This is a genomic window from Flavobacterium beibuense F44-8 (assembly GCF_000769915.1).
Classification (GTDB): domain Bacteria; phylum Bacteroidota; class Bacteroidia; order Flavobacteriales; family Flavobacteriaceae; genus Flavobacterium; species Flavobacterium beibuense.
In genome coordinates, this window is the sequence record NZ_JRLV01000020.1 from 1 (window position 1) to 57,671 (window position 57,671).

The following is a 57,671-nucleotide window of genomic DNA, read 5'->3' on the forward strand; positions in this document are numbered from 1 at the left end:
ACATTATCAACAGTAAGTTCAAACGATGAAGGACAAATATCGCCTCCAACCGGTGTTACAGTCACGGTGTAAACACCAGCCTCTGTAGCAATAGCCGTTAAATCAGTGCCTATAGTAGCACCATCTGCATCAGTCCAGTCAATAGTAACAGTACCTTCTGTATAATTTTCATCAAGAGCTACTTCAAGCATATAAGTTCCGCCTTCACAACCCTGGCTAACGCTTATTATAGGTGTTGGAACAATATTTACAACGAAACTACTCTCGTTTGAACATTCTGTACCAGGAACCTGAGCGAAGATGTAAACAGTCTGACCCTCTGTTAGTTCATCTCCGGCTGCAAGCATATCGCCTGTAGCATTAGGTCCTGTATAATAGTTATTGTTTTCGCTTAGCGCAGGAAGTACGAAAGCATCACAATCAAAAACATCGTCCATTGTATCTGCAACCGGTATAGTGATAACTGATACCTCAATAGCAGCACGAGGGCTTTCACATCCGTTTTCGTTAGACTGACTTACATAGTAAGTAGTTGTACCTGCAACAGACGTATCTGGCGTTGGAGCCTCAGTAAGCGCCACTCCGTCTTCCGAATCATACCAGTTAATAGTATATCCTTCCAGTATTTCTGCCGTTAGAGCTGTAGCGACTGCACCTTCACAGTAGGTAACATTACTAACAACCGGAGTAGGAATATCAATTCCTGAATAGGTTATCACAAGTGTACTGTTACAGAAAGGTGTAGACCATTCAAAATAATAATCACCAGGAACTGTAAATCCTGTAATTGTAGTTACATTACTGTTAGGGTCTTCAATTACAGTTGAAGAAGGGTTAGTATCATAAGCTACCCATGTACCTCCACCTATAGCTTCAATATTAGCTACCGGATCAGAACAGTCTATATCAAGCGGGCTTGGCGTAACAATACCTGTGTTAGCATTAAATGTAATGGCATCAAGGAAGTTACCTATTGTTGGATCACCAGCTGTAGCAACTGATTCAAAAATGAAACGTGTTACATCCTGACCTGCAGGAACAATATAAGTACCTGTATTGTAACTCCAGTCACTAGTACCTGTAGAAACAGGATCTCCTACCGGAAGATATGGTCCACCCGGAGGACCTGCTTTAAGCTGACAGGTCTCTACAGCCATACGCCCGCGGTGAGCAAAACCATATTCAAAAACAGTTCCCGGAGGTGCAACATAATCCTGGTATACACCTGCTACCTGGTTAGCATTAAGCTCAATAAACTGGTTACCACTGTAAGCAGGCACATCGTTAAAGCCATCGCCCCAGTATTCTATCATACCATCTGTAGCTGTTGTTCTCCAGCCCGGTACTGCATTTTGATGGAACATAGCCCACCCTCCTAAATCAAATACAGGCTCTTCAAAATCAGAGTTGATGGTAGTTACCAAACACTGTGAAGCTCCGTTACCATTAGTATTAGGAGTTGTAATACACAGATCACTTACATGAAGTGAATTGTTTGGTGTAGTTGAGTTAAGGGAAATCCTTACTTTATAAGTAGCTCCTACTGTTAATCCTAATGCATTAATAGCATTACTCTCGCTACAGTATAGTGGTTCTCCAAGTGCATCGCCACAAAAATCTTCGTAAAGAGCAAGTACAAATGGCTGAGCCGAAGCATTACCTACTTCAAAATTACTAAGGGTTATAATATGTGTTGGGTCTCCTGCTACAAATTCATACCATACATCTCCACCGTTAACACCGGTACAAACCGGCTCTGTAGATGCGGTAGCTCCTAAGAATGATACTTCTGTAAAATCAACACATTCATCAGTCGTATTTACAGGAGCTATTACTGCTCCGTCACACTCATCATTCTCAATAGCTGAAATAAAGCTAAACGGACCTGTCCATGTACTGTACCCATCGGCATCACCACAATTAGCTCTTACATAGAATACATATTCTGTAGCCGAATCAAGTCCGGTAACAGTATGCGGATTTTCAGTTGTTTCCTCTCCTGCATCAGTTGGCGCAGGTGATCCTGCAGGAAGTGCCCATACTTCCCATGTACCGGCACCTCCCATTTCATCCCAACTAAATGTAGCTGATGACGAAGTAGTCGCTACCAATTCTATATTTTGTGGTTTTGGACATGTAGGTTCGTCACATGAAACCGTACCTGCAATCACTACCGTACCCTGTGCTCCTAAACCTACCGGTTTTGAGTAAATATCTTCATACTGACTGTAAATAATAAGTCCTTTATCTGCCGGGTTAGAACCCGATGTGTTCCAAAACACCTCAATATCAACATCCGGACAAAGCGGTATATCTACCGTTGCCGATGCACCCCAGGTAAAGCTAGAACCTATTACCTGAATCTCTACACCTCCCTGAGAAACTGTCATAGTATTACCCTGCCAGCCCGTTCCGGCTTCGCTTGTCATCTCAAAAGTGAATATACACTGGTCTGCAGGGTCACAAACATTAGTATGTGCACTTGTAGGACCAGCCCATTCAGTAAGGGAGTCATCTGCACAAACATATCTTACATAAAAATCATAGTTTGTAGAAGGATCTAAATCAGTAATAGTAACCGAAGTTTCTGTAGTTGGAGTACCGGCATCTGTTGCTGTTGGTGCCGGCTCGCCAGCCTCTACATAGAAATATTCATATGATCCCGGAACATCATTCCAAGATAAATCAACACTTGTAGTTGTTTCATTAGAAACCGTAACACCTACTGGTGCTAAACATAATGGTTCGTCACAATCTACAGTTCCTGTATATAATGAGGTATTTTGAGAACCCGTTCCAGCAGGTTTAGTATAGAAATCCTGATTGAATCCGTTTCTGGCAATAAGTCCTACTTCATAAGCATAACTACCTCCTGAATTCCAGAAAATTTCGATAGGCATATCATTACATACCTGTACAGCAACCTCATAAGGTCCAGATCCTGTAAAACCAGGGCCTAATACTGCTACCTCAACATCATTTTGAAGTACACTTATGGTATTACCATTCCATCCGTCACCATAACTATCGGTAAGGATAAAAGTATAAGTACACTGATCTGCAGCATCACAAACTGTTGTACTAAATACAAAAGGACCCGACCATGTACTAAAAGTACCATCGCCACAATCGGCCCTTACATAGTATTCATAATTTGTAGCTGATGCTAATGGAGTACTGTCAAATTCTGTAGTAACATTATAATTTGTACTCACAGTAGTTGTTGTACCTGCTCCTGCCGGTATACCTTCACCTTCTTCCTGTACTACTACTTCCCATGAAGTAGAACCGTTAGCATCCCAAGTAAGATCGGCAGAGGCTAAGCCCATATTTGAAGCTGTTTGCCCTGTAGGAGGAGGACAGTTTACCTGTTGTACCGTTAAAGTATAAGGCGTTGACTGTGGTGAAGCCCATGTAGATATAACAATATAATAAGTAGTACCCCCTGTTACAGCAACTGTTGAAAGTGAAAGTGGCTGTGAAGTAAAACCAGATACTACACCTTCTAAACAGTTGTTACCAATATCGGCACAATCATCATAAATAAATACACCTACATAAGTACCTAAATCATCTAAATCTAAACTTATTACACCATCAGAGGCAGGTGTATAAGCATATACAACATCATCTCCATCTAAATAACTAGAAGTAGAGCCACAACCTGAGGAACCTGCTGAACCACTGTAATCATCTCCGTAATTCGAAGTATTATCTGTAACAGAGTATGGCAATGATGTAATTTCAATTGGAGCAGCACAGGTATCACCTAAGCCTACCGTAGTAAAAAAGAAAGGTCCTGCCCAGTCGCTCTCATTTACGTTTAACTCACAAACTGTTTTTACATAAAACTTATAATCTGTATTCTCTGTAAGAAGTGTTGCATTATACTCTGCAGTTCCGGTAACCGATACACCTGTACCTGTAGGAACATCGGCAGTAGGAAGTACTTCTATTTCCCATTCACCGGCTAGACCACCATCCCAAGACAGGTCGGCAGTTTCTGTACCAACATTACTTGCTGCAAGAGCAGTTGGAGCAACACATTCTTCTGTAACCGAAACATTGTCCACCAACCAACGGTCGGCATCATCACCTTCCATAACAAAAGCTATATAAACATTTGTTGCGGCAGCAAAGCTTGAAAGCGATACCACTATTTCGTTATATTCCTGCTGAGTTGGGTTTATTTCCAGCTCAGTCCATTCTTCAACCTGAGTGTATGCAGATAAATTTGAAGGATCTGCATCTGTAGAGATCATTATTCGGTATAAACCACCATCGTCTCCGTTAAGACTTAACCTTGAGAAAAATCGTAACTGTGCATTAACCGGTAGTGATACCAGTGATGTAACCAGCCAGTCTTGTGCCGGTACATCTCCAATTACGTTTTCTTTATCAATAAATGCTGCATAACTCCCCTCGTAAGGAGGTAATACAGTATTACCTAATGTACTTCTCTTCCATGCCTGTACAGGCCCAACTCCATTATTGTAAATATTCCAGCCTGTAGGTGGCCAGACAGAGGTATCTTCAAACCCTTCCTGAGCCAATTGCGAATAACCGCTCATGGCTGTAAAGAGCATGAAAAGCATGAATAAATTTCCTGCTATCTTTTTCATAAGATTTTATAGTTTGTAGTTAATTATGTTCGTTATAGTTTTCATTTCTGAAAATGAAATATCACTGTGCTACAGCCCCTTCAGGTTGTTTAACCTGAAGGGATACTGAATTACACAGCTATAATTTAGTTAAGGTTTAGTTCTTAAGTATTTTTGTTGTAGCAGTAGTATTGTTATCAAAACTTACTTTTACAACATAATAGCCCGCCTGAAGATCCTGTAAGTTAACCTCGCCAGTAGCAGCAGTATATACTTCCTGCCCCAGCATATTGTATACTTTTACCTCGTTAAAATTACTGTTCGCGTTAATGTATAATGTTGATGATACCGGGTTAGGATATACCGTAAATGTGGTAGCATTAAAATCAATTGTACCAAGTGCTTCAATGTTAACAACCACTTCCAGTTCACCGTAAACATTAGTATTATCTGCAGATGTAGCTCTCACTGTAGCAGTACCGTTAGCCAGAGCTGTTACAAGACCATTATCGTCTACAGATACAAAATCAGTACCTGCCTCTACGCTCCATGTAACATCGGTAACTGTAGCATCTTCCGGAGTGATTACTGCTAAAAGCTGCAGGGTTCCGTTTTCATTAGTGATAGTCGCTTCTGCATCATTTTCAACAACAACTTCAACAGCTGTTACATCAATATTTTGGTTAGAAACTGTGATTTCGATTTCGTCGTATACTGTTTCATCAGAAGAAAGTGTAGCTCTCACTACCACATTACCGTCTGCAACCGCAGTTACAAGTCCGTTTTCATCAACAGAAGCATATTCAGCTCCCTGCTCTACAGTCCAAACTACAGTTTCCTCTTCTGGAGTAACAGCAGCCATTAACTGAAGTGTACCTTCGTTTACAGTAATTTCAGGAAGTACTTCATCCTGAGTAGTGATTACTACTGAAGGTTCTACAGTAACCGACTGTGTTTCGCAAATACTAATTGCAATTACAGCGGTAGTTGCTGCCGGGTTTGCAGATGTTTCTTTAGTAAATTCAATAGAGCTGATAAGCTTATTATGATTTTCTTCATCAAGCGTAAACTCTGTTTGGAAAAGCTGGGTTTGTGTAAGTCCGCTAAAACTGTTTAAGGGTGCCCAACCCGCTGTAGTGATAACCGATATCCTACCTATACTTCCCATTGCAACCGTAGCAGCATCAGGACTTGTAGACCACCAGTCGGTAGCATTTTGACCTGCAAATATTTGTGAAGTACCGTCGGTAAAATTAACCTGAACATCCACATTGTTAGATCCTTCAGCACTTACCCAGGCGATGTATACCTTTTCTGCTTTTTTCTGCTCTGTAAGTTCAAGTGTGCCCGTATTACTGGTAGTATTTCTTAATACAAGTCCGTTATTTTCGGTATAAGAAGCTAACTGGTAAGTTAAACCTTCTGTAGCGCTGCTTGATATTAAGCCATCATTTGGAAGACCTCCGCCATAGGCAGCAGCACTAGCACCCGAACTGTGAGGGTTTGTAGGAACAAAATCCTGAGCATAAAATGCATTAGCACCATCTACAGGGTGTGTAGTTTTATCATTAGCATCTCCGCCCGTGCCTTCGGCAACGACATCATGATTAAATCCTGTTAATGTTAACGGAGTAAATACACATTCTCCTGAGTTAACAACCTCTGTAGCAGTTACACTTACTGCAAGTACCGACATACGTATTTCACTTGCCCACTCTGCAGTACTGTCTCCATTAAAAGTAAAAGTAATACCGGTAACTGTTTTTTCCTGATTAGCTTCATCTATTGCTAAGGCTATTTCATAAAGCCTTGGGTTTGTAGCATCACCTTCAAGATTGTTATTACTAGTATTTATTCTTCCTATACCCTGTATAGCAGTACCGGTACCATTGTACCAGTCGTTTACAGTAAGTGAAGCCATTTGGCTGGTTGCATCACTAAAGTTTACAGTAGCGGTAAATGGTAGTGTTTGCATACCGCCACCCGCACAAGCTGCAAGGAAATATACATCGGTTACATTTTGAGCCGAAAATTCAAGTGTTCCGGTGTTTATTCCCGTACCTACATAATCAGGTGTAAGGAATAAAGCATTATTACCCGAGTAATCTGCTAGCTGGAAAGTAACATCAGTGGTAGTGGCACTGTTTACAACTCCATCTGCAGGTAAGCCATAAGTAGGAAATGTAGCTCCTGATGTAGCCTGAAAATCTAATGATACCAATGCACGTGTATTGGTTTGATCAAAACTCATATCTGTACTTTCAGATGCGTTACCTACTCCATTAGCAATAATGTCATGGTTAAATCCTGAAATAATTGTAACAGCTTCGTTATAAGTAGCAGCAGCCTCACCCACAACCAAAGTATAGTCATGGTAGTTACCGTTACCTTCTCTAACAAAAGTAGCACATGCCTGACCTTCACCTACCGGAGGATTATCTGCATTATCACCCCATATGCTCACTATCCTCATTCGGTATGAGCCAGTGGTAACATCAGTAGGAATATCAAAAGTTGATGTAACAGTCTCAATAGCTGTAACCCATTCAGGGTGACCTGCAAAAAGCATCTCGTTAGTATCATCAAAGTCTCCATCCTGATTAAAATCAGCATATATAGCAAACGACATCCAATTTCCTATAGTAATAGAAAAATCCACCGTTTCTCCCGGTGCATGTGTAGTGCTTAAAGAAAGATAATCAAAAGTTGTACAGCCAGCACTTGTAACATCGTTACTAATATCACCTATTATAACATTTCTAAGCCTGTAATTATCACAACTTAGGTTTGCAGTTGATGTAAATTGAGGTGTACAATACTCCTGAGCAGAAACCTGCCCGGCTACAAGTAAGAACAGTCCCAGTAGTGATGGGGCATAATTCTTCTTTAAAAAGTGTGAGGCCTTGTGCATGATACGCAAAGCATCTCTTCTAGTAAAGTTGATTTTCATAATGATTTGGTATTTGGTTATTTTGGCTGTAAAATTAAAGCTATTTAGACTAAATAAAAATAATTATTGTATAAGCTAAATAGTTTTTACAATAATTAGTTCTTAACTATCTTTTTTACAGCAGTTTGGTTATTAGCAAATTGTATTTTTATAATATACATACCGCTTTGAAGTGAAGAAAGGTCTAGTGTTGACGCTTTAGCTTCAAATACGGTTTGTCCGGTTAACGATGTTATTACAACATTCTCAACATCAGTCTCCTGTATATTAATATTTAATATATTATTTACAGGATTTGGCGTAAGGCTAAAGTCTATAGTGGTAAAGTCTTCAGTATCTAGTGTCATACTGAATCCCTGTAGGTATACAGACATAGGAAATTCTCCCTGATCGCCATTAAATACAGCATCAGGAACATCAATTTTAAACGAGTGCTCACCTGCCGTTAAATCACCAAGTTCAATAACACGAATTGGAATTTTATCGCCGGGACACCAGTTACTAAATGAAGCCCATTGTGCTGCTGTCATCGGACTATTGCCATAAATACCATTAGGCTGAGTGTTATATTCTCTGAAAGGTTCACAAGATAATCCACCGGGTTTGTAGCTAAGTACCTGCTCACCATCTAAATAAATGTAATGCCATCTTCTTATATACTCCTCCCCTCCTGAGTTGGCTCCATGATTAGATGTAATAAGGTAAAAATGTGCATTTGGAACATCTTCCTCCAGTGTAAAGTTGATTGTTCTTACAGTTTCACCAAGCACATCTGTACCATCAAGTGTATAGTCTCTTAAAGCATATTTAAATGAAAGCGGTAAAAAGAAATTATCACCATATTCAACGCTTGTATCAACATCAGTCACAAACTCAAGTGTACCATAAAATACATCACTTCTGCCAGCACAACCCGCAACCTGTTCGTTAGCAGCATAAGGAACTCCAAACAATTCAAGCTCAATCCATAAATCATAATCAGCTAAAACAGCCGGATCCTGAAAAATCTGAGCTACATTATCCATTTCAAATGTATAAGGCACCTCATCTGGCTGGATGTTTTTGTTCATAAAAGGAGTAATGTAACGTCCAAGCTCAACACGCTCAACTTCACCATAAGCATACGATTCCTGATCTTTTGGAACCAATGCAAGGTTTACATTACCTATCCTGTCATAATTATCACACGCTGCTTTAATAACAATGTTCATAGTTAGCGTATTTCCAAAAAGTGCTAACTCATCATTTGTAAGTTTACGTGTAAAACAGGAATTACTTAAACGAAATACCCCATCGGGAACAGGCTCATCTACAGTCGCTGCATACCCATCATAAAAGAGTACTTCATCAAACACAGTAATAGTTTGCTGTGCATTCATTTTTGATGCTCCTGTTAAAAGGAAGCCAAACATCAAAAATTTGAAAATACTTTTGAAACCGGAAATAGAGAAATAAGCATTTTTATAAAACGTAGTTTTACTCATAGTTAAAATAAAGTTTAAAAAATTGTTAATGGTGTAAACCTCACATTTTTTAAACTTTAAGGGTATAACTATTGTTTCAAATGCTGTAACAATTGTTTCAACCTGCGTTTTTCTGAATATATTCCGTTGGTGTTAAGGAATATATCTCTTTAAAGCACTTTGTAAAGTACGACGGACTTCCAAATCCTGTTTTATAGGCAACTTCAGATATATTGTAGTTTTCATGAAGTAATGAAACGGCTTTTTTAAGTCGGTACACCTTTACAATTTCACCTGTACTCATATTAGTAATTGACTTAATTTTTCGGTGTAAACTCGTTCTACTCATGTTTAATGAGGAAGCAAGTTCTTCCACACTGAAGGTTTCATCGTCCAGCCTGCTATCAATAACATCATACATTTTTTGCAGGAACGGATCTTCTGCCGCAGTAATTTCCTGTTCGGTTTCCTGAGGTAATAATTGCAGTTGCTTATATAAAAAGTTGCGTTGTTTATTTTGAAGTTCAAGCCTGTTTTCTATACGCAATAAAAGTTCTGAGATATTAAAGGGTTTGGTAATATAATCATCTGCACCATAGGACAGCCCTTCCAGTTTACTTCCCAAATCTGATTTTGCAGTAAGGAGTATAGCCGGAATATGACTGGTATTAATATCTGATTTTAAATACTTACACATTTCAAAGCCATCCATACCTTCCATGAGCACATCACTTAAAATCAAATCGGGCATAATACTCAATGCCAAATCTATCCCCGCACGCCCGTCTAAAGCATGATGCACATAGTAATGAGATTTAAGACTGCCTTCAATAAATACTGCAAGCTCCTTATTATCCTCTACCAGTAATATAACAGGCTTATCTGAAGATGCCTCTGTATTTTCATCTTCAACCACCTGAAGTTCAGGTATAGCTGTTACAGTTTCAGCCGCCTTTTTGTATGGAAGTGAAACTGTAAACAATGTACCATGATTCTGTTGTGTATCACTACTTGTAAAAGTTATTGCACCCTCCTGCAGTTCAACCAATTCTTTTACCAATGATAACCCAATACCTGTACCTATCTCTTTCTTTTCTCCGTCAATATGATAAAACCTATTAAAAATATTAGGCTGTTCTTCTTTTGGAATACCTCTACCTGTATCCTGGACTTCAAGAGCTATTCCACTATCGGTCTCAATTAGCCTTACAAAAACTTTATCCCCTATATAACTGTATTTTAATGCATTTGATAAAAGATTATAAAGTATTCTTTCCAGTATATCAGGCGCAAAAAAGTATTCGGCTGTTTGTGGGCCTTCAAAAACAACCTCATTATTTTTAGCCGATGCTTCCTCACTAAAAACATTAATTACCTGTTTAACAGCTGTAACAATGTCTCCCCATAACATATAAGGTTTCAAAGCGCCTGCTTCGAGCTTAGCAATATCCAGTAACTGATTGGTTAGGTTTAACAGGCTATTGGCATTTTTACTTATAATAGATAATAGCTGTTCCTGCTGATTTTTATCATCAATGTTTTTTAACTGCTCAGCCGGTCCCATAATGAGGGTAAGCGGAGTTCTTAACTCATGGGTTATGTTAGAAAAGAAACGGCTTTTTACCTCATCCATCTCCCTTAACTGTTGTGCTTCTTTCTGTTTAAGCAGTATCTCATTTTTTACCAATCCCTGTTTTATACTGTAAGTAATAAACAATACGGTTAATGCAACAGTCGCAATAATATATAATGTAAATGCCCACCATGTTTTCCACCATGGAGGAGAAATCCTAATAGCAATGGCTTTAATTTTAGTACTCCATTTTCCGGTTGTATTAGTAGCATTTACCTCAAACTGATAATTTCCGGGAGGTACTTTTGTATAAATAGCTTCTCTTTTTTTACCTGCAATTATCCAGTCATTATCATAGCCTTTTAGCCTATAGCGGTATTGTATATCCTGTGGTTGGCTAAATTCAAGTGCTGCATATTCTACCGATAGTGTGTTTTGGTTATAAGGCAAGTCAATACTGGTAATGGTATTTTCGGCTTCAGCACTCTCCCCTGTAAAAGGCTCGTTATTAATTTTAATACCCGTTATAGCTGTATTGGGGTTGTATAAATCATTTGTTATGGACAGCGGATTAAACACTACGCCACTTTCTATACCACCAAATGCGATTTTACCATCAGGAAATGAAAACTGATGAAACCTGTTGAACTCATAACATGGTAACCCATGGCGTTCGGTAAACGTTCTTACCTCTAGCGATTTTGGGTCAAACCTACACAAGCCTTTGTTAGTACCCATCCATACATAATCTTCACTATCGGTTAAAACCGAATAGATTATGTTATCGGGCAACCCGTCTTCAACAGAGTAAAGTTTAGTTTTATGGGTATTACTATCAAAACTTAAAAGTCCCTGTGAAGTTGCAATCCAAAAAAGGTTTGTCTGTTTTCTGTCGGGCATAATACCATACAGCTTATTTACAGGTAGCGAATTGGGCTCATCTTTTGCAAAATGTTCAATAGTACCCTTTTTAACATCAATATGAAGTAAGCCACTATATTCAGTCGTAACCCATAGTTTATTATCTCTTGCTAATATGCCTGAAGGATAAGCAATAAAACCTAATGTATTTTTAACCTGTTGAGTAGTAAATAGTTTTTCCCAGCCAGACATATCTTTCTTACAGCCATAAATATTGTTATCTTCATCTATAACTATAAGCCTGTTATCGTTTGATAATGTTATCCCTTTTATCGGAATGAATTCTCCATACACCTCGGTAGGAAGAACAGGAAGTTTTTGCGGTTTCTTGTCAGAATCATCAAAATAGCCTACCGTTCTGTTCATGGCAATCCATGTTATGCCTCTTTTACCATCGTGTACCGAGCGAAGATAATAAGCCGGAGGTAAAAGCCCCCTGTCGGTAGCACTTATATTAAAAAAATTGTATACGGATATTCCCAGTTCTTTTTCAAGCAGGTCTACCGCAAAATCTTTATTATACTTAAAAACGTCAAAGTCTATTTGGAAATCTATTTGGTATATTCCGCCCGTATTAGCCCCAAGCCATAAAAGCCCCGACCCGTCTACCAGTAATGCCTGAGTATCCCTATCGTTTATACCATCAATATAAGTACTTTTTTCAATACCCCGTTTATCGTCATAGCTGTATATTGTTTTGTTTATCTGAAAATATACTTTACCATCGGGCGCTTCGGTAAGCAGTTTACCGTTAAAGGAAGCTTTTTCGGGTAAACTCAACTTACTGTATGTCTTTTTTGTTGTATCAAAAAAGTATAAATTGTTTCTATCCAGCCATATCAGTTCACCATTTTTTCTTTCGGTAATTCGCGGAACCTCTTCACCAAAGTCAAAGTTATTATTAAAATCAGTGTTGTAATGAAGTTCAAACTTTTCAAACTTTTTTTGTGATGCATTATATAGGCTTAACCCTTTATAGGTTAACACCCACATGTTTTTCTTACTGTCTTCCATTAGGGTTAAAACAGTAGTGTCATTAAATTCATATTGTGATACTTTAGCCTTTTCCTGTCCTTTTTCAGGAAGCATAAAGTTAAACACAGTATTTTCTTTACCTGCAAACCAAAAAGAACAATCAGAAGCTGCCTGCCATCCCCTCCTGTATATTGCCAGTTTGTTATAGTCCAGAAAATCGGTTGTAAGGATATGATTTATTTTGTGGCTTGCCATATCAAAAACATCTATGGCGCCACTATCATATCTAAGCCATAAATTATTATGCTTATCTTTTATACACTGGGTAATAAAATTAGACGAAATGGATGTAGTATCATTAGGTTTATTCTGGAAGATTTTAAACTGATGTCCGTCATACCTTGCCAGTCCATTATGGGTACTCACCCAGATAAAACCATCCTTATCTTCAACAATACCCGAAACGAATGACTGAGGCAAACCGTCTGACACAGAAATATGCCTTATATTCTGAGAAAACAGTATACAGGGAAATAATAAAAACAGGGGTGCTATTTTTTTTATTAACTCTTTCAAAGCGGGTAATTTTTAAGGTATGGTTTATGTAAAATCTCACCCGCAAGATAGTTAATTAAATGTTAAGGGTTTAAAATTTTACTAATATCAGCATGGTTTCCGTGGCTTTTTAACAAGAAGCAAAAAAAAATACGTTTTAGTAACAAAATGTATAATTAATTACCATAAAAAAAGGGAGCCGAAGCTCCCTTACCAAATCAACCAACCTGCCTCAAATTAATTCAAGGCTGAACCTTCTCTTATTTCTTCACTGGCAAGTTTAACCAGCTTATCATTTTCTTTTAAGCTATCGCTGTAAATCTCAACCTTATCACCTTCTGTTCTTCCTTTTTTCACAGTAACTCTGTGGGCTTTTCCGTTAACCGATTGCACCACAAAAGTACCTTCGCTGTAGGTTACTACCGCCGACTTAGAAACCACAAACGTACTGTCTGCAGATTTTAATGGAAGGGTTACCTCGGCAACCATTCCCGGCATTAATAAAGTATTGTTCTCAATATCCATCTCCACCCTTTCAGATCGTAGCCTTGCATCAAGCGCGCCCGACATCCTTGCAATTTTTGCTTTAAACGTTTGGTTAGGCAGTGACCTTACCGTAAAGCTTATACTGTCACCATGTTTAAGGTAAGCCGCATACGTCTCGGGCACTGCTACCGAAAGACGAAGTTTTTTATCATCCTGAACGGTTAGTAACGGTAGTTCCGAGCCTTTACCGGCAGGCCCTACATAAGCACCAGTGTTAATGTTACGGGCTGTTACCACTCCGTCAAAAGGTGCTCTTATCTGTAAATAGCTCTGCATTATCTGTACCTCCTTATAGGCTGCTTTTGCAGCCTGAAGTTTAGCATAGTCAGAATTTTTGCGTGACAGTGCTACCTCAAGGTCATTTTTAGAAATAGTACCTTCTACCTTACTGGTTTCCAAAAAGCGGTTATAGGTACTGTTACTTGCAGTATATATTGCTTCCTGACTGTGTAATTGTGATTCGGCAGCGGCGAGTTGCGAACTAATCTCAGGCGCTTCAAGTTCAATAAGAAGCTGTCCTTTTTTCACTTTGCTCCCTATATCTACCTTAAGGTCTTTTACATAGCTGCTCACTTTAGCATACAGGTCTACATATTGAAAACCTGTCATTTCTGCCGGAATGGAAACACTTGAAGAAAGTATTTCCTTTTGCAAATTAAATGTTTCTAAAACGGGAGCCTTACTTTCTGTAACGGCTTCCTTATCTGTTTTTCCGCAGCCTGCCATTAATAAGAGCAAACCCGGTAATAGTATGGTGTTTTTAACTGAATATCTTTTCATATTATCTTTCTGATGGTGATACATAAAACTTACTTTCTTCATCCTCCGGATCAAGTGATACCGACTGAGTACTTGCTTTACCCTGTGCCCATGCAAATATTAACGGAAGGATTACCAGTACTGTAAAGGTTGAGAACATTAGTCCGCCAATTACGGCTCTACCCAGTGGAGAAACCTGTTCACCACTTTCCCCGTGTCCTATAGCCATTGGTAGCATACCGGCAATCATAGCCACACTGGTCATAATAATAGGCCTTAAACGTATAGATGCTGCCTCTCTTGCTGCCTGTAGTGCATTACCGCTAACCATGCGGAGCTGTTCGGCATTAGTTACCAGGAGTACTGCATTGGCAATAGATACACCAACCGACATAATTATACCCATATACGACTGTAAGTTAAGTGTAGAGCCTGTTGCCAATAGCAGTAATAATGCTCCCAGTACTACCGCAGGTACCGTAGTAAGTACAACAAGCGAAACTTTAAATGACTGGAAGTTTGCCGAAAGCATAAGGAAGATAACCACAATGGCTACCAGTAATCCTACCCTAAGGCTATCCATAGTTTCACTTAGTACTTTACTAAGTCCTATCGGTTCTATAAAGAGTCCCCTTGGCAATTCGCCAAGAGAAGCGATGATTTTATTTACTTCGTTTGAGGCCGTACCTAAGTTGGTATGGTCTATATTGGCAGTAATGGAGATATAAGGCATAGCCCCAACATTATCATTCTGACCATGCGTTTCGCCTTCGGTAATGGTAGCCACATCACTAAGTACAGGTCTTGCCGAATTTCGTAATACCGGAATTTCAGATATATCCTGTTTTGTGTTCATTTTATCTAAAGGCACCTGTACCTGTACACTGTAAGCCAATCCGGCTTTTTCGTCAATCCAGGTGTTCTTTTCGGTGTAACGCGATGAAGATGTAGATGCGATAAGCGAACGTGAAATATCGCTCATATCCACCCCAAGTTGTGCTGCCTTAACCCGGTCTATATTAATATCCAGTGCCGGATAGTGAATAGACTGTGCAATTTGTACATCCCTAAAATATTCTACATCACGCATTTTTGCCATAATCTTTTCGGCATACTCTTCATTGCGCTTTTTGTCTTTACCTGCCAATCGTATCTCTATTGGTGTAGGCGATCCTTGGCTCAATACCTTATCGGTAAGTTCTATCGGTTCAAAAGACATTCTCATATCGGGCACAGCCTTTTTGATTCTTGCCCTAAGTTCATCCTTAAAGTCATCCATATCGGCATGGTAATCTTTAAGCGATACCTGTAGTACTGCCTCATGCGGACCAGCCATAAAAAGATAAATAGGGTTTACCGAAAATAACGACGGGTGTGTCCCCACATACATAGAGGAGATACCTATATGTTCCTGCCCTACCATGTTTTCCACTTCGTGGAGCACCGTAATAGCTTTCTCTTCAGTACGTTCCAAACGGGTACCATCGGGAGCACGAAGCCTCAACTGGAACTGGGTTGAGTTTACCTTAGGAAATACATCCTGACCTATTACACCCAGTATCATAACTGCTATAGCTGTTACCCCAACCAGATAGCCAATTCCAATAGCTTTTCTTTTTGGCATAAGCCTGTCAATAAGCCTCATAAAGCCCATTCTGAATTTTTCAAAACGGCTTATTTTTCCGTTATCGTCATAATCTTTACGTTCAGAGTATGCTTGTTTTTCGGCAGCTGCTTCTTTCTCATTATGTGAATGTGCATGGTCGTGTTTTGCATGTCCGCCCTCTTTCATTAACCAGTTGGCCATAACAGGCACAAAGGTTTGTGATAAAAGGAATGAGGTAATCATGGAGAACCCAATTGCCAATGCAAGTGGCAAGAATAAGGCTCCCGGTATACCCGTCATGGTAAATGCCGGAGCAAATACCGATAGTATACAAAGTAATATTAAAAGCTTAGGCAAAGCTATTTCCTTACAGGCATCCCAAATGGCCAGGGCCTTGGGCTTGCCCATATCGAGGTGTTGGTGAATATTCTCAATGGTTACGGTACTCTCATCCACCAGTATACCTATGGCAAGTGCCAGTCCGCTCAGGGACATAAGGTTAATGGTTTGCCCAAATAGTTTCAGGAAGAAAACACCCGATATGACTGATATTGGTATTGTAAGGATTACAATAAGTGCTGCACGCCTGTCACCAAGGAAGAGGATAACCATTAGCCCGGTAAGTACCGCCCCTATAACTCCTTCGGTAATAAGACTTTTAACCGAGTTGATAACATATACCGACTGGTCAAACTCATAACTCACTTTCACGTCTTCCGGCAGGGTACTTTGTATTTTAGGCAGTGCCTTTTTAAGGTTCTTAACTACCTCCCATGTAGAGGCATCTCCGGCTTTTGCAATATTAATGTAAACTGATCTTTTTCCGTTTACCAGTGCATAACCGGTGGTAACATCGGCACCGTCTTTTACGGTAGCCACATCACCAAGGTACAGGTTTTGAACTCCGCCTTTAAATAGCGGTATTTTTTCAAAATCCTTTATATTCTTTATGGTATTATTGGTTGGGGTCAAATAATTTATATCACCCACCCTTACATTACCCGGAGGTGCTGTTTGATTGTTTAGTCTTATAGCCTCTACAACCTGGTCTGGCGTTAGGTTATGTGCCCTAAGTTGCGCAGGGTCTACATTGATCTCGATAGTCCTTGGGCTTCCTCCGAAGGGTGCCGGAGACAATAAGCCCGGAATTGAGGTAAACGACGAACGCACGTATACGTTTGCCAAATCCTGAAGCTCGTTATTACTGCGTTCCTTACTGCTCAATACCAATTGCCCGATAGGGAGCGTAGACGAGTCAAAACGGATAACAAACGGTGGTTGTGACCCCGGTGGGAAAATAGCCTGTATCCTGTTTGCCAGTGCACTTAATTCGGCTGCTGCCTGTGCCATATTAGTGTCTTCATAATAGCTTACTTTCATTAGAGTAAGCCCCTGAAGATTTTTGGTTTCAATGGATTTTACACCATTGGCAAACAACATTATATTGATATAGTTTTTTGCAAAGTAAGATTCCATCTGGTCGGGCGTGTAACCTGCAAAAGGATGTGCCAGGTAAAGTACCGGCATGTTCATTTTTGGCAGGATATCCACCTTAACCGTTCTCACTGCCCCAATACCGAAAAAGAATAATCCGGCAACGAGCACGAGTATGGATATGGGTTTGCGAAGTGCAAATCGGATTAAATTCATTATCTGATGCTGTTAGAATTCGTTAATAAAAAGATTGAAGTCGCCCGTTGCGGCTGCTTTCATCAGCAGGGCCTGCCATACATTGGTATAAATCACATCCCTATCGGTCTCTGCCCTGTTCAGGGTATACAATGCCTGTGTTACATCAACAAGGTTGGTAAGCCCGTTATTGTACAGTGCCGTGCGCTGGTTATAGGCCTGTTGTGCTGCATTTACCTGTTGCGGAGCCTCAATATAATTTTGCAATGCGTAATCTATACGGGTATTTGCAGCATCAATCTGGGTTTTAAGTTCATTGCTTATGGCGTTGTACTCTTCCTGTAGTCCCTGTGCTATTAGCTTTTGGGCAGCCACTTTTTTAGAAGAACGGGCTATAGTGGTGAGATTCCACGTAACTCCCACCCCCAGCAGGTAGTTGCTCCTAACGGGGTCTATACCGTCAAAATAATTTTTGGTATAAGAGTTTTGGTTTGTGGCATAGTCAGCATTAAAGCCCGAACCTCGTGACTGAAAAACACCAAACAATGAAAAAGTAGGATAGTACTCTTTTTTATATAAATTAAGCTGGCTTTTGCTTACCTCAATCCTGCTCCTGTAAAATTCCAGTATAGGATTAAGGCTGTCGTTTTGAACCTCAGCAGTTAAAAGTCCGCCCGGTACTTTAGTCACAAAAGTGGTATCGATATCAAAATCCCTTGCTTCTATACCCATGTAGTTTGCCAGTTCATTATTTTGAATTTTTAGCTGTTGTTTTATTTGGTTTAAGGCAATTTTTGCTCTCGAAACCTCGGCTGCCGCAAGGGTTGAATCTACCCCCGGTAACAGCCCGTTCTTAACACGTACCGCTGCATTATGGTGAACCACCTCGGCACGTTCAAGATTTTTTTGCTGCGAAATCATAAGCCTGTGGCTTGCCAGCAGGTTTAAATAAGCCGCTGCGATTTTAACCTTATGGTTAAACTTTTCCTGTTCATAGTCTTTCTGGTATCTCGTGGCATCGGCTTTAGCAATTTTAATACGTTGCTTAGCCCTCCCGAAAGTGAAAAAGTCCCAGTTGACATTTACAAGATACAGCGCACCAAAGGCAGCATTCCAGTTTTGTTCAGCCAGCGGAAGCCCAGATGAGGCTACCCCCAGTCCGCCAAAACCATATAACGGACCGTTTTGACCGTTAACGGTACCATAGTCCTGTTGTGCTGCCAAAGTTAAGTTAGGCAGGTATTCCCTTTTAGCCTGCTTTACCGTTTGCTGTGCGGCATCGCTGTAGTTTTGTTTGGCATGAATAATGCCGTAGTTAGACATTCCTGTATCTATTGCATCTTTAAGTGTGAGGGTTTGCGAATTCCCCCAAACGGAATAAAAAAGCAGTAACAAGATAATTTTCCTGAAGTACATTTAAAATAATAGTTAGTAAGGATTATTAAAAAGAAATTGATTAATGCTGCACAAATGTATAATGGGCAATTGGGCATTTGCCGTTTTAAATGACGAATTGAATTCGTCATGCGTTTAAGTGTATATTAAAGTATAAGTGCTTACTTTGCAGTAAAATGTAGATTAATGAACAAGTATATAAAAAGCATTTTGGAGAAAAAATGGTGGCAGGAACTGTTTATCCTGGTTTTCTCCTTTGTTCTTTTTACCCTTAACGACTGGATATTAATTAAGTCATGGCGCGGTGTATGGTCGGGTTGTGCTTATTTCCTGTTATTATATTCGCACGCACAGTTAAACAGGTTTTTCCTTCTTCCTATACTTTTAAAAAAGCATAAGCCGTTACTGTATATCGTTTCCAGTTTGACATTGCTTTCGGTATTCTCATTATTTTTATATGAGGTAGCCACATTGTGGATTTATAAAAACTGTTTTCTGTATAAGACTTCAGAACAGAAAAGCTATATCTTTCAGGCAGCCACACTGGTAGCCACCCTTATTTGTATACTATCGGTTACCCTTATACTTAAATTTTACCGCGACAGTAAAAAGCTGGACAACGAAAAACTGCTTTACAACAGGGCACAGCTTAATTCTCTTAAGGATCAGCTTAACCCTCACTTTCTTTTCAATACGTTTAATACCCTGTATGGCATAAGCCTGCAATACCCAGAGCGTACTCCCGAACTTATTATGCACGTTTCACAGTTAATGCGCTATCAGTTGGAAAGTCATGAAACGCAATGTGTACCACTGGAAGACGAGATTAACTTTGTAAGCAGTTATGTGGAACTGGAAAAAGAAAGGCTTGGCTACCGTTGTAACATTACACTTAACACATCTATAGATCTTGAGAATACTTACAAGATTCCGCCGATGCTTCTCATTTGCTTTATAGAAAATGCCTTTAAGCACGGAACCTGTACAGCCGAAAACTGTTTTGTGGATATTGATATAAACGTAAATAACAACAGGCTTGAGTTCATGGTTAAAAACTCTATACCTACAAAGAAAAAGAATATCGTTTCTACCAAAATAGGTCTTAAAAATACCAAAGAGCGACTTAAATTGCTTTATGGTAATGACCACGAACTGACTATTGAGGAAAACGGAACCTATACCGCTACACTTAAAGTTAAACTGAAAAGATTATGACAAAGGCCGTAAGATGTATAATTGTAGACGACGAGCCTGCCGCACATTATGTGCTAAGCAATTATATAAAACAAAACCCATCGCTGGAACTGGTTTTTGAAGCCTTTAACGGTGAAGACACCTTAGAATATCTAAAAGAAAACGATGCCGATTTGATGTTTCTGGATATCGATATGCCCGATATTACCGGACTGGAACTTTTACAAAAACTACAGCATCCGCCAAAAACAATACTTACTACCGCATATAGTGAATTTGCACTGGAAAGTTATGAATACGGCGTTTTGGATTACCTGCTTAAGCCGGTTTATTATCCGCGTTTTGTAAAGGCCATAAGCCGATTTTTTGAAAACGGAGAACCACAGGAAAAACAATCTACCGAGGTTTTGCCTGATGCTATTAGCGTTAAGGTAGACAGTGATAATATTGACATCCCTATTGATAGCATACTGTATACCCAAAGCTATGGTAACTATGTAAAAATAGTAACCTCAAAACGAAACTATATAGCTACCATAACCACTGCCGATCTTGAAAAAAGTCTGCCTTCAGAGCTTTTTATGAGAGCCCACAAATCTTACATCATAGCCATTAATAAGGTAGATGAAGTGAACAAGGATTATGTGCTTATAAAACGTACCCCAATACCAATAGGGATAACCTACAAACGTGAAATAACCGAAAGGCTTAAAAACGAATAGTATCTATTCTATTCGTTTTTAATAGGTAAAAGCTATACCGCCACCTAAGCCCATATCACTGTCATAATGTGCAGAAAGTGACCAGTATTTGGTTAGTATATACCTACTGCCTACGTTGTATTCGTAGTCAGTATTCCAGCTACCCCACAATCTTAATCGTGAAGTAAGAGGTATATCTTCTCTTGTAAACTGTAGCCTCACTTTACCTTCGTAGTCTACCCTTAAATCAGTCTCTACAAACCAAGGGAGTACATATACAACCCCTAAACAGGCCACTACTCTTTTATCTTTTGTACTGGTTTGCCCAAACAGGTTGGTTTCTGCCTCGTCTGATTTCCTGTACCTAAAGTCCCATCCTGTATATACCGACAGGAATTGCTTATTGTCCAGATAACGGCCTATGTGTGCTTCGGTTTCATAACCCGACTCATTATCATACCCTAATCTCCATTCTAAATCGGCAAAATTCCTTGTATTTTCCAGTCGTACTTCCCCGTCACTACCGTTTGACTCCAAACCTATATCAGCCGAAAGGAAATATCGCCTGTCATCATTATATACTTTTTTAAGCGCTGACGCCTTATCAGGTAATTGTGGATTTGGCGGTGAGTCCTCATAACTGAAAATCCTTCCCATACCCGACATCATGTGATACAGTATATGGCAATGGAAAAACCAATCTCCATATTCTTCCGATGCATTAAACTCAATCACATCGGTTTCCATAGGCATCACATCAATTACATTTTTAAGAGGTGAATATTCGCCATACTGGTTCACTACCCTAAAGTAATGCCCGTGCAGGTGCATAGGATGGCGCATCATAGAATTGTTAGTAATTACAATACGGATATTCTCCCCTGCCTTAATTAGTATTTTATCGGTTTCCGAAATGGTTTTGTTGTTCACTGTCCATACATAGCGGTTCATGTTTCCGGTAAGTTCGAAATTTAATGTACGGAAAGGCTTATCGGGCAAAGTAGTTTTTACGGGTGATTTCAGCATGTTGTAATTAAGGGTAACAAGCTTCCCTTTATCCTTGTCCATCTCCATATGATGCTCATGTGCACTCATATTCTTTTTTTCCATATCCATTTCCATATGATGTTCATGACCGCTCATATCTTTTTTATCCATGTCCATTTTCATGTCTCCTTCCATCTCCATATGATGCTCATGCTTATCCTCTTTTTTAAGTTCAGGGTACATAACCGAATTCATATCCATTTTCTGGAGGCTCATTTTCATGCCCATATCTTTCATGTTACCGCCTACAGTCATCATGTCGTTCATCATCTTCATCCCTGCAAAGTAATCAAGCCTACCCATAGGCTCTATGCGTTTTTTATCGCCATCCCCCAGCCATAATGAAGCATGTCCCATCCTGTCTTCAGATGTTGCCATAAGCTCATATGAAATATTGCCTTCGGGAATTGTAACTATAACATCATACGTTTCAGAAACTCCAATTATAAACCGGTCTACCTCTACAGGTTCTACCTCAGCACCGTCTGAAGCTACAACAGCCATTTTACCTCCGGCATAATTAAGCCAGAAATAGCTCGATGAACTTCCGTTAATAATGCGTACCCTTACCTTATCTCCCGCTTTAAGGCCGGAGATTTCCTGCTCCTTTACACCATTGGCAAAAAAGCGGTCGTAGTACACATCGCTAACATCCATAGCATGCATACGTTTAAACTCATTTATGAATTTAGTTCCTAAATGTCCTTTTACCAGTGCTTCACCATAATTTTGTGTAGCTCCTTTTTTAATAGCATACCAGTCGGTTTCCTTATGTAATGACCTTTCAATTTCATGTGGATTCTCATCGCTCCAGTCACTTAAAAGCATTACATATTCGGGTATTTTTGGTTCATCTTTTTTATGAATGATAAAAGCACCATACATACCCGATTGTTCCTGTAACATGGTATGAGAGTGGTACCAGTAGGTACCACTCTGTTTTAGGGGGAATTTATAGGTGTGTACGGTATTACTTTTTATGGGGGCAGTAGTTAAATAAGGTACACCATCCTGTTCGTTTGGCAGGAGTAGCCCGTGCCAGTGTATAGATGTTTCGTGTTTTGCATTATTGTGCACACGTATAACAGCTGTATCACCTTCGGTAAAATGCAGTTCAGGTCCGGGAATGGTGCCGTTAATCGCAATAGCCTTTACATTTTTACCTGTATAGTTTACTAGGGTATCGGTTACATACAGGTCGTATTCCGTTACCTTTTGTGCATTTGCCAAAAAACCGAAAAGCAACAGGAACGGTAAAAACAACTTCACAGCTATTTGCTTTTTTTTCTTCATAATTAATGTAGTTTCAGGTTTTTGATACGTAAGGAATTTACAATTACGGATACCGAGCTCAGACTCATAGCCAGTGCCGCTACCATAGGCGAAAGCAATATCCCAAACAGTGGGTACAATACCCCTGCTGCAAGCGGAATGCCCAATGCATTGTATACAAAGGCAAAAAACAGATTCTGTTTTATGTTTCGCATTACACCTTCGCTAAGCTGTCTTGCTTTTACAATACCGTGAAGGTCACCTTTTACCAGGGTTATCTGAGCGCTTTCTATTGCTACATCCGTTCCGGTTCCCATAGCGATACCCACATCGGCTTTAGCCAGTGCAGGAGCATCGTTAATACCGTCACCCGCCATAGCCACAACCTTGCCCTGTTCCTGTAACTTTTTAATCTCATTAAGCTTGTCTTCAGGCAGGCACTCGGCCATAAAGTGTTTTAATCCCAATTCATCGGCTACAGCCTTTGCTGTATTTTTATTATCTCCAGTAAGCATTACCACATCAATACCCTGTTCCATTAGGGCTGCAATGGCTTTTTTACTGGTTTGTTTAATCGCATCGGTAATGGTAACAAAACCTTCTACCTTGCCATCTATACTTATGTATGATACTGTTTTACCCAGTTCCTGCTCACTGACTACCTGTTGAACTACTTCATCACTAACCGTTACATCAATCTGTTCCAATAGCTTTTTATTACCTATGGCAATATTTTTATTATAAATAGTACCTGTTACACCTTTACCGGAAACGGCCTCAAAATCTTTAACCGGACTTAGTTGTGCTCCCAGCTTATCGGCATAATTTACCATAGCCTGTGCCAATGGGTGTTCGCTCTGCTGATTTAGCGAAGCGATAATACCCGACAGATGTTTTTCATTAATAGCGCCTACAGTCACCACTTTTTGTACCGATGGTTTCCCTTCGGTAATGGTACCGGTCTTATCGGTTATCAGTACGTTTACCTTAGCCATGTTTTCCAGTACTTCGGCATTTTTAATTAGTACTCCGTTATGGGCTCCTTTACCCACACCAACCATAACCGACATAGGTGTTGCAAGCCCCAAGGCACAAGGACAGGCAATAATCAGTACTGCCACAGCATTTGCGAATGCGAATACATAAGCCTGTTGCGCTCCAAATATTGCCCAAACTATAAAGGTTATTATAGCAATACCTATTACGATAGGTACAAAGTATCCTGAAATGGTATCGGCCAGTTTTTGTATAGGTGCACGCGAACGACTGGCATCATTCACCATATGTATAATTTGTGAAAGCAGGGTATCTTTCCCTACCCTTTCAGCAGTCATTAAAAATGATTTTGAACCGTTTATAGTTCCCGAACTTACTTTGTCCCCCTCATTTTTACTTACAGGTATAGGCTCTCCTGTAATCATGGATTCGTCTATACTGCTACCGCCTTCCTTAATTACACCGTCTACAGGGATTTTCTCACCAGGCTTAACCCTTAAAATATCTCCCTCTTTTATATCGTTTATATCAATTACTTTCTCTTTACCGTCAATTACTATCGTAGCTTCTGTTGGTGAAAGTTTCAGTAGTTCCTTAATTGCGGTATTGGTGTGGCTGTGTGCCCTCGCTTCAAGTAACTGTCCCAGTAAAACCAGTGTCAGGATAACGGTTACTGCTTCAAAATAGAGGTATACACTCCCCCCGTGACCTTTAAACTCATCGGGAAATACTGATGGGAAAAGTAATCCTGCTACACTAAAAACAAATGCTGCAGCAGCACCCACTCCAATAAGGCTGAACATATTTAATCTCCATGTTTTAAAAGAAACCCACGCCCTTTCAAAAAACATCCAGGCAGCATAAAACACCACCGGTAGTGACAGCGTAAACTGAATCCAGTTTGAAACCGTATGTGATACATATTTTGATATAGGATTACCCGGAATCATTTCGCCCATAGCAATTACAAATACCGGAATGGTAAAAATAAGGGCTATTTTAAACTTTTTTACCAGCATTTTGTAAGTCTCATCTTCCTCCTCCTCTGGTTCTAACGGAACCAAATCCATACCACAGATAGGGCATGCCCCTGGTTCATCCTTTATTACCTCAGGATGCATGGGGCATGTATACTGTTTTTTCTTTGGGGTAAGATCGGGGGCTTTTTCAAGATTCATTCCGCAATCAGGACAGCTCCCTGGTTTGTCATACGTTTTGTCGCCTTCGCAAAACATAGGACAATAGTATTTACCACCCTCAACCTTATGTGAATGATTGTGGTTGTGATGGTTTTTATGTTCGTGATGATGATGATTTTCGTTTTCCTTAGGAGGCTCTGTACTAATAGTATAATTACCTGCCTGAGATAGCTTATCCTGAAGTTTTTCCAGAGGGATATGCTCTTCCATTGTAACCTCGGCAACCGGAGGGTTAAGTGACACCTGTGCTTCAATCCCCTCAATTTCATTTAAGGTTTTTTCTACTTTGCCACGGCAGCCGTTACAGCTCATACCCTGTATGCTATATGTATGTTTCATAGTCTGTTATAATAAAAAAATGATACCTAAAGTATTGATATAAAGGTACGACTTAATAAAACAACAGCTTTTATGGAATTTTTGGTTTATCCTTTAAAATTTACACAAAAAAAAGCGCTTTACTATGTAAAGCGCCTATTCGTTTAGTTACGTGAGGGAGTGTACATTTTAGCACTCTTATCTCCGTTAAGTTTTTTTGCCTGTCCGGGTGGTAATGTTTTCTTTTTTGCCGAAACACTAGTTGACTTAGTTGATGTTGTTACGGTAGTAGTGGTTCTACAACTTGTAAAAGCTACCGCAAAAACAAGCAATAAAGCTGCTTTAGTTAATTTGTTTAGTTTCATATTTTAGTTATAGTGGTTATTTTACCGGTTAAATGTACTACAAAAAACAAATTTAACAATAGCCTGTTATTTGGTTTTACATTTAATTTGCAATTGTCCGGTCTTAACTCCCTTACTTTATGCATATAGAATAAAACATGTACTTGGAACCAAAACAAAACCCTACAGTTTCCTGTAGGGTTTCCTAATTTATTAGTAAAAGTAATGTAAGCTCTACTTACATACTTCTTAGCTTTTTAAAATCTTTAAGGGTTATCTTTTTACCCGAAAGTTCTATAAGTCCGTTTTTATTGAATTCAGATAATAGCCTAATACAACTCTCTGTTGCCGTACCTACCATACCTGCAATTTCCTCACGGGATAATTTTATCCTAAGGCTCTTGTCCTCGTTAATCCCAAAAGTATCATGGAGTTCTAAAAGCGTTTCAGCCAATCTTTGCCTAACCGATTTTTGAGCCATATTAACCAAGTGGTCATCGGCTTCTTTTAAATCTCCGCAAATGGATTTCATCACATTCATGGAAAACTGGTTGTTTTCATTAAAAAAGCCAAGTATTTCGCTTTTTGGTACAAAACACACCTCCATATCCTCCAGTGCCACAGCACTAAGGTTTACGGGTTCGTCACTAATCATAGAGCGTTGCCCCAGTAGTTCACCTTTAGCTACCAGTTTTAATATTTGCTCGTTACCGTTCTCGCTAAGTTTTGAAAGTTTGCAAACACCATCCTTAACACAAAAAATACCGTTAACATTTTCACCTTCAGTAAAAATAGGCTCGCCTTTTTTGATAATGTAAGATGTTTTACAGTTGGCCATTTTGAGTAGCTCTTCCTTATTCAGCGCTTTTAGTGAGCTGAATTCCCTTACAATACACTGGTCACATTTACTCATAGGGCAATTATTGATTAGTTGTACAAATGTACTGATTGTATGACAAATATCATATTTTATTTTTTGGCTGTGTCTCAACTTTGTATCAGGTAAATGAGCAGATTATGAACACGCAAAATTGTTATCATTGCGGGTTAGGCTATACAGATAAAGATAAAATTGTTTTTAACGATAAGTCTTTTTGCTGTAATGGCTGTAAAACCGTATATGAGATTTTTACCCTTAACGGGCTTACAGATTATTATTCTTTTGAAAAAACACCGGGTGCCACCCCAACCGAAATTAACGGGAAGTACGATTTTCTGGAAAATCAGGAAATCGCATATCGCCTGTTAGAGTTTCATGAACAGGACACCCATATTGTTTCACTTTATATTCCGCATATTCATTGCAGTTCCTGTATATGGATACTGGAAAACCTCAACAGACTTAATATAGGCGTAAGCAGTTCGCAGGTAAACTTCCATAATAAAAAGGTGCGTATTGTTTTTAATCCGGAAAAAACTACCCTTAAAGAGATTGTTCACCTGTTATGTAATATAGGTTACGAACCCTACATAAGTCTGGACAATTATGAAACCCGCAAAAAAAAGGTTAACCGCGAACTTATCTACAAGCTGGGAGTAGCTTTCTTTTGTTTTGGTAATGTAATGCTACTATCCTTCCCTGAGTATTTTGAGATGGAAGAATACTGGCTGGACAATTACAAAGGATTTTTCCGTTGGTTGATTTTCGGGCTTTCCCTTCCGTCATTCCTGTATGCGGCAAGCGGATATTATGTATCGGCATGGAAAAGCATTAAAACCGGAATGCTCAATATAGATGTACCTATTGCCTTGGGCATAATAGTTATGTTTATAAGGAGTACTGTAGATATTATTTTCGGTTACGGGCAGGGCTTTTTTGACAGCCTTACAGGGCTGGTATTCTTTATGCTGTTAGGGCGTTTGTTTCAGCAAAAAACCTACAATTTCCTTTCTTTCGAAAGGGATTTCAAATCTTATTTCCCTATTGCTGTTACCAAGATATTACACGACAGAAGTGAAACATCTGTATCGGTTTATGATGTGACTGCCGGAGACAGGCTACTTATACGTAATCAGGAACTTATTCCTGTAGACGGTATACTTATTAGTAATGATACAGCGATTGACTACAGCTTTGTAACCGGTGAAGCCGACCCAATAAATAAAAAATCGGGCGATAAGCTTTTTGCCGGAGGAAGGCAGATAGGAAAAATCATAGAAATGGAAGTACTAAGCTCGGTATCACAAAGCTATCTTACACAGCTTTGGAGTAATGATATATTTACTAAAAAAGACAGGCAGGACTATAAAACCATAACCGATACCATAAGCAGGTATTTTACTCCTGCCTTACTTATTATTGCCGGCCTGGCTTTTGCTTACTGGGCATTTATAGACCTTAATACTGCTTTTAATGTATTTACCGCGGTACTTATTGTGGCATGTCCCTGTGCGCTGGCATTAAGTGCTCCTTTTACACTGGGTAATATACTCCGCATTATGGGGCGTAAAAAACTATATCTCAAAAATGCCATAGTAGTAGAACAAATGGCTAAAGTTGATACTATAGTTTTTGATAAAACAGGTACAATAACCACCAATAAGAAATCAGATATAGTATATGAAGGAACTCCGTTTACCGATGATGAACTCCTGCTTATCAAAAACGTATTAAGAGGATCTAACCATCCGTTAAGCCGAAGGTTATACGACTTTCTCCCTACTACAGATACACTACTTACTGATGATTTTACCGAAACCATAGGCAAGGGTATTAAAGGAATAATTAAGGGAAGGCAAATTAAAATAGGTTCGGCTCACTTTATAGGCCTTACCAAACAGCTTACCCTGCAAACAGCAGTATATATAAGTATTGACGGTGAGTTTAAAGGGAAGTATGTTTTTGCCAACAGTTACCGTAATGGCGTAAAAGTCCTGTTTGAAAACCTTAGTAATAATTACGAGCTCAAAATACTATCGGGTGATAACGAGGGGGAGCGCGAAATACTCAAGCAACTCTTGCCACCCGGTACCCGATGCATTTTTAACCAGAAGCCCGAACAAAAACTGGCTTTTATAGAAAACCTGCAAAAGGAAGGCAAAAATGTAATGATGATAGGCGACGGATTAAACGACGCCGGGGCTTTGGCACAAAGTAATGTGGGTATATCAGTGTCGGAAGATATTAATGTCTTCTCCCCTGCCTGCGACGGTATACTGGATGCTACCAAATTTGAAAGCATTGCCTACTTCCTTAAACTATCTAAAAAGGCGATTAAAACCATCAAAATGAGTTTTGGTATTTCCCTAACCTATAACGCCTTTGGACTTATGGCTGCCATAAGCGGAAAACTATCTCCGTTAACCGCTGCTATTGTTATGCCGCTAAGTACCATAACCATAATAAGTTTCGTGACTATTATGAGTAATTATTATGCTAAAAAAGAATCAAAAAATTAATGTAAAAAAATGTGCGGGTATGACAAATATCATGTTTTTTCCTGCTGCCCCACAGTAGTTTTGTTAACACAAATTAATTAGGTATGAGTGTCATTTATTTACTAATCTCCATCAGTATCGTTGTGGCAATACTGTTCTGTTTTGCCTTTATAAAGGCCGTAAAAAGCGGCCAGTATGACGATGACTACACCCCGTCTGTAAGAATGCTTTTTGACGACGAACTAAAGAAAAAAGAAAACAATCACAATAACACAAATTAATATGGAAGTGCAGCAATTTTATTATGACAATAAAATAGTTAAAAAATTCCTCTATGCCACAATAGTATTTGGTGTGGTAGGGATGCTTGTGGGCTTGCTAATAGCCTCTATGTACATGTTTCCGGGATTAACCGAAGGTATTTCGTGGCTTAGCTACGGTAGGTTAAGACCCTTACACACCAATGCGGTAATTTTTGCCTTTGTGGGTAACGCCACGTTTGCAGGAATTTATTACTCAATGCAAAGACTGCTTAAAGCCCGCATGTTCAGCGATTTTTTAAGTAACGTAAACTTTTGGGGCTGGCAGCTTATTATTGTGGCCGCAGCCATATCACTTCCTTTAGGATATACCACTTCAAAAGAATATGCCGAGCTGGAATGGCCTATAGATATTGCTATCGCTATTGTGTGGGTTGTTTTTGGTATCAATATGATAGGTACTATTTTAAAGAGAAGAGAACGACACCTGTATGTAGCCATTTGGTTTTACATCGCAACATTTGTAACTGTTGCTGTTCTTCATATTTTTAACAGTCTTGAACTTCCGGTAAACGGAATGAAAAGTTACTCAGTTTATGCCGGTGTGCAGGATGCTCTTGTACAATGGTGGTATGGTCACAATGCCGTGGCATTTTTCCTTACAACACCATTCCTTGGGTTAATGTATTACTACCTGCCTAAGGCAGCAAACAGACCGGTATACTCTTATAGATTATCTATTATCCACTTCTGGTCATTAATCTTTATCTATATATGGGCAGGACCTCACCACCTTTTATACTCTGCCCTGCCAGACTGGGCTCAAAACCTGGGTGTTGTATTCTCAATAATGCTTATCGCTCCGTCATGGGGTGGTATGATTAACGGATTGCTAACCCTAAGAGGTGCCTGGGATAAGGTACGTACAGATCCTGTTTTGAAATTCTTCGTGGTTGCCGTTACCGGTTATGGTATGGCTACGTTTGAAGGACCAATGCTTTCGCTTAAAAATGTAAATGCTATTGCTCACTTTACCGACTGGATTGTGGCTCACGTACACGTAGGTGCACTGGCATGGAACGGTTTCCTAACCTTTGGTATGATTTACTGGTTAATACCAAGAATGACAAAAACATCACTATACTCTGTTAAGCTTGCCAACTTCCATTTCTGGATAGGTACACTGGGTATTATATTATATGCATTACCTATGTATGTTGCCGGATTCACTCAGGCAACTATGTGGAAACAGTTTAACCCTGAAGGGACTCTTAAATACGGTAACTTCCTTGAAACTGTAAAACAAATTATGCCAATGTACTGGATGAGAGCCATAGGTGGTACTCTGTTCGTAATAGGTTTACTGGTATTGGTATATAATATTATAATGACGGTTCGCCAGGGTCAGGCTGTTGAAGATGAACTTGCCGAAGCACCTGCTCTTAAAAAGATAACAGGTAAAAGAATGAAAGGTGAGAAATTCCACCCTTGGTTGGAAAGAAAACCTATACAACTTACCATACTGGCTACTATCGCCATACTAATAGGTGGTATTATACAAATTGTACCTACCCTAATGGTAAAATCTAATATACCTACCATCTCTACGGTTAAACCATATACTCCGCTGGAGCTTGAAGGTCGTGACCTGTACATAAGGGAAGGTTGTGTAAACTGTCACTCTCAAATGATACGTCCGTTCAGGTCGGAAGTAGAACGCTACGGTGAGTACTCCAAATCAGGCGAATATGTGTACGATCACCCATTCCTTTGGGGTTCTAAACGTACCGGACCAGACCTAATGCGTATAGGTGGTAAATACAGTGATAACTGGCACTTTAACCACATGTGGGATCCGCAAAGTACATCGGCAGGTTCTATAATGCCATCTTACAAATGGCTGTTTGACAACAAGAAGATGGATCGTAGTGAAACCGAGAAAAAAATGCAGGTAATGGCAAAACTTGGTGTACCATATACTGATGAGGATATTGCCAATGCACAACAGGCTATGGAAGAACAGGCTGCAAAAATTGAGGAAAACCTACACATAGATCCTGATTTTGTAAAAAGTTATGAAGCCAGCAAAAAAGCTGCTGAAGCAAAAGGTGAAGAGTTCGTTTATATGAAAGACCGAGAGATTACAGCACTTATTGCTTACCTGCAACGCCTGGGTACCGATATTAAAATTAAACCGGCCGCTACTGCCGATAACTCAAAATAATAAGTCATGCTAAAGTTTATAAAACACAATATGGATACCATCTCAGGGATTGAGGTGTACCCTATCATATCGCTGCTTATTTTCTTCATCTTCTTTGTATCACTATATACCTGGGTGTATACCTACAAAAAAGATAAGATAAACGAAATGAGTAACCTACCGTTTTCAGATAACGACAACGACAACCAATAGTTGAACATAAACTTATAACTATGAAAAAATTTATACCGGTATACGTAAGGGTTCCTGTAATTTTCGCCCTCGTTTTCATGGCACTGGAGTACTTTATAGATTCGGGAGACAGGCCTGCATTCCTCAAATATCCTGAAGTATCCATCTTCCTGTTTATCTTTTTGTTCCTTCAAATAGCCATTGAAATTACCATAAGCGCTATTGATAAGGTTACCTACAGTATCCTTACCGATGAACAAAAGAAAAAACTGGCTGAGGCCGATGCTTTAGACTTTACCGACTCTAAACTGTACAAAAAAATAAAAAGCTGGTTTGTTAAGGTTCAACCAATACAGGAAGAAGGCGAAATACTGCTTCATCATGATTATGACGGTATTAAAGAGCTGGACAATGTTCTTCCTCCATGGTGGATAAAACTTTTCTACATAACTATACTATTTGGTTTAGGCTACCTGGTTAAATATCACGTACTGGACGGACCTGACCAAAAAACAGAGTTTGAACAGAAAATGGAAGAAGCACGTATTGCTGTTGAAGAATACAATAAAACAGCTAAAGACCTTATTGATGCCAACAGTGTTACACTACTTACAGATGAGGGTGACCTTGCCGCAGGTAAAAAGATTTTTGAAACTAACTGTGTAGCCTGTCACAGAGCAGATGGTGGTGGTGCAATTGGTCCAAACCTTACTGATGAGTACTGGATTTTAGGTGGCGGAATTAAAAATGTATTCCACACTATTACAGAAGGTGGTCGTGACGGTAAAGGTATGGTGGCATGGAAAGGTACACTTAAACCGTCAGAAATTCAGCTGGTAGCAAGTTATGTATTGTCTTTACAGGGTACAAATCCTGTAGATCCTAAAGCTCCTGACGGGGAGATATGGAAAGACGAAACCAAAACCGATGGCGACCAGCCAACAGAAGAAGCTAAGCAGGAAATAACTGAAGAAACACCTGAAGTAGCAGCAAACTAAAGCTAAATATCATGAGCAATATACAGGAAGAAGAGTTTAGGGACAGGATAGGCACCATTGATCAGGAAGGTAAACGATCTTGGGTATATCCCAAAAAGCCTTCGGGTAAACTATACAGATACCGCAAATTAGTTAGTTATTTTTTGCTCCTCTTCCTGTTTGCTGCTCCGTTTGTAAAAATAAACGGTAACCAGTTTTTAATGTTCAACGTGCTGGAACGCAGGTTCAACATATTTGGTTTCCCTTTCTGGCCACAGGATTTCCACCTGTTTGTTATCTCAATGATAATCGGGGTAATATTCGTAGCACTCTTTACGGTAGCCTTTGGACGTATTTTCTGCGGATGGATTTGTCCGCAAACCATATTCATGGAAATGGTTTTCCGTCGCATTGAGTACTTGATTGAAGGTGACAGAAATGCACAGATAAAACTGGAAAAACAAAAATGGGATACCGAGAAAATCAGGAAAAAAAGCCTTAAGTGGTTTGTATTCTTTATAATATCATTTTTGATTGCCAATGTTTTCCTTGCCTATCTTACAGGTAGTGACAAACTGATACAAATGATTACCGAGGGCCCCGGACAGCATGTAAGTACTTTAATTGCCCTGCTGATATTTACCGGAGTATTCTACTTTATCTATATATGGTTCAGAGAACAGGTTTGCATTATTGCGTGTCCGTACGGGAGGCTTCAGGGGGTACTTTTAGATAACAAATCAATTATTGTTGCTTACGACCATAAAAGAGGCGAAGGTGAAAACGGACGTGGTAAAATCGTTAAGAATGAAAACAGGGCTGCATCAGGCAAAGGTGACTGTATAGATTGCAAACTGTGTGTACATGTTTGCCCTACAGGTATCGACATAAGAAACGGTACACAGCTGGAATGTATTAACTGTACTGCCTGTATTGATGAGTGTAATACGGTTATGAACAGAGTTGGTTTTCAGGAAGGGCTTATTCGTTATGCCAGTGAAGATGAGATTACCAAAAAGGAAAAATTTGTTTTCACCGCCAGGATGAAAGGCTACACTGCCGTACTGTTTATACTTATGGGCATATTTACCGGAATGATGTTTTTAAGGAATGATGTTGAGGCAACAGTATTAAGACTTCCCGGACAATTGTATGAGCATAAAGGCGAAAACATAAGTAATGTATTTACCTATAAAATTATAAACAAAACCACAAAGGACTTTAATGATGTACACTTTAAGCTAAAATCGCCTAAAGGAGAAATAAAAGTAGTGGGAGCTTCTCACTTTACTGTACCAAAAGCAGGTACTGCGCAGGGAACTCTGTTTGTAGAAATAAACGAAGCGCTTTTAAAAAGCGACAAAACTAAAATACGCCTTGAGGTTTATGATGGCGACAGGCTTATTGAAACCGAGTCGACCAACTTTTTAGGTCCAAGGACATTTAACTAAAAACTAATGATTATGAAAATTAACTGGGGAACGGGAATCGTAATCGCATTTGCTCTCTTTATGAGCTTCATACTGTTTTTTGTATTCAGGGTACAATCAGACAGGAAATATGACAACGAACTGGTTGTGGAAGATTACTACAAACAGGAAAGAATATTGCAGGATCAGTTAAACAGGCAGGAAAATGCCGTGAGCCTACAACATCAGTTAAAAATAAACAGTACCGAAGCCGGTGTAGAAATAGAGTTTCCTGCCGAATTTGATACTGCCAAAATAAAAGGAAAAGTGTTCCTGTACAGGCCGTCTAACCAAAAGCTGGATATTGAAAAACCAATATCAATATCTGCTTCTAATCTGCTCATACCTAAAAGTGATTTGGTAGGCGGCCGCTGGAACATTACTGTAGACTGGGAATATGAAGGTAAAGGTTACCTAAATAAAAAAGAGGTCACAGTGTACTAATTAACAACACTAAAAAATAAGAGTATGTTATATTCAGCTCTTTTATTAGGATTAATATCAAGCCTGCACTGCATGGGCATGTGCGGGCCTATAGCCATGATGCTGCCGGTAGACCGATCCAACGAAACTAAAAAAACGATACAGATACTTTTGTATCATGCCGGCAGGCTCACGGCTTATGGTTCACTGGGGTTAGTTTTCGGACTCCTGGGCAGGGGGCTTTACCTTGCCGGGATGCAGCAAAACATGGCCATAGCATCAGGGATCATAATGATAACCATAATTGCCATACCGGAAAAAAAGTTTGCCAAATACAACTTTTCAAAACCGGTATACAAAATAATAAGTAGTGTAAAAAGTAGCCTTGGAGCCCAGTTTAGAAAAAAAACCAATAAAGCGATATTTGTAACCGGGCTCCTTAACGGTTTTTTACCCTGTGCACTGGTATATGCCGCCCTGTTTGGAGCAATAGCTATGCAAAATGCACTACTGGGAGCTTTATTTATGGTACTGTATGGACTAGGTACTATCCCTATGATGAGTGCAGTTGTGTATGTAAGTACCATGCTTACCTCTCCTTTTAGAAATAAGATAAATAAACTTATCCCCTATGCAGTTGCCATTATTGGCGTATTTTTTATTGTAAGGGGACTTGGGCTTGGTATCCCGTATATTTCACCGGGTAATACCAGCCTTTATGTACAGGAAATACCTCATTGCAGGTAGTTTTAAAATGATAGTTCGACAAATCGAAAAAGCCTCTTAATCAAATAAGAGGCTTTTTCTTTGGTCAGGTTGTAAGGTGTAATTTAAACAACCATCGAAAACAACTTGGTTTCCGGTGCTTTCCTTTTCAGCCTTAAATCAAAGGCCATACAAATATTTCTTACGTAGGCTTTACCTGCTTCAGTTACAGTAATATTGTTTTTACCAAACTCCAGCAGTCCGTCGCTTTCCATTTCCTTTAGGCTTAATAATGTTTCAGGCAGTTCAGGGAAATAAAGTGAACTATCTTCCCATGATGTTGTAAAACTGCACATAAGGTTTAAAATATGTCTTCTTATAATCAGGTCTTCATCGGTTAATGAGTGTCCTCTAAAAACCGGAAGTTCATTAAGTTCTATTCTTTTATAGTAATCCTCAAGTACTTTTTCGTTTTGTGCAAAGGCATACCAGCTATCACTAATTGATGATACCCCAAGCCCTATCATCAATTGCGTTTTAGAGGCACTGTATCCCATAAAATTACGGTGCAGTTTACCTTCTTTGTAAGCTGTGTACATTGCATCGCTTTTAAGAGCAAAATGATCCATACCTATTTCATAATAATCATTTTGATCAAGGAGTTGTTTGCCTATTTCATATAACATACGTTTCTCCTCATCTTTAGGCAGGTTCTTTTCGTCATAACCACGTTGCCCGTTACCTTTTATCCATGGCACATGAGCATAGCTGTAAAATGAAATCCTGTCGGGATTCAGGGCTTTGGTTTTCTCAATGGTATCTACCATCGTTTCTACGGTTTGGAACGGAAGTCCGAAAACCAGATCATGGCTTATAGAGGTATATCCTATTTCCTTTGCCCAAAAAGTCACTCGTGCCACATTTTGAAACGGCTGTACACGGTGAATGGCTTTCTGTACAATAATATCGTAATCCTGTACCCCGAAGCTCACCCTCCTGAAACCTAAATCATATAAGGTTTGCAGGTGCTCTTTTGTGGTATTATTAGGATGCCCCTCAAAACTGAATTCATAATCAGGCGCTTTTATAGCCCTGTCAAAAATTCCGTTTATAAGAATTTCTAAATTTTCGGGACTAAAAAATGTAGGTGTACCACCGCCTAAATGAAGTTCTTTTACCCTTGGTTTTTCGGGTAATAAATCACAATACATATTCCACTCGTTAAGTACTGCTGTTATGTATGTGGTTTCTACCTCATGCCTGCGGGTTACCCTTTTGTTGCATCCGCAAAAAGTACACATACTTTCGCAAAACGGTAAATGGATGTACAGGCTTATCCCCTCAGTTGCATTACTTTCATCAAAAGCCTGTAAAAAACTCTGTTTCCAAACGTCTCCGGTAAAACCGCCATTATCCCAGTAAGGCACTGTAGGATAACTAGTATAACGTGGCCCCGGAACGTTATATTTTTGAAGTATATTATTTTCCATTGTGACTGATTTATTTTGAATATCAAAATTATACCACACGCTACTGCTAAAAAATGACAATTGTCATGTAGCCGATTTTGGAAAATAAAAAAATCCGCACGGGTTGCCCTATGCGGATTTCGGTCAGATTTTATTAAATAGTGTAATAAAATTTAAAGTGAATTAAGGAATTTAAGCAGGTCTTCCCTTTCGGAAGCCGAAAGTTCCTTAAACATGTTTTTGGCGGTTTGCGCCTCACCACCGTGCCATAAAATAGCCTCGGTAATGTTACGCGCCCTTCCGTCATGCAGGAAATTGGTATGTCCGTTAACCGTTTCAACCAATCCTATACCCCATAATGGCGGAGTTCTCCACTCGCTGCCTGTCGCCAGGTAATCTGGAGCATTATCTGCCAGTTCAGGCCCCATATCGTGTAAAAGCAAATCAGTATACGGCCTTATGGTTTGGTTAGCATATCCTGAAATGTAGTAACTGTTTCCGGTTTCTACTTTTGGGATGTGGCATGCCACACAATTAATGTCGTTAAAAATTTGCTTTCCTCTTAATACCGACTGGTCGTCATAATTCCTGCGGATAGGAACAGAAAGCGCACTGGAATACAGTACCATCCTGTTAAAGGCAAGTTCAGGTATTTCAGGATCACCTCCGTTAGGAATAGTGCTGCAGTCTACACCCGGAGGGCAGTTTTCCTCAGGGAATACAGGAGAGGTTATCCCCATATCACCACTAAGTGCACCTGCAACCTGTTGCCTTACATTAGGCTGATTGGCTTTCCAGCCAAAACGCCCCATGCGTTGCGAGTTGCTCTCTACATCATATACATAGTTTGCCCTTCCTGAAATTCCGTCACCATTAGCATCAAACTCATCGGCAAAAGACAGCCATGTAGCCTCCGGTACTGCCTCCAGGAGTCCTAAACCAACAATCTGGTTGGCTATACGTGGTGAAATTTGCACGTTAGAAGCAAGGCTTCCGTAACCAAGATCGGTCACGGTATATGTTGGTTTTTGCAGTTCTATGGTAGTACCGTCTGCAAAAGTTTCTGTAATCGTTTGGTAAGTAATGTTCATCTGTCCTTCGCGAACAGGCCCTAAAATTACGTTGTCCTGTAACTGACCTCCGTAAACCGGATCAGGCAAGGCAGCCCCGTGAGCATCAACCCCCGGAACACTAAACCTGAAAAGAAGTCCCCTCCCCAATTCGCCGTCATACATAGGCGGACGTCCCCTACCGTCTTTAAAGTGACAACTGGAACAGGCAACAGCATTATAAAAAGGTCCTAAACCATCGCGCGCAGTAGTGCTTGAAGGTGCCGAAACCCAGGTTTGCCTGAAAAAAGAATTACCTACCCCAAAATCGGTAGACTGATCTGGCGTTAAACCAGAGTAAGCAAAACCAAAAGCCTCTTCGGTTGCATTGTTTACCGTGGCCACACCACCGGAATACTGCTCTCCTTCTTCAGGAGAGAGACTTACATAATCTTCATCATTATTGCTGCATCCCGTTATAAAAAGGGAAGCCAACATTACTGAACAGATAACTTTTTTCATTTCCTTATAGTAACAACAAAGCGCCCATCTTTAAAAAGAGGGCACTTTGGTATGATTTAATTTGCGTTAAAAATCGCTTAACAGCTACTCTATTTCAAGGTTAAGCTTAGCTGCTCCTGCCAATAAATTAGCTCCTAATTCCTGTTGTAAATTCAATACAGCTGCTTTTACTTTGGCTCCTTCTTCAGAAGTTGCACCACCTGATATAGCATAGTCAAATGGTATGGCGATAGCAGCAATGCTAGCCTCAGTAGTACTTATAGCTGCATTTGTATTTTGTGCTGTCTGAGCATCAGCCTGTGCGACAAGATCTTCAAGAGAAGCACCTGATAAAGAACCATACTCACCTCTGTAAACATTAATTACACCTTTATAGTTTAGATAAACATCACGGTGAGTATTATCACTAAAGCAAGAGTGCTCATCTTCCTGATCCATGTTAGCAAGAGCTACATCCATACGCTCAACAGCAAGTTCGGCAGCTGCAAGTGTAACAATACCTAAATACATATTTTGTAAAGCCTCATCTTCAGGTAAAGCCAGAAAAACACCTCTGTATTCTCCACCTTCTTTCCATTGATCAACAAGGTAAGAAAGATGATCTGTAAGCAAATCAGCACATACCACAAGGTATTCACGCCTTCTGTCTTCGTTAAGTGCTGTTCCGCCTTCGTCAACAAAATCAGTGTAAGCTCTCTGTCCCGGTAAATTATCAGCAGGAGCGGTTAAATCCTGTCCCCACAGTAAAAACTCAATAGCATGGTAACCGGTACTGATGTTTTTCTCTCCACCATCTTCGTTAAGGCTAATAAGAAGCTCTTTAGTGATTTCAGGGAAGTTTTCTGTATCGTTAATAATACCACCGTTTAAAACAGTGCCGTTATTATCTACATAATCAATATAGTTTTCATCAAGCGGCCATGCGTTAAGTAAACCTTCCGGTCCGTTTTCGTCATCAATCGGTCCGTTAGCAAAACGAAATGCCTCGGTAGTTCCGTAACTTTCCCTTGCGTCTCTCCATTTGTTTTTAGCTTCAGTAAAATTAGCATCTGTAGGCTCTCCAACAAAAGTGTTGATAGCAGTTTCAAGTGCTACTGCATCATCATAAGCATCCTTATAATTTTGGTAAACGATATTAGCGTAGTTCTCAATTACTGCTGATTTAGACACCTGATTCCCCGCAGGTGTACTTTGGTCGTCATCATTGCTGCAAGAAGCTAATACTAAACCTGCTGCTGCAACAAATGATAACCCAAGAGTAAGTTTTTTCATTATTTAAATATTTGGTTAACGTTATTTAGATTTATTAAAAACAAGGCAAATGTAAAAACTTATATAATATCTCAAAACAAATTGGGGATAAATTATTTATAATAATTATAGATAAGTGGTTTCAGTTTTTTATTTTTGCAAAAATTTTTTAGAAATGAAAAAAATACTTGCGCTATTTATTTTGGCAGTAGTTGGATTAGGATGCTCATCTAATGATAATGAAGAAGTTAACAACACACCTACTTTTGACCGTAGTGCCATACTTGTAAACTGGGCCGATAATATTATAATCCCATCTTACGAGAATTATACTGCAAAAGTTACCACTCTAAGTGAAAAAGCTGCAACATTTACACAAACTCCTGATGAAGCAGGACTTGCAGAATTAAGAACTGCATGGCTTGATGCTTATGTTGCTTACCAATATGTAGCCCTATATGATTTTGGAAAAGCATCTCTGCTTTACCTTAAATTAAGTGCTAATACTTACCCTACTGATGTTGCCGGAATTGAAGCTAACATTGCTTCGGGCAGTTATAATCTTGGTACACAAATACAGTTTAACCGTCAGGGATTCCCTGCAATAGACTATTTAATATATGGTACAGGTACAAATGCCGAAATCATTGCTTCATACAGCAATCAGGCAACTGCCGATTACCTAAACGCTATAATAGCACAGCTAAAAAGTATTGCAGAACAGGTTACTAACGACTGGAACGGAGCCTACAGAGATACTTATGTAAACAACAACAGTACATCTGTAAGCAGCTCAGTAAACATTACAACAAATAACTTCATCAAGAATTTTGAGAAAGATGTTAGAAGTGGTAAAGTAGGTATCCCTGCTGGTATTTTCTCTAACGGAGTTACTTATGCCGATAAAGTAGAAGCTTACTATAAAAATGATGTTTCAAAAACGTTACTTACTGCCGGTATAAAAGCACAACAGGACTTTTTTAACGGTAAGGCTTTTAACGGTACAACAACCGGTGCAAGCCTTAAAAGTGCACTTGATGTTGTAAATGCTGTTAGAGACGGACAAAACCTTAGTGCTATAATCAACAATCAGTTTGGTACAATTAATACTGCCGTAAGCGCTCTTAACGAAAGTTTCTCTGACCAGATTAATCAGGACAACAACAAAATGCTTGCTGCTTATGACGCCATGCAACAAAATGTTGTTTACCTTAAACTGGATATGATGCAGGCTCTTAATATTACCATTGATTATGTAGATGGTGACGGTGATTAATAATGACATCACATATAAAATCATATCTAAACTCATACACTAATGCCGCAACACTGGCCTTTTACAGGCTGGTGTTCGGTTTTATGATGCTGTTTGGACTTGTACGTTTTGCATCATACGGGTGGATAGATAAATTTTATATACAACCTTCTTTTCATTTTACCTATTACGGTTTTAGTTGGGTTAAACCCATAGGCGTTTATACTTATGGTATTTTTATACTGTGTGCCCTGGCTGCAATTGGAATAGCAATTGGCTACAGGTACAGACTTTCGGCAATTGTTTTCTTTATAAGCTTTACATACATAGAGCTTATGGACAAAACAACCTACCTTAATCACTACTATTTTATATCTATAGTAAGCTTTGTAATGATATTTTTACCGGCAGCTTCCTGTTTCTCGGTAGATGTTTATAAAAAACCCGAACATGCTTTTTCGCAAATACCACGCTGGACAATAGATATTTTAAAGCTTTTACTTGCCATAGTATATTTTTACGCCGGACTGGCAAAGCTTAATTCCGACTGGCTTTTAAGAGCCATGCCATTAAAGATATGGCTATCAGGTCATGCCGAACTACCTTTAATTGGCCACCTAATGCTTAAAAACTGGATACACTATTTCTTTAGTTGGTTTGGTGCTATATATGACTTGGGTATTGTATTCCTGCTTATAAATAAAAGGTTCAGATTAATAGGTTTTGCCTTTGTGGTTGCTTTCCATCTCCTTACGGCACTATTGTTCCCTATTGGTATGTTCCCTTATGTAATGATTGTTTCTACACTGATATTCTTTGGCAGTGACTTTCATAAAAAATGCCTGGAAATACTAAGCAAAGCTTTAAGGCTTCCGTCAATATTGATTGACAGTACCAAAAAATACATTCCGCGTTTCAGGCCGCTTTATAACTTCAGTATTGTATTCCTCTCCCTGTTCCTATTGTTTCAGTTAGCCTTCCCGTTCAGGTATTTATGCTATCCGGGAGAGCTTTTCTGGACCGAAGAAGGCTTCAGGTTTTCATGGAGGGTTATGCTTATGGAAAAAGCGGGTTATGCTCAGTTTATAGTTACCGACTCTAAAACCGGAAAAAGCATTTATGTAAATAACGAAGATTTCCTTACCCGTTTTCAGGAAAAACAAATGTCTTTCCAACCCGATTTTATACTGGAATACGCACACTACCTGCACGACCATTATGAAAAGGAAGGAATGACAAACCCTGAAGTAAGGGTAAACTGCCATGTGGCACTTAACGGAAGGCTAAGCCGACCGTATATTGATCCAAAAATAAATTTAGCAGATAAAAATGAATCATTCAAGCACAAAGACTGGATATTACCTTTTGAAGAAACTATTTGGGGGCTATAGCCTGTTGTTGCTATTGCTGCCGGTATTTGCCCTGGCACAAAATACAATTACAGGAAAAGTAGTTTCTGACAAAGGAGATGCTATACCTTACGTGGATATTTTTAATAAAACCGCAAACAGTTCTTTGTCAGCTAACGGGAAAGGTGTTTTTAAAATAAACGCCTCAACTCCTCAAACCCTTGTGTTTTATACTGATGGATATATGCTTATTGAACAAACTTTATCTCCCTCATCAACAGAAACTATTGTTACCTTACAAAAAGTAATTGACCTTGACGAACTTGTTATACAGCAGGAAAAGTTCTATTCACTTAATAAGATGAAAGACATAGATGGAACCGCCATTTATGCCGGAAGAAAAACAGAAGTGATAAGTGTTGAAAAAATTACTGCTAATAAGGCTACTAACAATACACGCCAGATTTATGCACAAATTGCAGGTCTTACCATTAACGAAAACTCCGATGGTGGTTTACAACTTAGTATAGGAGGACGTGGTCTAAACCCTAACCGTACCTCAAACTTCAACACCCGTCAAAACGGATATGATATAAGTGCCGATGTTTTGGGCTATCCTGAAAGTTACTATACTCCTCCTACCGAGGCTTTAGCAGAAATTCAGGTAATACGCGGTGCTGCTGCATTACAATACGGCACACAGTTTGGCGGACTGGTAAACTTTAAGTTCAAAGCACCATCAGGCAAACCTATTGAAGGGGTTACAAGAACCAGCGTTGGCTCATACAACCTGCTTACTAATTTTTCCAGCCTTAGTGGTACAACGGGTAAGTTTAGTTACTATACTTTCTTTAACTATAAGCAGGGAGACGGTTTCAGACCAAACTCTAACTTTAACAGCCGTAACTTTTTTGCTAACCTGAACTATCAGTTTAACAAAAAGACATCCATTCATTTTGATTACACCCTTTTTGACTACCTGGCAAAACAACCAGGTGGATTAACTGATTATATGTTTAATCAGGATATGTTTCAAAGTAACAGAAACCGAAACTGGTTTGACGTTAATTGGAACCTTTTCGCTTTAAGACTTAATCATCATTTTACCGACAATTCTCAGTTCTCATTACAATTGTTTGGATTGGATGCAAGCCGTAAGGCGTTGGGTTACCGCTCTAACAGGGTATCAAACCCAGATACCGAAGGCACAGTGCGCGACCTGCTTAAAGGTGATTTTGTTAACTGGGGTGCCGAGGCTCGTTTTTTACAGCAATATGATATTAACGGTAATAGCAGTGCTTTACTTATAGGGGCAAAATATTATCAGGCAGAAAACACCTCCATGCAGGGACCGGGAAGTGCAAACAGTAACCCTGACTTTAATTTTGATTTTGATAATTTCCCTAATTATGCGAGTCAGAGTGATTACACCTATCCTAACCTAAATACATCATTCTTTGCCGAAAATATGTTTAGGCTATCGCCAAACTTTACCCTTACTCCGGGTATAAGGGTGGAAAACATCCGAACCAAAGCAAATGGCTATTACAGAAGGATAAATACCGACCTTGCCGGAAATGTTATTCTTGATGAAATCGAATATGAAAATGTAACCAAGAACCGTAGCTTCGTTCTGTTTGGACTTGCTGCCAGCTACAAACCTAATAACCGTATTGAGTTTTATGGTAACGTAGCCCAAAACTACAGGTCGGTTACCTTTAACGACATACGCACCGTGGCACCAAGCCAGGTAATAGACCCAAATATTACCGATGAGAAAGGTTACACTTCAGATATTGGTATACGCGGTAAGCTGGGTAATAAATTATCGTATGATGCCAGCATTTTCGGATTGTTATATGATGATAAAATTGGTGATTACCAAACCGAGAATCCTAACGGAGCAGCAGCGGTTGTACGTTACAGAAGTAATATAGGTACTGCATTAACCTATGGCTTTGAAACCTTACTGGACTGGAATATTGCCGATACTTTTTTTGAAGGAAGTAACTTTAAATGGAATGTATTCACCAATACTGCCATTACAGGCTCTGAATACCTTAAATCAGACGGTCCCGGCATAGAAGGTAACGAAGTGGAGTTTGTACCTATGCTTAACGTAAAAGTAGGTACAGGAGTAGGCTATAAAGGTTTTATGTGTAGCCTTCAGTTTACACACCTGTCATCACAGTTTACTGATGCCAATAACACCACTTCTACAGCAGATGATAATACCTATGGTATTTTTGGTAAAATACCTTCTTACTATGTTGCCGATATATCTGCTTCCTACCAATGGAAAATGCTAAAACTGGAAGCCGGTGTAAATAACTTTACCAACAACTATTATTTTACCCGCAGGGCTACCGGATATCCGGGGCCGGGTATAATCCCGTCTGACCCACGAGTGTTTTATACCACACTGGAAATAAAGTTCTAAAAATAGCAAACGCCCGGACCAAAAACCGGGCGTTACCAATCAAAACCAATAAAAAAACATTATGAAAAAGTTTTATTCCTCCTTATCTGTAATGTAGGGTGATTTGCCCTAACTGCCCTATCAGGCTAAATGAATTAAGTACCGATACTTTTGTATTACGGGCATAAATCCATCTGTCAAGTGGTTTTTCATACCACATTTGTTTTACGGTATAACCACCGTATATCTTTTTAAGTCTTAGTAATATCTCTACATCAAACAGGCTTTTGGTTAGAAACCTTTTACCAAAGGCTATCTCTACCACATCACTCGACATTATTTTCACTCCGCATTGCGCATCCCTGAAATCAAGCCCGAACACTTTGCGCATGGTATAGTTTATTACCCTATTTAAAAACTTTCTTGTAGGCTCTGTAGAGATATCGGCTCCCATTCTGCTTATCCTGCAACCGCTAACCACTTTAAACTTTGAGTGTGTAATAGTTTTTACCAAATCACTAAAATCCTGGAAGTTTGTAGATAGGTCGGCATCCATAAAGCCTATATAATCAAACTGCTTTTGTTTTTCAAGACTCATCATACCAAGGCGTATTGCCTCTGCCCTTCCTACGTTCTTCTTACAGTTATATATGCTTATACGACCTCTGTTTTCCTTTTGTATATCCCTTAGCACTTCTAGTGTACCATCGGTACTGCCATCGTTTACAAAACACAGGTGGTATCCAAGGTTTTTAAATACAAAGTTTCTAAACTCATCACTTAACAGCCAAGCTTCTTCGTTATAACATGGTATAACCACTCCTACACAACTGTTTTGTATGTATCTGTTGTTATTGCCTGCTTTAAGCTCTGTTTGTCCTCCTATGAGCCTTTTTACCCTTATTCCTATTTCTTTAAGGCTTAAAGGTTTTTTCATGTACTCATTAGCTCCAAGTTCAAAGCCTTTTTCTATAATATCATCATCTGTATTACCGGTTAATATCATTACCGGAGTATTGTGTTCTTTTATGTATCTTATATATTTTAAAACCTCTAAGCCCGACGATTTATCATTTATCTCGGCTAATGTATTCTCAAGAGAATGCTGATCTGCAGTAACCGACATGTTAATATCAATAATGGCCAAATCAGGCTTATGGATATCATAGTACTGAACCGCGTCAAAAATATTATCGGCGCTTATGACTTCATATCCTAAATCGGTCAGTGTTTTTTGCAGAGACAACAATACCAGTTGCTGATCATCCATTATTAATATTTTCATTTCGTGTGCTTTAGTGATTTTGATATACCAAAGTTACATTAGTACCATAAGCCTTGTGGGCAAATTTAGACAGCGCGTTATTTGGTGTCGACGAACTGCTTATTTTTATCGACTTACTACTTCATTAAACACATAAAAAAAACCCCAGTGACTGTTACATCAAAGGGGCCTCGCTTTAAAAAAAATAGACATTAGTAAAGCTAACATTAAACATTAATGCTTTTGGTATTTTGTAAGGCTATCGGTATTATGGCGGGGGATTACAGCTACATAATTAACTATGTTGCTTAATCATATCGCAAAGATGTAAAGTATTGAAAAGTGTTTGAGGTAATTTTCGGTGAATGGCATTTTTGTTTAGACGAAACAAAAAATTCTTCTGATAATTTAATTGGGAAGTGCTATAAAAAAACAACCATCCCGGAGTGTTAAATACCTAAATCCTCCGAGATGGTCAAACTAGCTAAAAAAAGAATTAATATAAAAATATTACTCAACTAAACCCTTGGAATTGCTTGAGGCCGTATTGTGTAAAGTAATTAGAGGATTAAAATTGCCCCACATAATCCTTAATTATCTTTACAGCACCTGTACAAGAACCCCTAAAAGAGTTGCAGCAAAGCTATAGCTAATTATGACCGTTATAAAACTTAAAACTTTAAATATCATGGAATTTTCCCTGATTTTAAAAGAAAAAAAATAGAAGTAAAAACTTAAATAACAACAAGTTAGAACACAAAAAGACAAATTACTGCTCTTTATCAACCTGTTCCTTTTTTTGGTTTATTTTTTTCCTTTTTTTGACAATTTTGTAAGCCATATAAGACATGATTACAATAAAAACCAGTATTGCTCCCAGTAATATGAAGATGAATTTACTTTTTGTTTCCTGTTGTGACTTCTCTTTTTCTTCAGATAAATCGTTAACCACAGTATTTAAGGATTTCTTCTCTTCGGCAATTATCCTTTTTGTTTCATCAAAATAAAGCTGACTGTAACGCTCATAATTTTGAGTATCCTTTATGGCTTTATAATTTTCAGATAATAGCTTGTAAACTTCCTTTTTTATAGAGAGGTCATTCATTTCCTCTAAATCGGCATCTACTTCTTTTAAAAGTGTAATGGCCTTTTCATTTTCATCTTCCTGCTTATAAATTCTGGAAAGTCCCATTTTAGCATACGCCAGGCTGTGTCCTGAGTTTACTTCAAGAGAATACTTTATAGCTTCTTTAAAATTAAATTCGGCAGCATCAAGATCATTTATTTCAATATAACAATCCGCTATATTATTATGCGCTATGGCTACACTTACCAAATTAATTTTTTTAGACACATATTTTTTATACACATTTGCCGCCTCTTTAAAGTAAGGCAATGCATACTCACACCCCAGGCTGGTGCGCTGTATAAGTCCTTTAACTATAAGTATATTTCCGCCAAGATATTTTAAGGAATCAGGGATTGCTTCGGTTTTAAAGACCTCCTCGGCCTCATTAATGTATAACAATGCCTTATCATCAAGTCCAAGTCTCCTGTACTGTCCCCCAATAAATCCCGATACCTGTAACCTGTTTACCGGACTCCCCTTTTCATCGGCTATTTTTTTGGCTTTTAGAGCCGTTTCCATCACCGCGTCGTGATTTTTTAAAACAGCATAGGCATTTGCCGATGTTAGCAAATAGCTAATTTGCATTGAAGGATCTGTAATGGTAGGATAAATTTCTTCAACCCGCCTTAATGCTTCCTTAGGGTTATTATACACCATAAGGTTAAGCTCTGTTTTAAGACTGTCAAGATTTACCTGTGCTGTTGCATAACCAAATACAAACAGCAGGCACATAATTAATTTAACTTTTTGCAAGGTGATTTTATTCATGGGCAATACTAAAATAAATACCGTACAAGGTACTTATTATTTTAAGCAGACTCCTTTTCCTTCTCAATTTTCTTTTTAAGAAAGTTTATAAACTGTTTTGGGGTTAAATCAGTAACCGATTTAAACACTACTGTAAAGGCACTGTGTGAAGAGAAACCACAAATTTCTGCCAGGTAACTTACCTTATAAGTAAGGTATTTTTTATCAGACTGCATTAAGGCTACTATATAATTAATGCGTAAATCATTTATATAAGCATTGAAATTTTTACCCTTATTGTTATTAATGATATCCGACAGGTATTTTGAATTAGTTTTAACCCTCTTTGCCAAGAGTTGTAATGACATATTAGCATTGGTAAACTCATCTCCCCTTTCAAACTCTTTAAGCTTTTCCAGTACAGCCTGCTCTGTCTTTTCTGATATAGCCAGTACTTTACCTTCCACCTTATCTGTTACCTCATCTACAGGTAAAACAGGGGTTGTAATAACCTTAGAGGCTTCAATTCTGGACAGCAGTTTTTCAAACTTATTATATTCGTCATCCAGCTTTTTATTGTACACAAAATACGCTATAAAAACTATTGCAAAAATCAGTAACATTCCCACAAACATAGTGGTATACCTCGATTTATCTTTATTAATAACAATGTTTTGCTCTTTTTCAATTTCAGTAATCAGGGTATTTCTGGCATCACGCTCTTTCCAAATGAGTGCGGTAGAGAGTTCTTTATGCTTCATGGAGTTCTCACTATACAACTCCTTATTATCTGTTTTCAAGTATAATTCCGAAAGATTTTGGTATACATCTGCCTTTACCCACGATTCAATTACATTACATGCCAGTGCTGCCTCAAAAGCAGCCTGCGCCACATCATACTGACTGTTTTTAATAGCTATTTGCCCCATACCATTGTAGGCACAAGCCGCTACTGATGAAAACTCAAACCCAATTTCTTTTAATATATCAATGCATTTTTGATAATGATTTGCTGCTGCTATATAATCAGATGCTAAAAAGGAAGCATTGGCAAGTGCCTTTCTGATCCTTGCTTGCAAAACAGGATGACTTTCTTTACTGTTTTCAAGTATTTTATTAGATGATGAGAGTATATTAATTGCCTCACTATACTGTTTGGAGTTAATTAGTACACCGGCTTTTTCATATAGAATTTTGGTCTCAACCTCTGTTTTCGCATCTTCATCCTTTATAAGTTTTTGCTCATCTTCGGCTCTTGCAATATATGATGATGCCCTGTCTTCAATACCGAAAAAACGACAACGGGAAGAAATAGCGATATACACCAAACTTTTAAGATAATAGTCATCGCCAGAATCAGCCAGAAAATTAGCCTTAAAAAGGTACTCAATACTTTCACTAAGATCATCAGTAAGGAATTTACTTTCAGAAAGCAAATAGTAAGCCTTTACCTTATCATTATTGGTTTTGGCATTTTTAAGAAGATATTCGGCTGCCTTGATAGTTTGTACAGGGTTATTGTAGTATCCGTTGCTATTTTCCGTAAAAATCTTTTCAGTATCAGTAACAATCTGAGCTATCGCAGCCTCTGAAAAGAATAACAAAAAAGCAAATGATATGATAAACCTAACAAACATAAACATCAATTTCTCCTACAAAGATAAACTTTTGTAAAAATGTTAAAGTCGATTTTTTATCTCTTTAGAAAAATTTAATACAGTAATTATTGTTATAACAGAAAGATATTATTTTGAAGTATTTATATTCTTAACAAATTCAAGTATTTGCCTTATATCTAAAACAAGATCCGGACTCATATTCTCTATAGCATACCCCGGCATATAGGCCACTTCGGCACTTTCGGGTTTTTGCACTACTGTTACCCCGCCCGCTTCCTTTATAGCCTGAAGCCCGGCAGTACCATCGGCATTTGCTCCCGACAGTAAAATGGCTGCAAGTGAAGGTCCGTAAACATCGGCAGCCGACTCAAAAGCCACATCAATACTTGGGCGGCTGTAGTTTACTTTTTCAGATGTATCTAAAGATATGGTTTCATCCTTTTCAAAAAGCAGGTGATAATCAGACGGAGCTATATAAATATACCCCGGCTCTACCGGAACCTTGTCTTCTACCTCCATAATGGGTATAGCTGTTTTTATGGATATGAGGTTTTCGAGTAAATTATCCTCTCCGCTTTTGCGGTGCAGTACTATTATGAGAGCAAAAGATTTGAGCTGTTCCAGTTTGGGGAGTACTTCTATAAGTACTTCAAGACTTCCGGCCGAACCTCCTATAAGTAATGCCTTGCATCCTGAAATTATTTTACTTTCTTCCATATCTTCTCCCTGTTAAGTTGCTGAAATTTATCCTGAACGGTAGAAAACTTAATGGTTTCCTTAGTACCCAGTGCCAAATAACCTAAGCATGACAAGCTACTGTCAAACAATCTTAGCACCCTGTCCTGCAAATGCTTATCAAAATAAATAAGCACATTACGGCACATTATTAAGTCAAACTCGTTAAACGAAGCATCTGAAACCAGATTATGTTGTGAAAACACCATTTTCTCATTAAGCTCACAGCTAAACTTCGCCAGTCCGTAATTTGCCGTATAATAATCTGAAAAATCCTCACTACCTCCCGAAAACCTGTAATTCTCTGCATACTGTTTAATCATCCTTAAAGGGAATAAACCTTTTTTGGCTGTATCCAGAACAACTGAATTTATATCTGTTGCATACAGTAATGATTTGTGCAACAAGTTGGCTTCTTTCAGTAATATAGCCATTGAGTACACCTCTTCTCCGGTTGAACAGCCGGCATGCCATATCCTTATAAAAGGCTTGGTAGCCAGTACCGGTACTATTTCTTCACGCAGCAATTTGTAAAACAACGGATCCCTGAACATCTCGGTAACATTAACCGTTATCTCCTCTACCAAATGCTTTACATACCCCTCTTCACTCCTTATTTTAGAAAGTACATCAGAAAAACGGGATATACCATCTATCTGGTATAACCTTTCCACACGCCTTTTTAAAGAAGCTTTAGAGTAGCCACTAAAGTCGTAACCATAATATTCAAACACCTCATTTATCAAAACCTCAAGTTCACGGTCACTAATCATACAGTTTTATATGGTATTTAATAAAAGTAATAATTTATCTACATCAATAGGCTTGGAAATATAGGCATCGGCTCCTGCTTCAAGGCATTTTTCCCTGTCACCTGCCATAGCCTGAGCCGTAACCGAAACGACTGGTAACAATTGTCTGTGCGGAATTTCCTTTATAAGCGGTATAGCTTCATAACCGTCCATATCGGGCATCATCATATCAATTAATACAACATCTACCCCGGTACTGCCCTTTAGCATTTCTATCGCCTCTTCGGCTCCGCCGCAGGACATACACTCAAACGACTTAGCCTTTAACGTTGCCGTTAATGCAAAAATGTTTCTGGCATCGTCGTCTATTATTAAAACTTTTTTACTCATTAATTTTATTTTATCAGGCTTTATCGTAAAGCCATACCCTTAATAATGAAAGTAGCTGATCTACATCTACCGGTTTAGTTATATAATCAGATGCTCCCGCATTGATACATTTCTCCCTGTCTCCCGTCATGGCTTTTGCCGTAACAGCAATAACCGGAAGGTTTTTAAGGTTTTTAGTTTGCCTTATTCTGGTAGCGGTTTCATAGCCGTCCATATTAGGCATCATCATATCCAGTAGTACTATATCTACATCAGGGCGCTCTTCTAAAACCTTGAGCGCTTCCTTACCATCTATAGCCGTTAGCACATTCATTTTAAGTACTTCAAGCGCCTTGGTTAACGAATAGATGTTTCGCACATCATCATCTACCACAAGTACTGTTTTTCCGTTAAGGATATTATTGAGGGTATTAAAGTTTTTGTTCTTTTTATTGTTTTCCTTTTTGTTTTGCTCCACCAGGTGAAGGAAAAGCGAAACCTCATCAAGCATTCGCTGATACGAATGGGCTGTTTTTATAACTATGGAGTCGGCATACTTTTTAATTTTAAGCTCTTCTTTCATAGAAAGACTTTTACCTGTAAACACAATAACCGGAATATTATCAAGCGACTCATTCTTTACATTTTCAAGCAATTCATAAGCTTGCTTATCGGGCACTCCCATATCAAGTATTACACAGTCTACATTAGCTCCCTGTAATGCAGTAACACCATCATTAACCTCGCTCTTAATCTCTGATTTTATATCATTGGTTTCAAGGAAATAAGCCAGTGCTTTTGCATGCTTAGGATTGTCTTCAATGATAAGTACCTTTTGAGAATCCCTGTTTACTATGTGTTCAATTTTTTTGAATACATCAGGTATCTGCTCGTAAGCCACAGGCTTATCTAAAAAGTTCACAGCACCTTTTAAAAGGCTTTCCTGCTTCACTTTGTAAGATGACATTATATGTACCGGAATATGTTTGGTAAGTACATTGTTCTTTAACTCCTCCATTACTTCCCATCCGCTTTTTACCGGAAGCTGAATATCCAGTAATACTCCTATAGGCTTGTATTTAAGAGCCAGATTAAGTGCCTCATCTCCCCTAACCGATACTATACCTTTATAACTCCGCTGATGAGTAAAATCCATTAGTGACTTAGCAAAATTGGTGTCATCTTCCACAATAAGTATCACTTTATCTCCATCGTTTACATCATCTCTGTCATCAGGCACATCATCTGGTATTACCGGGCTTAAGTACTTATCCTCTACCATTGGCTTAGCGGTAGTTTCTGTAAGTTCTTCTATTTTTTCTTTAGCAGCTACGGTGGTTGGCTTGGTAACTATAAGTCTGCCTGATGCTACCCCAAGCACCGGTATGGTAAGTGTAAACTCACTACCTTTATTGGTATCACTAACTAATGTGATCTCACCACCAAGCAGTTTTGCAAGTTCCCTACTGATAGAAAGTCCAAGCCCGGTACCGCCATACTTACGTTTGGTAGAACCATCGGCCTGCTGGAATGCTTCAAAAATAAGTGGTTGCTTTTCACGTGGTATACCTATACCCGTATCTTTCACAGTGAAAGATACAAGTTTATCATTATCCTTAACCTTTTTGATTTGCAGGGTTACAGATCCTTCTGCAGTAAACTTAATAGCATTTGAAATAAGATTCTTTAAAATTTGCTCCAGTCGCATTTTGTCTGTTTTCACCACCAGAGGAGCATCCTTATCATCTATAAGGAACTGAATGTTCTTTTCTTTGGCAACTTCTGTAAACAGATTCTTTAATCCTTCATTAATTTCCCTAACCGAAACATCCATGAACTCCACCTCCATTTTACCGGCTTCAATTTTAGAAAGATCTAAAATTTCATCAATCAGCCCCAATAGCCCGTTACCCGAACTTTGAATGACCTTCGCAAATTCTATTTGCTCATCGGTCATGTTCTTATCGTTATTTTCAGAAAGTAGTCGGCTTAAAAGTAATATTGAGTTAAGCGGTGTGCGAAGCTCATGTGACATATTTGCCAGGAATTCCGACTTATATCTTGTACTAAGTTCAAGGTCTTCGGTTTTCTTCTGGATTTCCATATTCCTTTCTTCCAGTAGCGTACTCCTTTCGGCCAGTTCCTCATTGGTTTGCTGAAGTTCTTCCTGCTGTACCCTAAGCTCTTCTTCTGATGCCTGAAGTTTAGAGGTTTGTGCTTCCAACTCGGCATTAATATTTTCCAGTTCACTGTGCTGGATAATAAGTTCTTCCGACTGTGCCTGAGTTTCTTCCAGTAATTCCTGTATTCTCTGCCTGTTTTGTGCAGCCTTGATGGCTATCCCTATATTATTAGCCACTGATTTTAGGAATTCCATATCACGCGGGGTAAATTCATTTACCGAAGCCAGTTCGGCTACCCCTATAACTTTATCATCTACTAAAGGAACGGCAACTACGTGCTTAGGCTTAACTTCACCTAAGGCATAAGAAATGGTAATATCGCTCTCTGAAAGCGACTTAAGTTCGAGTACTTTACCCGATGTTACTGCCTGCCCTGTAATACCTTCACCTATTTTAAGTCGGTCTCTTTTACTGCCTCCATAACTATAGCCAGATATCATGTACAGTTCCTCACCTTCACACAGGTAAATAACACCTGCGGCTCCTTCTGTAAATTCTGTTATGTATTCTATTATATCTTTTGTAAGTTCCTCCGGTGTTTTCTCACCAATCATTACCTGATTGAGTTCGGCCACACCTGCCTGAAGCCATTCGTTATCTGTAAGGGATTTGAACGAACTGTTAAGTGAGCGCGCCATATTATTAAGCGAATAGGCTACCGTACCTAAGGCATCTTTCTCGCTATCATCTACCTCTATCTCATAATTACCCTGAGCAATTTGTGAAGCAATATCACTTATAACCCTTATTCTTTCGGCCATTATCTCGTCCTTATGTCTAAGTTCTTTGTGGAGTTTAGCCCTCTCAGTATAATCCTTAAGTATTCGCATAAAAAAGGAAACACTTATTAAAAGTGCGAGTATTGCTGCAACAACAATTAATATGGTACTGGTTGAGCCATAGGTTTCGGCAGTGGCATTACGTTGCTTTAAAAGCTCCAGTTCCTGACTCTCCATACGCTTTAAAATAACACGTATGCGATCCATAAGCTGTTTCCCCTGATCCAAATCGCCGGATAGTGTGGTTTCTCCTCTGGTTTTTTCTTTTATCAGGCTTTGCAGATACTCAAAAAACTCGCTTCTTAACGGTTTCAGTTCCTGTAGGCTTTGTTGCTGTAAAGGATTATCTGCCGTTAACTTTGTAATATTTTCAAATATGTTGTTTGAGTTAATCTCGGCATTGGTATACTGCTCCAAAAAGCTTTGTTTACCCGATACTAAAAAGCCCCTAACACTTGTTTGGGCATCTATCAAAACTGTAGCACCGTCGTTAATGTTATAAATAACCTCCTGAGTATGGTTTACATTCCCGTTACTTTTCAGCAAACTGGTAATACTCACGAATGACGCTACTGAACTTACTATTAGTATAAACAGTGAAAGTCCAAAAAAGATTCCAAGATTCCGTTTAAAATTACTATCCATATTTTACCTGTTATAACGGTAGCACAATTAAAAAAGTAGCTCCTTCACCCGGAGTACTTTTTGCAGTTATAAGTCCGTTATGTTTTTCGATTATTTTTTTAGCTATGGCAAGTCCTATACCTGTGCCTTCATATTTTTTTCGGTCGTTAAGACTCTGGAAAATAATGAATATCTTATCCAGATACTGTTCGTCAAAACCAATCCCGTTATCCTTTACCGTAATACGGCAATATTGTCCGTTGGCATCTTGGGGTGCATCGATATGTTTATCAGCAATTATCTCCCCACTTATCTGTATAATGGGGCTAATATCTTTTTTAGTGAACTTTAGGGAATTACTTAAAAGATTTTGAAATACCTGCCTTAACTGGCTTGGTACACCCGTAACCTTAGGCAAATCCTTTTTAATAACAATGGCTTTGTCTTCTTCAATAAGATAATCTAAATCAGTGACCACCTCATCAACCACAGCATTAATGTCGGTCTGCTCAGGAGCTACGTCAGATGATAATCTGGAATAATCCAGCAAATCAGTAATCAGTTTAGACATCCTCTGTGCCGCTCTAACCGTTCGGTCTACATAATCCAAAGCCTTTTCATCATCTGTAAGGTAGCGTTCCTTTATCATCTTGATAAACATTTCTATCTTACGTATAGGCTCTTTCAAATCGTGTGACACCACCCATGAGAACTGTTGCAGTTCATGATTCCTAAACTCCAGCTCTTCGTTCTTCTTGATAAGTTCCCTGGTTCTTTCCTCCACTTTTGCTTCAAGGTTTTCCTCGGCAGCCTTTCTTATTTCAACCTCTTTAGAGAGTATGTCTCTCATATTTTTAAGTTCGGTTTTCTGTTCAGATAGCTTAAGGAAAGTCTTTACTTTTAGTATAAGCAAATCAGGATCTACCGGTTTGGTAATATAATCTACCCCTCCGGTTTCATATCCTTTAGAAATAAACCTTTTTTGTTTGTTTACAGCCGAAAGAAATATTACAGGAATATCTTTCGTCCTGTTACTGCCGGCAAGAATCTCGGCTACTTCAAAGCCATCCATACCCGGCATTTGTACATCCAGTATTATAAGGGAATAATTTTGTTTGAGTATCTTTTTTAAGGCTTCCTCACCCGATTGGGCCGTGTCTACCTGTAAATTGTGAACTTCCAGAGTTTTTCTCAGCGCCAAAAGATTCTCAGATAAATCGTCTACAATTAATATCATCGTTTAAAAGGACTCCGTGAGGCAAGAGTTTTTGGGGTTTAAAATTATTAAGAAAGCAGCATATTTTTTTACGTAAGAAAAATGCCACCCTTTTATTATTGATGCCCAAATTTAGGAAAACGTAAACATATCAGGTTTCACATTAAGACCTTTTTTACAGTACTTTACCTACAAAACATCATTTTGTAACCAATTGCGTAAAATATCTAAAAACCCTGTACAAAAAACTATCGTATATATGCAGCGAAAAAAAAGCTGCCCCTAACGCCGAAAAAAACACAAAATTGCCCGTGGAGGCTTGTTATTTCAAAAGAAAATTTTACATTTATTGAATAATATCCCCACTAAAACACACACTATGCTGCAATCCTCTTCTGCTCTACAAAAGGAGTTTAATGATTTACTGCTAAAAGATCTCTCCCTATTTAATTGGTTAACCAAAGAATCCCTTGATGGCATATGGTTTTGTGATCTTGAACACCCCGGGCATTTTTGGATAAACGATGCCTTTTGGAAAACCATAGGCCACTCTAAACCCGAAGATAAAGATGTTTTTGACCGTTGGAGTATGGCTATTAAAACTCTGGATAAAAACAAAACTCTTGACCTTATTAAACAATGTAAGGAAAAACCTGAAAAAGGTTTTAATGGAACTTTTGCCTATAATGACAGTGATAACCAAGAGGTTATATTACACTCTAAAGGAAAGGTTATTTATGATGAGAATAACCAGCCTTACAGGCTTGTTATAAAGCATTACAAGGAACGTAATCTTAAACAGGAAAAACTTTTAAGTAAGGTTAAAAAACTTAAAAAGCTTAAAAATATATTTTATGCTACAAGTAAAGTTGCTAAAATTGGTGGTTGGGAAGTTGATTTAACTAATAATAATATATTTTGGACAAAAGCTACGAGACAAATCCATGAGGTTAATAAAGACTATATACCTGAAATAGAAACAGCTATAAATTTTTATGAGGAAGGGCAAACTAGGGATAGAATAATAGAGCTTTTTACTGCTGCTGTAGAAAAGGGTAAATCCTTTGATGCTGAATTAAAAATAATATCGGCAAAAGGAAACCCTGTATGGATTAGAACAATGGGAAAACCTGTGTATGAAAACGGAAGTGTAGTTAAAATATATGGTGCTTTTCAGGATATAACAGTAAGAAAAAAACAGGAAGCCATTTATAAAGAAGCAAAAGAGAGGTTTGAAAAAATATTTGACCATTCTTCCATTGGTATGGTACTGGTAGGTGTTAACGGAA

Annotated in this window: 36 protein-coding genes (1 of these 36 running past the window's edge); 14 read left to right on the forward strand and 22 right to left on the reverse strand. The window is 38.8% G+C overall.

Going from position 1 to position 57,671, the window contains the following annotated elements:
• The 7 genes from Q763_RS17570 to Q763_RS14455 all read right to left on the reverse strand — a co-directional run.
• Nucleotides 1-4,622 (reverse strand): fibronectin type III domain-containing protein (locus Q763_RS17570; protein ID WP_084596080.1); only part of this gene is annotated, 4,622 nt, incomplete at its 3' end.
• A gap of 136 nt (nucleotides 4,623-4,758) precedes the next feature.
• Nucleotides 4,759-7,551, reverse strand: coding sequence for an Ig-like domain-containing protein (locus Q763_RS14430; RefSeq protein ID WP_035135575.1), 2,793 nt, complete (start codon nucleotides 7,549-7,551; stop codon nucleotides 4,759-4,761).
• 95 nt (nucleotides 7,552-7,646) lie between these two features.
• Nucleotides 7,647-9,035: a peptide-N-glycosidase F-related protein gene (locus tag Q763_RS14435; protein WP_084596081.1), complete on the reverse strand. Its 1,389-nt coding sequence runs from the start codon at nucleotides 9,033-9,035 to the stop codon at nucleotides 7,647-7,649.
• Nucleotides 9,036-9,132: 97 nt separating this feature from the next.
• On the reverse strand, nucleotides 9,133-13,059 hold the full coding sequence (locus tag Q763_RS14440) for a hybrid sensor histidine kinase/response regulator transcription factor (protein WP_035135577.1): 3,927 nt from the start codon (nucleotides 13,057-13,059) through the stop codon (nucleotides 9,133-9,135).
• A 216-nt stretch (nucleotides 13,060-13,275) separates the two neighbouring features.
• Nucleotides 13,276-14,364, reverse strand: a complete 1,089-nt coding sequence (locus Q763_RS14445; protein WP_035135579.1) for an efflux RND transporter periplasmic adaptor subunit — start codon at nucleotides 14,362-14,364, stop codon at nucleotides 13,276-13,278.
• 1 nt (nucleotide 14,365) lies between these two features.
• The gene (locus tag Q763_RS14450; protein ID WP_035135581.1) at nucleotides 14,366-17,599 is read right to left on the reverse strand and encodes an efflux RND transporter permease subunit; all 3,234 of its coding nucleotides are present in this window, start codon (nucleotides 17,597-17,599) and stop codon (nucleotides 14,366-14,368) included.
• Between the two features lie 12 nt (nucleotides 17,600-17,611).
• Nucleotides 17,612-18,994, reverse strand: coding sequence for a TolC family protein (locus Q763_RS14455; protein WP_035135583.1), 1,383 nt, complete (start codon nucleotides 18,992-18,994; stop codon nucleotides 17,612-17,614).
• Between the two features lie 165 nt (nucleotides 18,995-19,159).
• Here Q763_RS14455 and Q763_RS14460 point away from each other — a divergent pair, with 165 nt between their 5' ends.
• Entirely contained in the window at nucleotides 19,160-20,188 is a 1,029-nt protein-coding gene (locus Q763_RS14460) for a sensor histidine kinase (protein WP_035135585.1), read from the forward strand.
• Nucleotides 20,185-20,889 carry a LytR/AlgR family response regulator transcription factor gene (locus Q763_RS14465; protein ID WP_035135587.1) on the forward strand — a complete coding sequence of 235 codons (705 nt, stop codon included), beginning with the start codon at nucleotides 20,185-20,187 and terminating at the stop codon, nucleotides 20,887-20,889. The genes Q763_RS14460 and Q763_RS14465 overlap by 4 nt, the downstream gene beginning before the upstream one ends.
• An 18-nt stretch (nucleotides 20,890-20,907) precedes the next feature.
• Here Q763_RS14465 and Q763_RS14470 read toward each other — a convergent pair whose 3' ends face one another.
• The 4 genes from Q763_RS14470 to Q763_RS14485 form a co-directional block, all read right to left on the reverse strand.
• Nucleotides 20,908-23,208: a multicopper oxidase domain-containing protein gene (locus tag Q763_RS14470; RefSeq protein WP_035135589.1), complete on the reverse strand. Its 2,301-nt coding sequence runs from the start codon at nucleotides 23,206-23,208 to the stop codon at nucleotides 20,908-20,910.
• A gap of 2 nt (nucleotides 23,209-23,210) precedes the next feature.
• On the reverse strand, nucleotides 23,211-25,721 hold the full coding sequence (locus Q763_RS14475; RefSeq protein ID WP_035135591.1) for a heavy metal translocating P-type ATPase: 2,511 nt from the start codon (nucleotides 25,719-25,721) through the stop codon (nucleotides 23,211-23,213).
• 143 nt (nucleotides 25,722-25,864) lie between these two features.
• Complete coding sequence (locus tag Q763_RS14480; protein WP_035135593.1) at nucleotides 25,865-26,065, reverse strand: hypothetical protein; 201 nt, start codon at nucleotides 26,063-26,065, stop codon at nucleotides 25,865-25,867.
• 217 nt (nucleotides 26,066-26,282) lie between these two features.
• Nucleotides 26,283-26,957, reverse strand: coding sequence for a Crp/Fnr family transcriptional regulator (locus Q763_RS14485; protein ID WP_035135595.1), 675 nt, complete (start codon nucleotides 26,955-26,957; stop codon nucleotides 26,283-26,285).
• Between the two features lie 104 nt (nucleotides 26,958-27,061).
• On the opposite strand from Q763_RS14485, the gene Q763_RS14490 reads away from it, so the two are divergent.
• The 8 genes from Q763_RS14490 to Q763_RS14520 all read left to right on the forward strand — a co-directional run bounded on the left by Q763_RS14490 (nucleotide 27,062) and on the right by Q763_RS14520 (nucleotide 35,693).
• Nucleotides 27,062-29,443 (forward strand): heavy metal translocating P-type ATPase, encoded by a 2,382-nt coding sequence (locus Q763_RS14490; protein WP_035135597.1) that lies wholly within the window; start codon nucleotides 27,062-27,064, stop codon nucleotides 29,441-29,443.
• A gap of 83 nt (nucleotides 29,444-29,526) precedes the next feature.
• On the forward strand, nucleotides 29,527-29,703 hold the full coding sequence (gene ccoS / locus Q763_RS17750; protein WP_084596082.1) for a cbb3-type cytochrome oxidase assembly protein CcoS: 177 nt from the start codon (nucleotides 29,527-29,529) through the stop codon (nucleotides 29,701-29,703).
• Nucleotide 29,704: 1 nt separating this feature from the next.
• Nucleotides 29,705-31,906 (forward strand): cytochrome-c oxidase, cbb3-type subunit I, encoded by a 2,202-nt coding sequence (gene ccoN / locus Q763_RS14495; RefSeq protein ID WP_035135599.1) that lies wholly within the window; start codon nucleotides 29,705-29,707, stop codon nucleotides 31,904-31,906.
• A 6-nt stretch (nucleotides 31,907-31,912) separates the two neighbouring features.
• Nucleotides 31,913-32,098, forward strand: a complete 186-nt coding sequence (locus tag Q763_RS14500) for a cytochrome c oxidase subunit IV (protein ID WP_035135600.1) — start codon at nucleotides 31,913-31,915, stop codon at nucleotides 32,096-32,098.
• Nucleotides 32,099-32,118: 20 nt separating this feature from the next.
• Nucleotides 32,119-33,075 carry a cbb3-type cytochrome c oxidase N-terminal domain-containing protein gene (locus Q763_RS14505; protein WP_035135602.1) on the forward strand — a complete coding sequence of 319 codons (957 nt, stop codon included), beginning with the start codon at nucleotides 32,119-32,121 and terminating at the stop codon, nucleotides 33,073-33,075.
• 11 nt (nucleotides 33,076-33,086) lie between these two features.
• On the forward strand, nucleotides 33,087-34,505 hold the full coding sequence (gene ccoG / locus Q763_RS14510; RefSeq protein ID WP_035135604.1) for a cytochrome c oxidase accessory protein CcoG: 1,419 nt from the start codon (nucleotides 33,087-33,089) through the stop codon (nucleotides 34,503-34,505).
• A gap of 12 nt (nucleotides 34,506-34,517) precedes the next feature.
• Entirely contained in the window at nucleotides 34,518-34,967 is a 450-nt protein-coding gene (locus Q763_RS14515) for a FixH family protein (RefSeq protein WP_035135606.1), read from the forward strand.
• Nucleotides 34,968-34,991: 24 nt separating this feature from the next.
• Nucleotides 34,992-35,693: a sulfite exporter TauE/SafE family protein gene (locus Q763_RS14520; protein ID WP_035135608.1), complete on the forward strand. Its 702-nt coding sequence runs from the start codon at nucleotides 34,992-34,994 to the stop codon at nucleotides 35,691-35,693.
• A gap of 83 nt (nucleotides 35,694-35,776) precedes the next feature.
• Here the strand turns inward: Q763_RS14520 and hemN are convergent, their stop codons facing one another.
• The 3 genes from hemN to Q763_RS14535 all read right to left on the reverse strand — a co-directional run bounded on the left by hemN (nucleotide 35,777) and on the right by Q763_RS14535 (nucleotide 39,963).
• Nucleotides 35,777-37,141: an oxygen-independent coproporphyrinogen III oxidase gene (gene hemN, locus Q763_RS14525; protein WP_035135610.1), complete on the reverse strand. Its 1,365-nt coding sequence runs from the start codon at nucleotides 37,139-37,141 to the stop codon at nucleotides 35,777-35,779.
• A 152-nt stretch (nucleotides 37,142-37,293) separates the two neighbouring features.
• Nucleotides 37,294-38,691, reverse strand: a complete 1,398-nt coding sequence (locus tag Q763_RS14530; protein ID WP_035135611.1) for a di-heme oxidoreductase family protein — start codon at nucleotides 38,689-38,691, stop codon at nucleotides 37,294-37,296.
• 84 nt (nucleotides 38,692-38,775) lie between these two features.
• Entirely contained in the window at nucleotides 38,776-39,963 is a 1,188-nt protein-coding gene (locus tag Q763_RS14535) for an imelysin family protein (protein ID WP_035135613.1), read from the reverse strand.
• A gap of 154 nt (nucleotides 39,964-40,117) precedes the next feature.
• On the opposite strand from Q763_RS14535, the gene Q763_RS14540 reads away from it, so the two are divergent.
• The 3 genes from Q763_RS14540 to Q763_RS14550 are packed head-to-tail and all read left to right on the forward strand — an operon-like array spanning nucleotide 40,118 to nucleotide 44,986.
• The gene (locus Q763_RS14540; protein WP_035135615.1) at nucleotides 40,118-41,218 is read left to right on the forward strand and encodes an imelysin family protein; all 1,101 of its coding nucleotides are present in this window, start codon (nucleotides 40,118-40,120) and stop codon (nucleotides 41,216-41,218) included.
• 2 nt (nucleotides 41,219-41,220) lie between these two features.
• Nucleotides 41,221-42,588, forward strand: coding sequence for an HTTM domain-containing protein (locus Q763_RS14545; RefSeq protein WP_035135617.1), 1,368 nt, complete (start codon nucleotides 41,221-41,223; stop codon nucleotides 42,586-42,588).
• A complete protein-coding gene (locus tag Q763_RS14550; RefSeq protein ID WP_232297532.1) occupies nucleotides 42,563-44,986 on the forward strand; it encodes a TonB-dependent receptor family protein in 2,424 nt (807 codons plus the stop codon). Before Q763_RS14545 ends, Q763_RS14550 begins: the two co-directional genes overlap by 26 nt.
• An 82-nt stretch (nucleotides 44,987-45,068) precedes the next feature.
• On the opposite strand, the gene Q763_RS14555 is transcribed toward Q763_RS14550, so the two are convergent.
• The 8 genes from Q763_RS14555 to Q763_RS14590 all read right to left on the reverse strand — a co-directional run bounded on the left by Q763_RS14555 (nucleotide 45,069) and on the right by Q763_RS14590 (nucleotide 56,403).
• Nucleotides 45,069-46,250, reverse strand: a complete 1,182-nt coding sequence (locus Q763_RS14555; protein WP_035135619.1) for a glycosyltransferase — start codon at nucleotides 46,248-46,250, stop codon at nucleotides 45,069-45,071.
• A 748-nt stretch (nucleotides 46,251-46,998) separates the two neighbouring features.
• Nucleotides 46,999-48,126 carry a tetratricopeptide repeat protein gene (locus Q763_RS14560; protein WP_035135620.1) on the reverse strand — a complete coding sequence of 376 codons (1,128 nt, stop codon included), beginning with the start codon at nucleotides 48,124-48,126 and terminating at the stop codon, nucleotides 46,999-47,001.
• 41 nt (nucleotides 48,127-48,167) lie between these two features.
• Entirely contained in the window at nucleotides 48,168-49,742 is a 1,575-nt protein-coding gene (locus tag Q763_RS14565; RefSeq protein ID WP_198133474.1) for an AraC family transcriptional regulator, read from the reverse strand.
• A gap of 108 nt (nucleotides 49,743-49,850) precedes the next feature.
• Nucleotides 49,851-50,441 (reverse strand): chemotaxis protein CheB, encoded by a 591-nt coding sequence (locus Q763_RS14570; protein ID WP_035135624.1) that lies wholly within the window; start codon nucleotides 50,439-50,441, stop codon nucleotides 49,851-49,853.
• Nucleotides 50,423-51,232 carry a CheR family methyltransferase gene (locus tag Q763_RS14575; protein WP_035135625.1) on the reverse strand — a complete coding sequence of 270 codons (810 nt, stop codon included), beginning with the start codon at nucleotides 51,230-51,232 and terminating at the stop codon, nucleotides 50,423-50,425. The genes Q763_RS14570 and Q763_RS14575 overlap by 19 nt, the downstream gene beginning before the upstream one ends.
• Before the next feature lie 6 nt (nucleotides 51,233-51,238).
• Complete coding sequence (locus tag Q763_RS14580; protein ID WP_035135627.1) at nucleotides 51,239-51,601, reverse strand: response regulator; 363 nt, start codon at nucleotides 51,599-51,601, stop codon at nucleotides 51,239-51,241.
• 13 nt (nucleotides 51,602-51,614) lie between these two features.
• Entirely contained in the window at nucleotides 51,615-55,187 is a 3,573-nt protein-coding gene (locus tag Q763_RS14585; RefSeq protein WP_035135628.1) for a response regulator, read from the reverse strand.
• Between the two features lie 10 nt (nucleotides 55,188-55,197).
• Nucleotides 55,198-56,403 (reverse strand): sensor histidine kinase, encoded by a 1,206-nt coding sequence (locus Q763_RS14590; protein ID WP_035135629.1) that lies wholly within the window; start codon nucleotides 56,401-56,403, stop codon nucleotides 55,198-55,200.
• A 358-nt stretch (nucleotides 56,404-56,761) separates the two neighbouring features.
• On the opposite strand from Q763_RS14590, the gene Q763_RS14595 reads away from it, so the two are divergent.
• Nucleotides 56,762-57,671, forward strand: partial view of a PAS domain S-box protein gene (locus Q763_RS14595; protein ID WP_035135630.1) — the 5' portion only. 2,705 nt of this gene lie beyond the right edge of the window; only the first 910 of its 3,615 coding nucleotides appear in the window; the start codon lies at nucleotides 56,762-56,764; its stop codon lies beyond the right edge, outside the window.

What these genes read in the sequence shown, in the direction of transcription:
- Q763_RS14430 (WP_035135575.1), bottom strand. Translation starts at nt 7,551, where the DNA reads ATGAAAATCAACTTTACTAGAAGAGATGCTTTGCGTATCATGCACAAG.
- Q763_RS14435 (WP_084596081.1), bottom strand. Translation starts at nt 9,035, where the DNA reads ATGAGTAAAACTACGTTTTATAAAAATGCTTATTTCTCTATTTCCGGT.
- Q763_RS14445 (WP_035135579.1), bottom strand. Translation starts at nt 14,364, where the DNA reads ATGAAAAGATATTCAGTTAAAAACACCATACTATTACCGGGTTTGCTC.
- Q763_RS14450 (WP_035135581.1), bottom strand. Translation starts at nt 17,599, where the DNA reads ATGAATTTAATCCGATTTGCACTTCGCAAACCCATATCCATACTCGTG.
- Q763_RS14455 (WP_035135583.1), bottom strand. Translation starts at nt 18,994, where the DNA reads ATGTACTTCAGGAAAATTATCTTGTTACTGCTTTTTTATTCCGTTTGG.
- Q763_RS14460 (WP_035135585.1), top strand. Translation starts at nt 19,160, where the DNA reads ATGAACAAGTATATAAAAAGCATTTTGGAGAAAAAATGGTGGCAGGAA.
- Q763_RS14465 (WP_035135587.1), top strand. Translation starts at nt 20,185, where the DNA reads ATGACAAAGGCCGTAAGATGTATAATTGTAGACGACGAGCCTGCCGCA.
- Q763_RS14470 (WP_035135589.1), bottom strand. Translation starts at nt 23,208, where the DNA reads ATGAAGAAAAAAAAGCAAATAGCTGTGAAGTTGTTTTTACCGTTCCTG.
- Q763_RS14475 (WP_035135591.1), bottom strand. Translation starts at nt 25,721, where the DNA reads ATGAAACATACATATAGCATACAGGGTATGAGCTGTAACGGCTGCCGT.
- Q763_RS14480 (WP_035135593.1), bottom strand. Translation starts at nt 26,065, where the DNA reads ATGAAACTAAACAAATTAACTAAAGCAGCTTTATTGCTTGTTTTTGCG.
- Q763_RS14485 (WP_035135595.1), bottom strand. Translation starts at nt 26,957, where the DNA reads ATGAGTAAATGTGACCAGTGTATTGTAAGGGAATTCAGCTCACTAAAA.
- Q763_RS14490 (WP_035135597.1), top strand. Translation starts at nt 27,062, where the DNA reads ATGAACACGCAAAATTGTTATCATTGCGGGTTAGGCTATACAGATAAA.
- ccoS (WP_084596082.1), top strand. Translation starts at nt 29,527, where the DNA reads ATGAGTGTCATTTATTTACTAATCTCCATCAGTATCGTTGTGGCAATA.
- ccoN (WP_035135599.1), top strand. Translation starts at nt 29,705, where the DNA reads ATGGAAGTGCAGCAATTTTATTATGACAATAAAATAGTTAAAAAATTC.
- Q763_RS14500 (WP_035135600.1), top strand. Translation starts at nt 31,913, where the DNA reads ATGCTAAAGTTTATAAAACACAATATGGATACCATCTCAGGGATTGAG.
- Q763_RS14505 (WP_035135602.1), top strand. Translation starts at nt 32,119, where the DNA reads ATGAAAAAATTTATACCGGTATACGTAAGGGTTCCTGTAATTTTCGCC.
- ccoG (WP_035135604.1), top strand. Translation starts at nt 33,087, where the DNA reads ATGAGCAATATACAGGAAGAAGAGTTTAGGGACAGGATAGGCACCATT.
- Q763_RS14515 (WP_035135606.1), top strand. Translation starts at nt 34,518, where the DNA reads ATGAAAATTAACTGGGGAACGGGAATCGTAATCGCATTTGCTCTCTTT.
- Q763_RS14520 (WP_035135608.1), top strand. Translation starts at nt 34,992, where the DNA reads ATGTTATATTCAGCTCTTTTATTAGGATTAATATCAAGCCTGCACTGC.
- hemN (WP_035135610.1), bottom strand. Translation starts at nt 37,141, where the DNA reads ATGGAAAATAATATACTTCAAAAATATAACGTTCCGGGGCCACGTTAT.
- Q763_RS14530 (WP_035135611.1), bottom strand. Translation starts at nt 38,691, where the DNA reads ATGAAAAAAGTTATCTGTTCAGTAATGTTGGCTTCCCTTTTTATAACG.
- Q763_RS14535 (WP_035135613.1), bottom strand. Translation starts at nt 39,963, where the DNA reads ATGAAAAAACTTACTCTTGGGTTATCATTTGTTGCAGCAGCAGGTTTA.
- Q763_RS14540 (WP_035135615.1), top strand. Translation starts at nt 40,118, where the DNA reads ATGAAAAAAATACTTGCGCTATTTATTTTGGCAGTAGTTGGATTAGGA.
- Q763_RS14545 (WP_035135617.1), top strand. Translation starts at nt 41,221, where the DNA reads ATGACATCACATATAAAATCATATCTAAACTCATACACTAATGCCGCA.
- Q763_RS14555 (WP_035135619.1), bottom strand. Translation starts at nt 46,250, where the DNA reads ATGAAAATATTAATAATGGATGATCAGCAACTGGTATTGTTGTCTCTG.
- Q763_RS14560 (WP_035135620.1), bottom strand. Translation starts at nt 48,126, where the DNA reads ATGAATAAAATCACCTTGCAAAAAGTTAAATTAATTATGTGCCTGCTG.
- Q763_RS14565 (WP_198133474.1), bottom strand. Translation starts at nt 49,742, where the DNA reads ATGTTTGTTAGGTTTATCATATCATTTGCTTTTTTGTTATTCTTTTCA.
- Q763_RS14570 (WP_035135624.1), bottom strand. Translation starts at nt 50,441, where the DNA reads ATGGAAGAAAGTAAAATAATTTCAGGATGCAAGGCATTACTTATAGGA.
- Q763_RS14575 (WP_035135625.1), bottom strand. Translation starts at nt 51,232, where the DNA reads ATGATTAGTGACCGTGAACTTGAGGTTTTGATAAATGAGGTGTTTGAA.
- Q763_RS14580 (WP_035135627.1), bottom strand. Translation starts at nt 51,601, where the DNA reads ATGAGTAAAAAAGTTTTAATAATAGACGACGATGCCAGAAACATTTTT.
- Q763_RS14585 (WP_035135628.1), bottom strand. Translation starts at nt 55,187, where the DNA reads ATGGATAGTAATTTTAAACGGAATCTTGGAATCTTTTTTGGACTTTCA.
- Q763_RS14590 (WP_035135629.1), bottom strand. Translation starts at nt 56,403, where the DNA reads ATGATATTAATTGTAGACGATTTATCTGAGAATCTTTTGGCGCTGAGA.